Here is a 57,671-nt window from a genome sequence, read left to right as displayed (position 1 = left end):
CACATCTAAATATAAAGTCAAACACCCTCCCCTCCCTTTATTAACAAACCTTCCACTAGCAAAAAGTATAGCGTACCTGCCCTTAGAAAGTGTGTCACTTTTTGTACTGAAAACTTAAGAGTTTTTCAGTCATTTTTACCCTTTTTGTAGAAAAACAGCCATTGATATTTTCAATACCGTCTTAGAGACTATCCTGCTCCCTTTTACTTCTGTCGATTTATGTTATAAAAGTTTAATAATTTATTGCTCTTCATCTTTTTACATTAATGAATAAAAGTGAACAAATGATGTGGACTCCCTTCTGCCAAGGCATTCCACCCTGTACAATTCCATCTTCCAGCTCACAGGATATCCAGAAAGTATCATGGATCCAATAATGCAGATTTCATTCATCACTTCGGTCCGGTCCGAGTGAAACGCCCCATTATTATAAGGTCAATTGACACCAATTGCTTTTAAGAGTTCACATTATTAACGACAAAAAACCGTCCCCAAATGGGAACGGCATATGACGTCGGTATTAACGGCGTCTATTACGGTTACGGAGGAAGGTTGGAATATCCAAGGCCTCATCACCTTGATTGGCATTACGTGCAGGCTGTTCATTGACTTCTTCTCTCTTCACTTCACGCTTCACGTTTGGCTGTGGCGTTTGTTGTGTCTGAGGTCTTGATTGCTGCTGTTGTCCGAGTGTTGGACGTCCAGTAGGCCGTATTGAAGCTTCAACCTCGTTAAAACCTGTTGCAATTACCGTAACGACGATTTCATCTTTAAGGTTTTCATTGATAACCGAACCAAAAATCATGTTTACGTCTTGATCGGATGCAGTAGCCACGATATCGGCCGCTTCCTGGACTTCAAAAAGACTTAGGTTCGTGCCACCTGTAATATTCATCAGTACGCCTTGGGCACCATCAATCGATGTTTCAAGCAACGGACTGGAAATGGCTTTTTTCGCCGCTTCCGCCGCACGGTTTTCCCCTGAGGAAATCCCGATTCCCATAAGTGCGGAACCTTTGTTGGACATGATTGTCTTCACATCGGCAAAGTCCAAGTTAATAAGACCTGGAACAGCAATTAAATCTGAAATCCCTTGTACACCTTGGCGAAGTACATTATCGGCTTCACGGAATGCTTCAAGCATCGGCGTGCTTTTATCGACGATTTCAAGGAGGCGGTCGTTCGGAATGACGATCAGTGTATCAACCGACTCCTTCATGGATGAAATCCCGCCTTGTGCCTGTGTTGCACGTTTTCGGCCTTCGAAAGTAAACGGACGTGTAACTACACCCACTGTAAGAGCCCCTAGATCTTTAGCGATGCCCGCTATGACAGGAGCAGCCCCTGTTCCCGTACCGCCGCCCATTCCAGCCGTTACGAAAACCATATCGGCACCTTTAAGCGCTTCTTCAATCTGCTCTTTGCTTTCTTCGGCAGCTTTTTTTCCTACTTCGGGATTGGCACCTGCTCCCAAACCACGAGTAAGTTTCCCACCGATTTGCATTTTGATTTCTGCTTTAGATAGATTAAGAGCCTGTGCGTCAGTATTGACAGAAATAAACTCAACACCCTGTACACCATGCTCGATCATTCTGTTTACTGCATTGTTTCCGCCGCCGCCAACACCTATTACTTTTATCGTTGCTAATTGTTCTAGATTAGAATCAAACTCCAACATGACAATCCTCCTATTTTGACGAAATTCCCGATTCTTAATGATTGTTATTCAAAAAAGTAACCCAGGATTTTTTTGAATTTAGATTCACCTTTTTCACCTTGTTTTTTAGCCGTGTTCTCTTTGTTTTTCTGAGAAACCTTCTGGCTGCGCTGGTCGTTATCTTCTTGAGCTTGTCCAGCTGCTACAGGAGTTTTATTAGCGGTGTTTTTTTGCATTCTCTCTTTCTTGCATGCGTGTTTAATCAAACCAACAGCTGTCGTGTATTGGGGTTCCCTGACACCGATGTAATTCGGTTCAGCTGTCCTTACTCGGTTTTGGAACACATATTGAGCTAGCTCCAGAACTCCCGGCATCTTGACGACGCCCCCGGTCAACACGAAACCACCAGGTATATCCTGGAAGCCAAGTCTCTTCAAATCATCTTGAATCAACTCGAATATTTCGGTCACCCGCGCTTCAATGATATCCGAAAGCATTAACTGGTTGCAGGTCTGCTGCTGATCGCTGCCGATGATCGGTATTTGGAATACTTCATCTTCAGACGCGTCATCATAAAAGGCATGTCCATGCTTTACTTTTATTTTCTCAGCTTCCTCCATCGTTGTCCTCAGAACGATGGAAAGGTCCTTCGTAAGTGTTTCCCCGCCTATAGGTATCACAGACGTATATTGTAAATAGCCTTGTTCGAAAATTGCGAGAGTCGTGGAACCACCGCCAATATCGACAAGTGCCACACCAAGTTCTTTTTCATCCTTGGATAAAACAAGGGAACCTGCGGCTAACGGCTGAAGGGCAATATCGGTTATTTCCAACCCTGCCCTTTCCACACAGCGCAGTGTGTTATGTAAAATTGTCCGAAGACCTGTGATTAAAATCCCCCTCATTTCCAACCGGACACCTATCATGCCCCTTGGATCACTGATTTCATCAAGTTCATCAACTTTGTAGTGAATCGGCACCACGTCGATGATTTCCCTGTCGGATGGTATCGTTATTAACTCCGCTGCTTCCCTAACACGGAAAACGTCATGCTCGGTAATCTCTTTATTGTCACTGGATACCGCTACTACCCCATGACACGGCTGAAGCGTCACGTGATTTCCGCTTATGCCGACGATTACCTTCTTTATCTCCATCCCTATCATCCGTTCTGCTTGCTCTATAGCCTTTTGAATGGATTGGACGGTTTCATCTATACCGACGATCGAACCCTTTTTGAGCCCTTCTGATTTAACATTTCCTACGCCGATTATATTTAATGTGTCATTGACCATTTCCCCAATGATAACTTTTACACTGGATGTACCGATGTCAAGACTTACGTATATTTCGTTGCTGTTCATTCCATGGCACCTCCTTCAGTTTTATACATGTATTAGTAGAATAACATTTTTATATCGAAGTCTTATACATTATAGAATAACAGAACTGATTACAACAACTCGCGAATTTCATGGATATTCGGTTCATTTTATATTTCACGAACAAAACTCGTAGATTTCCCACTTTATGGTGCTTATTGTTCGTTTCTCAACGAGACTGATACACTTAATAAACTAGATACTGCCATAAACTATTCGTCATTTATAACTTAATTCCCTTTAAAATTATAGATTTTTTTTCTGCTTTTTCCGGGAAATGGACCATTTTTCAATTAGGATCCTTCTAATCAGGGCGATATTTTGAAAGAGCCTTACACCGAACACAAAGATTGCGGCTAAATATAAGTCTACACCAAGATGTACACCTAGAAAAGCCAAACCTGCGGCTAAAACAATATTAAAGAAGAATCCTGTTACAAATACAACTTCATCATAAAGATTTTGCAAATGAGCCCGTATGCCCCCAAATAAGGTATCAAAAGCAGCAAGTACGGCAATGGAAAGATAATTTGAATATTCATGGGGAATATCAAAATCCACCAAAAAGCCAAGGGTGATTCCAATTAATAACCCAAAAACCGGAAGCCACATTACGATTCCCCCCCATCCATAATGGGTTCCATATGTTCCACATTAATAGCATTTTGGTAAGCCGGCAAAGTCAACTCACCGGAAGGTACATCGATCTGCACTTCAAAATTATCTATAAAGAAATCATCCATAAGTTCGGAACCTTCAATGCGTTGCTTCAGTTTCTTTGGATTATCGGTTATCGCCTTTATTTCGACCGGGTAATGAACAAGAGGATAACCGTCCATTTTCGGCTGCCCATTAATATCACGAATAACCGATGTTGATATATACCTTTGTCCTGAAATGGAAATTTCGTCAGCGCCATACCTATACATTTCATTAATGAGCCGTATGATCAAAACAGGTGAAATATAATCGACCTTCTCACCAAGTAGGATATCTGCTTTGATGGGCTGTATAGATACGATGACGCCATTACCTTTAATTTCGGTCAAACCTGCGTCTGTCTTTAATTCGGTCAGGGTGTCACGCAATACTTCTTCTTTACTCTCATTTTTCTTTGTTTCATAGGATGCTATTTTTCCCTCAAGCTTTCTGATACCCTCTATTAAATCCGCCTGGGTCTGCTGTTCTTTCAATAAATCACTTTTCAGCTCCCACATATCCCTTGTATCGGAAACGACAGGCTGATTCACCAAATTGAATTGAATAGCGAGCATGAAGCCAGCAATCAACGTAACCAAACTAAAAGAAAGCTTTTTTTTCATTTCCAGTTTCTCACCAATCTTTCATCGAATCCGGCGGTCTGATCACCCTCCAATAATTGGATCAAAAATGATATTCTTTTGCTTTTCCACTGTAAAGATAATATTCTCATTAACCAGCTGTTCCTTGATGCCACCGGGTAAGTCCAGTGAAGCACGCAGGACATCCGGGTCCCCAATCGCAGAAATGATGAAGGGAGCAGGATGTTGATGACCATCGATTGTAATCACAGGCCCATTACAGATTATGTATGAATCATGATTTAACCTTTGACCGTTAATCGCAACAGCCTCTGCACCTGATATGTATAGTTCATTGACGACCTTGAAGACATGCTGTTCATGGACGAGGTAATTATTAACATTGGCTTTTGAATCCATATCCGTACCATCTTCAAGAGTCACCTGCAGGCCTGAGCCTTTTACTTTCACTTTCCCGAGAAACATACGGTATTTTTCCGTATCCTTTGCCAAATTGAAAAAAAGCTGCTTTTCCTGCGCTAGGTCTTTTTCTATTTGGGATACATTTTCTTGCTTCTGAAGGAGTTCCTTCTGAAGTTCCCGGTTCTGCTTCTCTTGTTCGATCAGCTGTTGCCTGAGTTCATATTCCTGATCCCAGGCTTTGTCCTCCCCTGCACCCTTACCTTCTTTGGTCAGATTGTAAGAGAAGGCAATCATGAATCCGAGAACCACGCAAACCAGGGGTAAAATCACTCGTTTGCCATTAATTTTCCTCATTAGTGTCTTCCTTTTGTTCAGCGTCTTCATATGCCTTAAAATAAGAACCCACTTCCAGATCGATGACTCCCTTTACATTCGGATCCAACTGGCTGACAATTGATGGATAGTGAATCATTTTCTCGTATAAAGTCCGGCTTGTCGCACTTACTTCAAACCCATCGTTCATATACATGACGATATGGTAGACATCAGTTTTGGTTGGAGCGTAATGAATTTCTGAAATGGCATTCTGAATCTCGACAGGAAGCTTGTCCAGCTCTTCTAAAAGTAACTTTAATGCTTTACCCTCTTTGAAACCAATTAAAACAGGGGCAAATACTGGAATTTCGCCTGTTGCCAGCTCCTCTAAAACGGACCCGTTCTCCAAAATGGGTGCAATCTTCCCATTATTGGACAGATATGCCATCCTATTATGTTCCGAAACCGTAATTTTTATGGAATTAGGAAATATCGGAGTCACCTTAACGCTTTTTATTTCTTTATTTTTTTTGATATTGGCTGCAGCTTCCCCTGTATCAACCTTCCAGATGCTTCGATCCTTCTTCACCTTACTCAGTTTAATGATCTGTTTGGAAGTAATATAACGATTTCCCTCCACCTGCACGGATTTCACATAGCTTAACGGAGATAAGAAATATAGCACACAAGCAACCAGAATGAAGAAAAGGGAAAGCAAAAGAACAAGCCGCCTGTTTGCTTTGCTTTTTCTTAATTGTTTTAATTTCGGGATGCGGTCCTCAATGGAAACGATTTTCCCCTTTTCCATCCCCTTCACCTCTTCCTGAAAAAATGGATGGTTCTTGACAGTGCGAAATCAAGACAAACTCTATATTTGGTTATTAACAAACTTTAAAAGGTAACACATTATATCACAATATTTGGATATAATGAATCTATTATTTTCTGCCGATAATTTCCACTTCTGTTTCCATTTCAACTTCAAATTTATCAAACACAGTATCCTTCACATGCTGTATCAGCGCTTGAACATCCGCTGCGCTTCCATTACCTGTGTTAACGATAAAGTTCCCATGCATTGGTGAAATCTGAGCTCCGCCAATAGAATGTCCCTTCAGGCCTGCATTTTCGACCAATTTACCAGCATGGTGTGGAAGTGGGTTTCTAAATATGCTCCCGGCACATGGAAGATTATACGGCTGGGTATCTTTACGATAATTCTTGTTATTCTGCATTCTTTCAACGATTTCGGTTCTATCACCCTCTGTCAATTGAAAAATTGCTTCCAGTACGATACCAGGTCTTTTCTTCTGAAGCAGGGAAGTTCGATAAGAAAACTCCATTTCTTCTTTTGAAAGCCAAGCTAGGGTTCCATCATCAAATAGAACATGTGCCTCCTTGAGAATTTCACTCATATCGGAACCGTGTGCACCAGCGTTCATATAGACTGCTCCGCCGACTGAACCGGGAATCCCACTGGCAAATTCCAATCCTGCATATCCTTTTTTACTGATTTGTACGGACAGGCTGACAAGTGATACTCCAGCTCCTGCTTTTATCTCCGGCCCATTTATCTCGAGATGATCAAGTCCTTTACCCAATTTAAGCACGGCACCTTCAATTCCGCCATCACTGACAAGTAGGTTCGAGCCCCTGCCGATCACCGTCCATGGAATCTCATTTTCTTTGATGACCTTCATTGTTTTTTCTATATTTTCAATGGATGACGGCACGATGAATAAATCAGCCGGCCCCCCAATTTTCATAGTTGTATGATTTGCAAGCGGTTCCTGTTCAAGAACTTTGCCGATTTTCATTTCAGTTAATTGCTTTATCACATTATCCATGATAAACCTCCTTGTTGTTCCAAAAATTCCGAGTTATAATTTTCATTTCCTCTTCCATGAGGTCACTTATATGACAAGATTAATTACGCCTTTTTAGCAGAAAATGAGCAGAAGCAAGCCCCAGTACGGCCTAACCCTCTTATACTATAGTCTAAACAAAGACGTATTGCCAATATTTATTGTGGATTCCTCAACATTCATACATGGTAATATTTAAGCGGCATTTCATTTATTTCTAAATTTCGGCAAAGCACAATCCAAAATCATTTTCCTGCAAAGGTTTTCAACGTAAAAAAGGAAGCCCTGCGTTTAACAGAACTTCCCTTTAGCCAAACCCTATATTTCACTTATTTTCAGAACCTTGAATAACGGCTAATATTCAGGAGCACCCCAATCGCCATCAACATGAGCGTCAATGATGAACCGCCATAACTTAAGAGGGGCAAGGTGATACCCGTAACTGGCATCAAACCCGTTACCACACCTATATTGATCATCACTTGAATGGCGACCATTGCAATGATCCCCACCGCTACAAGGCTCCCATATAAATCAGGGGCACCAAGTGCGATCCGAATGCCCCGCCAAAGCATGAGCGCAAATAATAAAATGACCAGAGAACCCCCGATGAAGCCAAGTTCCTCGGAAAGTATGGCAAAGATGAAATCAGTCTGCGGTTCTGGTAAGTAGAAAAACTTTTGGCGGCTTTGCCCGAGTCCCAATCCGAACAATCCCCCGGGTCCGATTGCATAAAATGATTGAATCATTTGAAATCCACTGCCCAAAGGGTCTTCCCAAGGATCCAGAAAAGACGTGATCCTTTTTATCCGGTAAGGCGCTGATAAAATCAGACCGACAAAACCTGCTACCCCGATTAGCCCCAAGCCGACAAAATGACTGATTTTTGCCCCGGATATAAAAATCATAACGATGCACGTTCCAACCATCACCGTTCCCGTTCCAAGGTCCGGCTGTAACATGATCAATCCAAATGCCAAAAACACTAAACCCAAGGATGGAAGCATCCCTTTTTTAAAGGAGGTGATCAACTTTTGCCGTTCTGATAAAAACTTAGCTAAAAAAGCGATCATCGCCAGCTTCATGAACTCAGAGGGCTGCACCGAAAAGGCACCTACACCAATCCAGCTCCTCGAACCATTTCTCGCCATTCCTATACCTGGTACAAGCACAGCCAGTAACATAATGAAACAAATGATGATAAGGATTTTGGCCCATGTCCGCCACGTCCAGTAATCCACATTCATGATGAAAAACATGGCTATGACACCAACGCAGGCAAATAGCAACTGCCTTTTAGCAAAATAAAACGAATCATCAAATTTATATGTTGCCCAAATGGCACTCGCGCTGTAAACCATGATTAATCCAACAGTCAAAAGACTTAAGGTGACGATAATGAGAATGAGATCAGGATTCGATTTTTTTAATGGCACGGACATCCACCTCTAGGAAGTTTTTCGAGCCTGCGAATATAAAACATCAATGCTGATTGCTTGTCAGCACTTTAGTCAAAAAAAAAGCGATAACGGCTCATTATCGCTTTTTTCCATGGTGTCAACGTAGAAGCAAGTTAACTTCTCTCTGCGAAAGCTCTTACTTAAGTTTATGCACGGCCTCCATAAATATGTCTCCTCTTTGCTCAAAAGTTTTATATTGATCCCAGCTTGCGCAAGCCGGGGAGAGAAGAATGCAGTCGCCTTCATCTGAAAATTCAAATGCAGCAGGTACGGCCTTTTCTACATTATCGACACGTTTTATATTCGCTATTCCTAATTCTTTGGCTACCCGTTCAATTTTTTCTGCCGTTTCACCAAAAGTTATCACGGCTTTGACATTTTCCATCGCCGGTTTCAACTCATCAAATTCATTTCCGCGATCCAAACCGCCCGCCAATAAGATGACAGGTTCCGTAAAGGAAGTTAGCGCTTTGGATGCTGCTAGAATGTTCGTCGCTTTCGAATCATTATAAAATCTACGGTGATCGATCGTTGCCACAAACTGCAGACGGTGCTCCACACCATAAAATGTTTTCAGTACAGTCTGAATGGCTTCGTTAGCTACACCCTTCAGTTTGGCCGCTGAGATGGCCGCAAGCACATTTTCCAAATTGTGCTTACCAGGAAGGGCTATCTCAGAAACTTCAATGATTTTTTCTCCTCGGAAACTGACGGCACCATCTTCCACATAGGCTCCATTCTCATGTTTCACTTCAGCTGAAAAAGGAACAAGTTCAGCCTTGGTCTTTTTCGCCATGGACAAAACCAGATCTTGATCTGCATTAAAAATCATGAAATCTGAGGCTATTTGATTTTTCGTAATGGCAGCTTTTGCTTCGACATATTCCTGTTTGGAACTGTGATAATCCAAATGTGCATCATACAAATTTGTCACGATTGAGATTTCAGGACGAAATTCGTCTATTCCCATTAACTGAAACGATGATAATTCAATGACGATCGAATCATCGGGTTTTGCATTTTCAGCAACACCAGAAGCCACTGTCCCGATATTACCGGCAACCAGCGGGGATTTTTCACCGGTCTTCAACATTTCGTATATCAATGTTGTCGTGGTCGTTTTCCCATTTGTACCAGTGATTCCTATGAAAGGTGCCTCACTTATCTGATAGGCCAGTTCAACTTCCGTGATAACAGGGATCCCTTTTTCCAATGCCCCTTTTACGATAGGGTTCCGATAGGGGATTCCCGGGTTTTTCACGATCAGCTCGAAACCCTCATCAAGAAGCTCGATCGGATGACTGCCGCAGATGACTTTGATTCCCTGTTCAAGAAGTCCTTGAGCCTCAGGATTTTCCGATAATGGCTTCATGTCATTAACCGTCACGAAAGCACCTAATTTATGTAGAAGCGAAGCTGCAATCACTCCGCTTTTTGCCAACCCCAATACTAATATCTTTTTCTCTGAATACTTTGCAGTCTCTTTCAATTATATCCACACCTCTAAATAGATTCCGAGTACCGCACACAGCAGCCCCACTGTCCAGAAAGTCACGACGACGCGCCATTCCGACCAGCCGGAAAGCTCATAATGGTGATGAAGCGGACTCATTTTAAAAATACGTTTACCAGTCGTCTTAAAAGATCCTACCTGCAGGATGACCGAGAGCGTCTCAATCACGAAGACTCCGCCGATGATCACCAGGAGGATTTCAAGCTTCGTTAACAAGGCGATGGTTGCGATCGCCCCCCCAAGGGCCAAGGAACCCGTATCCCCCATGAAAACCTTTGCTGGATGTGCATTGAATACCAAGAATCCGAGTACTGCACCGACAACCGCCACTGAAAAAATAGCGACATCATATTGTGACTGACTCCAGGCCAAAATGGCAAAAGCACCAAAGGCAATGGCAGATGTTCCTGAGACAAGTCCATCAAGCCCATCCGTCAAATTGACGGCATTCGAAAAACCTACGAGCCAGAAAATAACGATAAACAGATAAAACCAGCCAAAATCAAAAGCAAAGTCAGTACCTGGAATCGTCAATTCTGGATTAAAACGGTCTGTCTGCTTAAAAACGAAGTAAAAGATGACAGAAATCACAATTTGTCCAAGCAGTTTTTGCTTGGAAGTCAATCCTAGGTTTCGCTTCATGACCACTTTGATGAAATCATCCAGGAAACCTAATAAACCAAAACCTAAAGTAACGAATAATAATAAATACGTTTCGGTTGAAGGTGACGAAAATTTCAAAGTCATGACTAGTGTAGCGATGGTGACAGATAATAATATGACCAAACCGCCCATGGTGGGTGTGCCGGTTTTCTTCAGATGCGATTGTGGGCCTTCTTCCCTAATACTTTGCCCGAATTTCAATCTTCTTAAAAACGGGATGAAAATCGGCGAAAGAAGAACGGTTACTAAAAACGCCACCAAAATCGTATAAAAAATCACTTGTTCCAACATTCCTTACTCCCTCATTCCTAACACAATTCAAATATAAAAATCTGCTTGATGTCTTTTCTTATGGCTGTTTTCGCATACTTTGTTGCTATTTACCATGTTAAGCGGTGTGGTTGATTTCCCTCCAGATGCTCGCTTTCCGCGGGGCGGGCGGTAAGCCTCCTCGGCGTAAACGCCTGTGGGGTCTCACCTGTCCCGCTGCTCCCGCAGGAGTCTCGCACTTGCGCTCTATCAACCTTAAATCGTTTAGTTTTTAAAAACAACAATCTTTACGAAAAGAGCCTTTCTTATTTTTCGCAAAGGCAATTTCAGCTTTGGTTCAAATTGAACCCAGACGACTTTGAATCGCCTTTTCCGCTTCTTCACGGTCATCGAAGTGAAGCACTTCGTCACCGACCAATTGATAGGTTTCATGACCTTTTCCGGCTATTAATATAACGTCGCCCTCTTCCGCCTTGGTAACAGCGTAAGCTATCGCCTGCCTGCGATCTTCAATAACGGTATATTCTTTGCCTGCTACACCAGCTTCCATATCCCGGAGGATCTGGGCAGCATCTTCACTGCGCGGATTATCCGAAGTGAAAATCGGGTCAGTCGCCAAGCTGCATGCAATTTCGGCCATGATGGGACGCTTTGTCTTGTCGCGGTCCCCGCCGCAGCCCACTATCACGAAAATTTTCTTTCTGGCAAACTCGCCAACAGTCTTTAGAACATTTTCTAAACTGTCCGGAGTATGGGCATAGTCAACAATGACAGCGAAGTTCTGATTCGCTGTAATGAGCTCAAAACGGCCTGCTACACCTTTTATATCCTCGATGGATCTAATTGTCTCATCTAGATCGTTACCGGCGCACAAAGCAGCTGAGATTGCTGAGAGCACATTATAAACACTGAACTTACCAATTAGCTTCAGCTGAATGTAACGCTCTTCTTTGCCTGCTGTCAAGGTGAACGATGTGCCATTTGCATCAATTTGTATATCCTTGGCCCTGATATCTGCTTCTTTGTCTATGCCGTATGTTACGACTGTAGCAGCAGTCGCTTTAATGAAATCAGCTGTTGCCTCATCATCGGCATTAAGCACAGCATATTTAGGACGATTTTCTATGTAAGCATTGCCTAGCTGTGAGAAAAATAAGGATTTTGCCTGCCTGTATCTGTCCATGGTTTTATGAAAATCCAAATGATCCTGTGTGAGATTCGTAAAGACGGCAATATCATAATCACAGCCATGGACGCGTCCAAGTTCAAGTGCATGCGATGAAACTTCCATAATCGCAGTGGTAACGGATGCTTCGGCCATTTCATGAAAAGCCTTCTGCAGCGTAACGCTATCTGGCGTCGTATTCTTAGTTTCATATACCGTATCGGCAATTTTTGTATACATCGTGCCAATCAAGCCTGTTTTTTCTTGTCGATCCTCGAAAATTTTTTCCAATAAGTGACTGGTCGTCGTCTTTCCATTCGTACCTGTAATTCCGATCAAGCGCATCTTTTGAGTTGGATGGCCATAGAATGCATCGGCAAGCACCGCCATCGCCCTGCTCGAATCCCTGACTATGATCACGGGAACATCGAGGTCAAGCGGCCTTTCGGCAATGACTGCTGCAGCTCCATGTTCTACAGCAAGTCGGGCAAAATCATGACCATCGACTGTATAACCTTTTATACAAACAAATAAACTTCCGTCTATGACTTTACGGTTATCATTTTCAATGGAGGTGATTTCAGGATTTTCTCCTTCATACGTAAATAAGGAGTGTAAATAAGATAGTAATTTGTGAAGCTTCATTTTTCCATCCCTCTCAACTTAATTTGAGGATTCATTATATGTGATTAGCCTTGGCTTGTCGAGAAACCAATTTCAATTATACGGGGTTATCCCGACTCCGTAAACAAAGCGGCTGATGATTCTTCAGCCGCTTTAACTATTCATATATTATATTATACTTATTCTGTATTTTCGCCAAGATAAATTCTTATTGTGGAGCCTTGTTTTACTTTAACACCTGGATCGGGGGCTTGATTTATGACTTTATCCCCATTTCCGGAAATATCCAGCTTAAGGTCGATGAGCTGGGTTTGCAACTCTTTTTTGCTGATACCCACAACGTCAGGTACCTCGACCATGACCGGATCCGTCCAGACCGTTTCCTTCTCAATCTGGTTTTTCCTTGGCTTAACGCCCATGGCCCTAAGTGAATCCTCCATGATATTCCCAACGATCGGTGCGGCAACGACCCCGCCGAACTGTACCGTTCCTTTAGGATTGTCCACAGCTATATAAACGACGATTTGCGGATCATCCGCTGGAGCGACCCCAATGAATGAGAGAATATAATTATTTTCAAGGTATCTGCCATTTTCAGCTTTTTGGGCTGTACCCGTTTTCCCGCCGACTCGGTACGACTCCACGAATGCTCCTTTACCGCTACCTTGGGCGACAACGGATTCAAGTGCTTCACGGACTTTCTTCGAGGTCGCTTCTGAAATCACTTTTCTCTTCGCCTGTGGGGTCTTTCGCATCAGTACTTCCCCATTTTTTGGATTAACAAGTTCCTTCGCGATATAAGGTGTATACAAAGTTCCGCCATTCACAGCCGCCGATACCGCTGTCACCTGCTGAATGGGCGTTACGGCTACACCTTGTCCAAACGCTGTCGTTGCCTGCTCAACCGGACCCACTTGATCCATGTTGAACATGATTCCTTTTCCTTCTCCGGTTAAATCAATCCCTGTCTTTTGCCCAAACCCGAAATCATTTATATATTTAAACAGCTTGTCTTTACCAAGCCGGTTCCCTAATTCTACAAAACCAGGGTTACATGAGTTCTCGACGACTTCAAGAAAAGTCTGGTCCCCATGTCCTCCTCTTTTCCAGCAATGCAGTGTAGACCCTGACACTTCCACATGTCCGGAATCGTAAAAATGTTCCTTTTGTAAGTCGACCTTCCCTTCCTCAAGCGCCGCAGCAAGCGTGATGATCTTAAAAGTCGAACCTGGTTCATATACACTCCAAACTGGTAAATTACGGTTATACACTTCTGAAGGTACATTTTGGAAGTTGGCCGGATCGAAGGTTGGCCTGCTTGACATTGCCAGTATTTCCCCTGTATTCGGGTCCATCGCAATGGCAATTATACCATCGGGATCATATGTCGCCTCCGCATTATCGAGCTCCCTTTCCACAATTGTCTGGATTTTACTATCGATGGTTAGCTTCAAGTTATCACCATCAACAGGGGGCTTATAGTCATCGGCCATATTTTCAAGTCTTTTCCCTTTAGCATCGGAGTAAAATTTCACGAATCCCTTTTCCCCGCTTAGTTCCTTATCATATGACAATTCAATACCCATCAACCCTTGATTGTCAGAGCCTGTAAAGCCAAGAACATGCGAAAGGTATTCACCAAATGGATAATGACGCTTTGAATCCTCAGCGATGTAAACGCCCTTTATCCCTAATGCTTTAATTTCCTTCGCCTTTTCATGAGATATCTTTCTGCCTTCCGGAATTCTGACGCTCATCGCCTGTTTCGTTAACCATTGATAAGCCTTTTCCTTTGTCATATCCAATATTGAAGCAAGCTGTTCCGCAGTCTCCCCAGGATTCTCAATCTGTCTTGGGATGACATAGACTGTTGGTGCAGATATATTCGTTGCCAGCTCAACACCATTCCGATCCAGAATTTCTCCTCGTTTGGCTTCAAAAGGAATATTCCTGCTCCAGGAATCTTTAGCCAGCCCCGTCAACTTATCCCCTAGATAAAACTGTACAATTCCCAATCGGATATCAATGATAAAAAAAACAACGATACCGATCGCCAATGCGATTGCCAGCCGTTTTCGGACAGTAACATTCGAAACACGCAAAAACAGGCACCTCCATTTCATACATGCTTCAATATATGCTTGTCTACTCGATGCTAGACTACAAACTTTGTTTGAAAGAATTAAAGAGGGGATCCATTTGGATCCCCTCTTTATCTTCACTCTGTTTTCCCTTTTGTCGGTATATCTTCACCAGCCCCCTCAGGCTGGGATAATTCAATATTGAATGTCTCTCCTTCCTTTACTTTTTTCCCAGGCTCAAGACTTTGTTTACTCACATATCCAGTACCTTCAGTTTTTAGATCCAGTTTTGCAACCTTAGCCAACTTCATAACATCGCGCAGGGACCATCCCTTCATGTCAGGAACATTCATTTCGCCTTCCGTCCTGAGGATTACCTTTTCACCCTGTAAGAGTACGCTCCCCGCTTTTGGGGATTGATCGAGCACTTTACGTCCACTTCCTATCGTAATTACATCATAGCCAAGCTCCTTCAGTTCTTTGACAGCCGAACTCTCGGTTTGATTCGCATAGTCCACGATTTTATTTGCTTTTTGTTTTTTCACCTCAGAAGGTTTTATGTTTAGATATTGCAGGCTATTTTGCATGACAGGATTAAATATCTCAGACAATGGATCAGCCCCAACATAAGATACACCTAACTTCGGCTGCTTGACCGCCACATACATGACCAACTGTGGATCATCTTTTGGAGCCATGCCTAGAAAGGAGAACACATAGTTATTTTTCCCTTCTAAATATCTACCTGTCGGCCCCGCAATTTGTGCAGTACCGGTTTTCCCCGCTACTTCATATCCTTCAATGGCATATTTTTTCCCTGTTCCTTTTTTCGCGGAAATTACCGTTTCCAAATAATCACGCACTTGTTTTGCAGTTTCTGCCGAAATCGGTTGCCCTGTAACTTTCGGCTTAGTTGTTTTCAGAATTTTTCCAGTATCCTGATCAGAAATGCTTTTTATCACGTACGGCCGCATCATTTTCCCGTCATTGGCTATTGCGGATGCAGCTTGGATTTGTTGAATCGGTGTAACGGTCGAACCCTGTCCAAAGGAAGTAGTAACTTTTTCAAGCTTATACTTGTATTGAATTTTTCCAGTTATCTCGTTCGGCAGGTCAATTCCCGTTTTTTTATCAAATCCGAACTTAGTCAAATACTCACGGAAAGTATCCGCTCCTATCTTATCCATTGCAAGAGTAGCAAAAGCGACGTTGGAGGAACGTTGAACCCCTTCAAGAAAGGTCATGCTCTTCCCTCTTTCGATTCCGCTATGATCTCCGATTTTCCCTGATCCGGCTTTATAGGTTCCAGCGACAAAGCTTTCATTCGGATTAAAGACCCCTTCCTCAACAGCCGCGGCAAGGGTGAATGTTTTCATGGTTGATCCCGGTTCGAAGGTTTCTTCAATAGCCAGGTTCCGCCAAGTATCCGTAAGACCGACTTTCGTTGTCGGATGGAAGGTAGGCCTTTGCCCCATCGCCACGATTTCCCCCGTTTTCGGATTGGAGACAATCGCTATGATTTGTTCAGGATCGTATTTTTCCTGCACTTTGCTCATCGAGTCTTCCAAGAATGTTTGTATTTTCTTGTCGATTGTAAGCATGACATCATTGCCATTATCCGGAGCAACAACCTTTTCTTCCTTATCAGGTAAGAGGAAGCCCCATGAGTCACTGTCATATGTCAGCTTCCCATCCGTTTCCTGCAATTCTTTATTGAGGTACCTTTCGATGCCGAATTTACCAGCCATTTCTCCCGTTTTTTCATCCTTTTCTACATAGCCAATCAGATGGGAAGCAAAAATCCCATTAGGATAAAAACGTTTATTGGTCCTTCCGAATGTAATACCCGGTAGTTCCAATTTTTCTATTTTCTGCTTTGTGACCTGAGTCAAATCCTTGCCGGCACTGCCAAACTCCACCTGGTATGCCTTTTTTTTCGTAAGTCTTTCATAGATGTCCTGTTCATCCATGTCGATATATTTAGCAAGCTTATTCGCAGTCATCTCCGGATCCTTGACATGCTCCGGCTCCTTTTCACTGAGTACCGCCCTTAAGATATAGGAGGAAGTATCCTCGGCGATGACTTCACCTTTAGTATCGAGTATGCTTCCCCTTTTTGCTTCAATGACCTGTTTTTTTTCATATTTCTTGTCGATTTTTGAAGCCAATACCTCCCCGCCTGCTGTACCTGTCACCTGAATATACAAAAAGCGGCAGACTAACACAAAAAAGAGCAGGCCGAATAAGAAGAATAATCCGGCTGCCCCATGCTTCATATTTTTTTGTTTCTGCATTATCACTGCACACCCTTCACATTATTCTCATTTAACTTGAACCCTAGCGCTGCAGCTTTTTTCCAGATTCTTTCGTATGTACTAAGTTCAGCAACCTGCACTTTCAAATCATCATTCACTTTACCCTGTTCTTCAATCGACGTTTCCACTAGCTGGATTTCTTTATTCGTTTCATAGATGGCCGCTTGATTAGAGACTATTTTCACTCCCATAAAGGTAACCATGATAGCAAGGGCACATAGTAAGAAAACTTCACCAATGGATATCTTCGCTTTACGGATGACCACTGTTTGGTGCGTCTGTTGCTGCTGTTGGTCTTCATATTGCTGTTCTTGTATTTTTTTGGCTATGGAACTCATTCATGTTCCCCCTCTACTGATTTTTTCTGTGATTATTGCTTTTCGGCGATTCTTAGCTTAGCCGACCGGGAACGATTATTCCCTTCCAATTCTTCTTCTGATGGCAAAATCGGTTTTCTCGTAATTATTTTCATAGTTGGCTTGAATTCATCCGGGATAACTGGAAGTCCAGGCGGAAGGTCCGGCATGCTGCTGGCTTTTTTAAATACCGTTTTACAAATTCTATCTTCTAGTGAATGGAATGTAATGACAGATATTCTTCCTTCTTTATCCAAAAGCGATATGGCTTGCTCCAAGGAATCTTCAAAGACACCAAGTTCGTCATTCACAGCGATTCTTATAGCTTGGAACACTCGTTTCGCAGGATGTCCGCCTTTACGTCTTGCCGGGGCTGGTATCCCATCCTTAATTAACTCCACAAGCTCGAAGGTCGTTTCAATCGGTTTTATTTCACGTGCCGCTTCAATTTTCCTGGCAATTTGTTTCGAAAACTTTTCTTCGCCATATTGGAAGAAAATTCTAAGCAAATCATGGAATGACCAAGTATTCACGACATCGTAGGCAGAAATGGCAGCACTTTGGTCCATCCTCATATCCAATGGTGCATCATGGTTATAGCTGAAACCACGCTCTGGTGTATCCAATTGTGGGGATGAAACACCCAAATCATATAGGATCCCGTCCACTTTCTCGATTCCGCGGGCATTCAACTCTTCTTTTAAGTATTTAAAATTATTAGGAACAAGAACAATACGTTCGCCATAGCTTTCCAATTTTTCCTTAGCATTCCGAATCGCCGTTTCGTCCTGATCAAAAGCATAAAGCCTTCCCTTGTCAGAGAGCTGTGAAAGTAAGTATTCGCTGTGACCGGCTCCTCCTAAAGTACAATCCACATAAATTCCATCAGGTTTGATGTTCAATCCATCAACCGTCTCTTTTAATAACACTGTTGTATGTTGAAACATGTTAGACATCCTTCCAATCGGTTATTGAGTGACCCTATTTCTGGGGGCAGCCTTAAATATCAAAGCCAATCATATTTTCTGCTATCTCAGCGAAAGAATCCTCAGAAGCTGAAAAATAGTTTTCCCAAAGGGATTTGCTCCAAATCTCAATACGATTGGTAACACCAAGAATTACACATTCTTTTTCCAATTGGCCATATGAAGTAAGCGGCGTGGGGATATTAATTCGCCCTTGTTTATCAATTTCGCATTCTGTAGCTGCAGAAAAGAAAAAACGGGTAAAGGCTCGGGCATCTTTTTTTGTTAAAGGCAGGGCTTTCAGCTTTTCTTCAAGCAGCTTCCACTCTTCCATAGGGTAACCAAATAAACATTGATCGAGTCCGCGGGTAAGGACAAATTGCTCCCCGAGATTTTCCCTGAATTTCACTGGGACTATCAAACGGCCCTTTATATCGATGTTATGATGGTACTCTCCCATGAACATACCCAATACCCCCACATTCTAATCTCAATGTACCACATTCCCCCACCTTTCTCCACTTGTTTTTACTTTCTCCTTCCAAGTAAAAATTCCCTTCTTTTCTACTTAAGTTTATTTAGCCAAATTATTTACAGAAACGTGCACTTCCCTCGAACGGACTCAGACTAAGACGCAGCCCCACCATTCCTGTCGAAGAGACTACCTGATAAGTGCCCAGGAAACAGAAAAAAAGACAGGCTTTAGCACCTGTCTTTTTTACATTTTTAATCCCTCCGGCAGGATTGGTTTGTGGCAACCTTATTCAAAATGATGTGTCCGCCACTTTTCCCCAAAACGGATGGTTTTTCTAAATAAAAATCAATTTATGCTGATTATTGAACCGGTATTCCAGTTTCATCATATCCCGTACGAACTCTGGCCCGTATTGATTTAAGTAATAAACCACATTCCAAATCCTCTCCTGGGGTGATCCAAGAGGGTACAGTGAATTTGCGATCCGTTCATATTTTTTCAATGTGACAGAATGCCGTTCCTTTGTACGGTCACCGATTTTGCCATACATGAAATTCAATTGCTTTTGAATGAATTCAATGTTTTTGTTCAACATCGGCTCAAGTGCTCTATCTAAAGAGACAGCGTGGGCAAATAGCTTTTCATGGTTCTCTTCAAGCTGTGATTTCAGTGTCCCGAACAGGGTGTCAATCGTCTCATCTTTCACCGAATCAAGGTAACTTTTCACAGCATTAGCGGTTCCTTCGGTCAGAACAGTTTCCAAACTGAGTTCCATTTCTTCAAGGTCGCTATGGATATTGCGCTCTACCAGCGTGATGTTTAACCTAGGAATGATTGGGGGCATCTTCATGGAAAACAACTCAAATGCCTTTTTTAATTCTGCCCAATAGGCTATTTCCCCTGGTCCAGAAACGAAAGCCAATACAGGGAAAAGCATTTCCTGCATGAGCGGGCGTGTAATGACATTGTTGCTTAATCGTTCTGGATGATTTTTGGCAATCTGCAAGAGTTCCTCCCTGGTAAATGATACCTCACCGTTTTTACCGCTGAAACCGCCTTCTACACGTTCGAGTAAACATCGATCTTTTTTTTCTGGATCATAATAAAATAAATTAGCTGCCCGATTATCCATTTCAATCATTTTTGCATACCCTTTCGCACGCATGAATGATTGCTGTTCCTCGACCACTTCAGCAATCCGTCCACTTTCATTGATCATCGATTCAAAGTATGCCTTCTCAATTCTCCTTAACTCCAGATCTCCGGCATCAACTAGTAAAAGGCCATATTCTTTGAACCATTCATGAATCAGTCTGGCAAAGAAGTCAACGAAAGTATTCGATTGCTTAATGGTTTCCTTCATATCAATCAGGAGTTTATTCGTAAAGGCCGTTTCTCCATAAGTTTCAATGATTTCCTCAAGCCACTTCTCAGCCTTATCCGTTTCCAGCTCTACATCAGAAACCATTGTTTTATAAGGCTGATAGGAAGGATAGGATTTCTTATCGGGTTTACCGTTTTTCATAACATAAACATGATTGACTTCAGCCAAATCATGATCTTCTCCAGCTATCCAAAAAACTGGAATGACTGGCTGCCCCAGTTCTTTTTCCTGTTCTTCCGCAAGCTTAATGATCGAAATCACTTTATGAATGGTATACAGCGGCCCTGATAATAACCCAGCCTGCTGTCCTCCAATCACCACAACGGAATCATCCCTGCGCAACCTTGCAATATTCGCCTTAACTGTCTCACTGGTTGAAAAACGAGACATGTATTGTTGTATGTAATCCGACAATTCATCACGTAAAAAAGAGCGGTTCATCAATTCATTATATCTATTGAGATAAATGTCAGGCTTAGACAAGTCATAGTGAAAATAATCCTCCGTTTCAAGACGGTTTTGTAAATAGTCCGATGCAAAACGGTTTAAAGATGGTAACGCGAGATCTTTCATCTCCATTTCTGTTCTCCCTTTCTCTGCAACTACAATTCTTTTTAGAGTATAACATTCCGGTTTAAGAAAACAAAAGAAGTTGCCCAGCAGCAGAAAATTGATGCGATGTTCTATGTTATGTAGTAAATATCTTCGTAATACTTGTAATTATTCCAATGGAAAATAATAGAAGGTAAGCTGCGAAAAAGAAGGCGAAGTTCACTCTCCAAAAACCCTTTAATACCTTATGGAAAATGATTTCTTCTTTTACCTTGTAATGGACAAGGACCACCACGAATGCGTTGATGATCATGATCAGCATGATCACCCAAAGAATTTGCTTATCCCAAATCGTAATGATCAAATAATGGACGGATAATACGAACAGCAGCGTACTCATGTCCATAGCAAATTGAACGGAGCGCCTATGGTTTCCAGTAAATTGTTTGGCACTGATAAAAAAAAGTAAATACCCTACGAAAGGCAAGGTAATAAATATCGCGGCAAGGCTTGAAACTACGTACGGCACATTCTCATCCCCCCTGAGATTCTTTTCCTTTGACCATCTTATATAGAGAAGATGTCAGGCATTCACTTTTCCCTTTACTCTTTGCCTCCGAGAGGATATGACCCAAAATAGCATCAATTTCCGTTTTGCGGCCATTTTCTATATCTTTCAGCATTGACGATCGATTTTCTGCAGTTGACATACAAACGGATTTCACATGTTCAAATGACTCATCCTTATTATGAACCTCCAAAATACTGGAGATTTCCCCGAAAAGTTCTTGGAATAATTGGTAATAGTAGGGGTTAGTGATTAAACCGCCATTTTCCACACCAAGTATCGCCGTTAACGGGTTTATCACTGCATTAACGACAAGCTTATCGATAAGCATCGAGTGAAAATCCTCACTCTTCGCAAAAGGAAAATGGTCAATCCTTTCATTCACTAACGATAGTTGCTCAAGTTCCCCTTTAAAGGAAGCGACCCTTGTAATGCCGTGCCCAGTATGCTCCACGGTATTCCCGTCATGTTTCATTGCCCCATGCTCCACTACCCCCACATATATGGTCGGGGATTGAAGCTGCTTTAAATAAGAAATATGCCCATAGCCATTCTGCAAGAATAGCATTGGAACCTGAATACCTTTGATCCTAGGCAATATTTGCGGCAGGTGATATTGCTTGACGGCCAATATTAAAAGCTCCACATCCGATATCCCATCATCCAGGCCCTTGGAAATGATGCCTGTCAGCAGCCTGCTTTCACCATCCGTAATAAGACGGATCCCATCACGTTGGATGATGGACGCCTGATCCGCAGTATGAGTATAAAGTGTCACACCATGTTTTTCACTTAAATGAGACGCAAACAGCAGCCCTATGGCCCCTCCCCCAATGATTCCAATTCTCATAATACCCTTCCTTACTTTTTGAAATATATTCCCTATTTTATCACATTATCTTTTTTATCCTGCATCAATTTTCCCATCGTTGGAAAACACAGCACACCTATTTGAATGAAATTGAACTGCCATTAACAATGGCTCGTCATAAAATACCAATGGAAAGAACTATTAATACGCCATTGAAGATATATTTTCTTCTTTAAGCGTTAATTTAATGGTATATTAGATACGAAAAGCTTAGCCATTTTGAATACTTTTAGGAACAAAAGATAACTCCAAACTCAACCCACGGGAAATTTAAGGGAAAAGGACGGGGGATAAAAGGCTATAAGCATTTAGACAGCTAGGATTAGTCGATGATGTCATACTAGATTTGACCTAAGCTGGAATTCCACATGGTAAAGATCAGTGGGATGACTTTCAAAGGGTACTATCGGAAGAGGTTTATCAGAATTAAGGGGGAGCTTTTTTATGGAATACAAGGTGGAACGATTACTTGTAAATTTTAAAACGCTTGAGGAATTCAAAAAATTCAAAGAATACGGGATACAGGAACTGTCAATGCTAGATGATTTAGAAGGTAACATCATCGAAAATGACAGCCAATCCCCTTTTTACGGAATCTTTTATGGCGACAAACTTGTAGCACGCATGAGCCTGTATAAAAGAAGCGCTAAATTCGACGAGTATTTTGACAAGTCCAGGGACTTCCTTGTTCTTTGGAAACTTGAAGTCCTGCCTAACTATCAGAAAAAAGGTTATGGAAGAGCTTTGGTCGAATTCGCCAAAAGCCTGAACATGCCTATCAAAACCAATCCAAGAGTTCATTCACAAGACTTTTGGAAAAAGATGGGTTTTTCTGCTGTTTCCTATGATATGGACAGGGACCTCGGAGAAAACCCGCTGATTTGGAGCCCATTTGAAATACAAGATAATAAAGAAGTAGATACACAAGAATAAGGAAGCACCAAGAAAATGCGGGCGGATTTTCCCACCCGCATTTTTTATTTATTGACCCTTTCCAGATTACCATTCTTATCCATTTGAAAACTCACCTTCGGATTAGTCTTTTCGTCCTCTTGTACACTAAGTTTTCGTGCGCGCTCCATAATCTGCATTAACGCACGGTAATCTTCCTCAACAGCTTTCAGGTTTTCTTTAAGCAATTCATTTTCTTCCAACAACCGGACATTTTCCCGTTCAAGAAATAGGGACCGCTCAGAAATCCGTTCTTTTTCCTTATTATCAAGCTGAAAGAATTCATCCATTTTAGTTAAATATAATATAACTTCCTGAAGGGTAATAGATTCTTTCTCTTCATGCTCGGGTGCTTTTTCTCCAATCGTGACATTCTCCACCGCTGCAACCGAATCCCTTTCCATTTCAGGATTATCGACTACCTGTTCTTTCCTTTGTTTTTTCGCCAGCTCTATCCCTGACTTATATTGCTTCCTTACAAATGAATTCCAACGGAACCCACAAGCGGCAGATGTCCTCGATAACTGCTTCCCCACTTCTTCAAACGCCTTTAATTGTGTACTGCCCTCTCGTATATGCCTCAGTACCACTTCAGCCAACAACAGATCCTCATCATGAGTCCATGCATCTTGTCTCGCAATCGTCATCTCTCTACCTCCCAGCAAGTTTTAATTCATAATATGCACATGCTAGGAAAGATAGAAGATATATAGAACGTGTAATATTTATTTTTTCTTTTTTAAAAAACGATCGACTGCAGCATGATGCTCATCACTTGCCCACAGTTTAGCACATTCCCGGATTTCCGCGTCCATTCTTCCTTTAAGCCCGCTACCCTGCCATTTACGGACCAGCAATCGTTTATAGGCCATCAATACCCCTATCTCATGGCTGAGAAAATCTTCTGCGAACCTTTCCCATCCTTCCGTACCTTCTCCGACTATCTCATCTACGAAACCAAATTCCTTTGCTTCCTCAGCTTTATGTATTTTTGCATCCAATAATAGCTTTAGCGCTTTTTGCTCTGGTATTTTTTCAAGTAAAAGTGAAGCTCCGCCCCAGCCTGTCGTAATTCCCAGGGTACCTTGCACAAACCCTAGCTTGACTTCGCTCTTTGCTAATCTGAAATCACAAGCTGTTGCTATTTCGCATCCACCGCCGAAAGCACTTCCATTGATGAGCGCTATTGTTGGTTTTGGGAAAACTGCTAGTTTATACAGAATTTCACCCATTTTCGATAACATAGCAAAGGCCTCTTCTTCTGTGTGCAAATCCTGAAATTCCCTTAGATCCCCGCCTGAACAGAATGCCTCAGATCCCGCCCCTGTCAGGACTAGCAACTTAACTTCATCATCGAATGCAGTTTCTGACAATATCGACTCAAGTTCGTCCATCAATTGATAATTCACGGCATTCCTTTTCTCCGGTCTATTAAATATGAGCTTCATGAAACCGCGTTTATCCTTTTCAACTTCAATCACCTGATCCATGTAAACACCTTCTCCAAAATCATCGGCAAACACAAATGATTCAAAATATTCTGCCAAATATATTTGTAAAAAAAGCACAGAGAAAAATCCCTGCGCTTTGATTAGCGTGTTGCATCAAGAAAGCAAAGCTCTCAAGTAGGTCAAGAAATTATTTTGCGACAACTTCTTTTCCTTTATATGTTCCACATTCTTTACAAACGTGATGTGAAAGAGTCATTCCACCACAGCTCGGGCATTCTACCATACCAGGTACTTGAAGCTTGAAGTGCGTACGACGTTTTCTTTTTACAGTTTTCGACGTTCTTCTAAAAGGTACAGCCATTATTCCCACCTCCTTAAAAAATATAAAAAAGCTGGAAAAATCGGATTAACGATTTTTCGTTCCAATCAAGATTCTTTATTGTTGTCAAAAAAGTCGGCAAGCTTTGCAAATCTCGGATCAACCTTGTGCTCATTTTCCTCTTCAGAAATAACGGCCCAGTCTTTCCCGGATTGAGGAGCAGCTTCGTTCGAATCGACATCCTCACAAAAAACCTGCATCGGAATTTCTAGCAATAAATTTTCTTTAATTACCGGTATTAGGTCTACAACTTCACCTTCCACAACAGTGACATCATCTCCGTAGAAATCAGCGCCATCTGCCTTTAAAAGAAAGGTTTCCTTTGTATCAATATCAATCGGATATTTAACGTCTACCAGTGTACGGGAGCAAGGTAATGTTAATTCACCTGAAAGATGCAAGTGAAAAGTAATCTCGGTCGGGCTGATATCAGCTCTTCCTGCTACTCTGATCGGAGAAACATCGCGAATTTGCGGGTCTCTTTCTCTAATGTCCAAGACATCCACCAGTTCATCAAACCGTAAATCTTTGTCCCGAATTTTTTGAAGTTGACTAATCGTCCATTTCAAATGAAATCACCTCAAGGCAACAAAAATAATTATAGCTTTCAATTATAAGTTTGTCAATATTTTTTCTTTACACTATAATGTAGTCATCCTAACTGATTGTCTAAGTTTAAGAATCATTTCAAACAAAGAATCCGGACAGTTACTTATAGTAATTTTACTTGAAATACTATTTTAGCACTAAGTTGATAAAATACAAAGTTTTTCTCTGAGGTGAACGAATGAAAGCTTGCGGTTTAGTAGTCGAATATAACCCTTTTCACAATGGACATGTTTTACATGCAAGAGAAAGTAGAGAAAAAACAGGGGCAGATGTTGTGGTCGCTGTTATGAGCGGACCCTTCTTACAGCGTGGCGAGCCCGCTATCGTCAGCAAATGGACACGTGCCGAAATGGCCTTGAACGGCGGCATAGATCTTGTCATTGAGCTGCCCTATGCTTTCGCGACACAGAAGGCGGAAATATTTGCAAAAGGATCTATTTCTCTTTTGGAATCAATTGGCTGTGATTCCTTTTGCTTTGGTAGCGAGGATGGCAGAATCGAACCATTCATCACCGCCCACAGAATCCTATCGGATAATTCCGCTGCATTTGATGCCGCAATTAAATCGGCTATGGATGCCGGTAATAGTTATCCGGCCAGCGCTGCCCAGGCTTATCGATCAATCATCAATGATGATGCCGAATTGGATTTGACGAAGCCAAATAATATTCTTGGCAAGGAATATGTAAGTACTGCACTTTCAAACGGCTACTCCATTCGCCCTTATACGATTCAAAGGGTCGCTGCCGGATACCATGATACAAAGTTGTCCAAAGACCCTATTGCCAGTGCAACGGGGATACGTAAGGCCATCCATGAACATCAGGAGTTAAATTCCGTTTCCAGTTATATTCCTCAACCGTCGTTGAATGGTCTTGAGCAATATTTAACGCACTACAATGCTTTGCATGACTGGGAAATGTATTGGCCCATGTTGAAATACCGAATCCTTTCTTCCTCTTTAACCGAATTGGCAGGGATATACGAAATTGAGGAAGGCATTGAACACAGGATAAAGGAGATGGCCAAACGATCTTCGAGCTTTTCGGGATTCATGGCAGCCCTGAAGACAAAACGCTACACATGGACACGGCTGCAACGAATGTGTGTCCATATATTGACTCATACAATAAAGGAACTGATGATTCACAATGACCAACCAGCCTATATCAGACTTCTTGGCATGAATGGCCGGGGACAAGAATATCTTCGCACTGTAAAAAAAGGCTTATCCCTCCCGCTCATCTCTAAACTTTCGTCCTATCAGAAACAGGACATCGATACGGACTTGCGAGCGGCACAGGTGTATGCACTGGGCTTGCCGGAACCATATCAGGCTGCATTGATGAAACGGGAATATGAATCTCCCATCATTTTTAAATGAAGAATGGTTTAAGCTTGGCCCGTCCATCCTTAAAAATTAAAAATCAATCATCAAAAAAAGCGCAAACAGTAGATGACTGCCTGCGCTTTTTTTCATTTTTCTTTTCCTTTTAGCTTCGTTAAATAGGCTATTGCATCATCAAAGTTGTCCACCGGCACGATCTTCATGTCCGTGTCGATATCCTTTGCTGCAATAAGTGCATCTTCATAATTAGAACCTGCTGCTCCGTTTTCATTCGGGGCAAAGAATATTTCGGCTCCAGACTTATCGGCTGCAACTATTTTCTGTTGAATTCCGCCAATTGGACCGACTGTCCCATCGTCGGACATCGTTCCTGTACCCGCTATGTCATACCCTTTTGTAAGATCGCCCTTTGTTAATTGGTTATAAATTTCCAATGAAAACATTAAACCAGCAGAAGGACCGCCTATTTGTTCTGAATCTATGGAAATCGCCGGTTTTGTGTTCACTTTTCGATTATCATCCAGCGAAATGCCTATCCCTACCCTATTTGGGTCATTTTTAAAAGGCTGCAAAGAAAGAACGGCCGTTTTCTCCGTCTCTTCCCGCTTATACACTATTTTAACTTTGTCTCCAGCCTTCTTTCCGTTAATATAGTTCATGAATTCCTGTGCAGACTTGAATTTAACATCATCGACCTGAATGATTTGATCGCCCGCTTTCAGCTCTTTAGCTGCCGGCATTCCTTTTAGCACGTCCAAAACATATACACCCAGGTACTCGTATTCGACCTCTTTCCCTGCTTTTTTATATGCAATCTGAATGGCATTATTTTTAGAACTATCCATTAAGTGCAGCTGCCTGATATTATATTCTTCATCTGTTTCATCTTCGCTTCGAATGGAGGTTTCCGGATAAAGTTCCTGATATTTGCTCCACTTCGCCAGCATGTAGGAATATACATTCGCCCGGCCCATCCTTACAGTGGTTAACATAAAGCTTCCTTTTGCTTCATCTCCTCCGGATACCTCAATGATTGGCTCCAATTCTTTGGCCATTCCTGGTTTTGATACATAAAAAGGTAGGGAATAAAGGGCTGATGCTATGAGAAGTATAGCCACCACCAGGAAAGTGCGTACATACATTTTACGGCTCATCTTCAAAGGACTCCTTCCAAGTAACAATACTCTGCTTAATTTGATCTATCTTTCCTCTTGCTGCTTCTTCTCCAATACTAATTATTTCCTGTACATTTGTAAATGATTTCGAGCTGTATTTCTCCACCCTGGGACGTATCATGACGTCTGAGGCAAACTCCCTGCTTTTAACCAGCTCCATTTGCAGGATATCGAGGCTTTGCATGATGACGTCATAAATGGAGTTTATCTCCATATCCTGTTTTACGTGGGCTACATCCACACCAATTATGATGTCTGCTCCCATATCCTTCACGACTGAAACAGGAACCCTGTCAACCACTCCTCCATCAACAAGCAGTCTGTTTTCGATTTTTTCGGGAATGAAAATGCCGGGAATGGAGATGCTTGCCCTTACAGCCGGTGCGATGGGACCTTCCTGAAAAATGACTTTTTCCCCCGTTTTTATATCAGTGGCGACCACTGCCACAGGAATATCAAGTTCTTCAAATTTTTTGCCATATGTAAATACCCTGATTAAATCCTTTGTCCGTTTCCCCGAAATGAAGCCCATTTTAGGTATGGTGAAGTCTAAATAATACTTTCGCTTAAATGCACGGGACAACTTATACAGCCTCTCGATATCCGAACCCGCTCCATAAAAGGCAGCAACCATGGCCCCCATGCTGCTTCCGGCAATCATATCTATCGGAATGCCTTCTTGCTGCAATACCTTTATCACGCCAATATGTGCAAACCCCCTAGCTCCTCCTGACCCAAGTGCAAGCCCGACCTTTGGTTTCGCCAAAGATATCCCTCCCGCTGTAACTAGTTCAAAATATTGAAATAACACTCATTCAAAGTTATGGTCTTAAACGGATTTATAGAAGCATATTATTTATATTGACAGTGAAACAAGCCTGGCGGATATAACCCATGTAGCCAATAAAGTGAGGTCTTCATTGAAATCCCATTGTGCGGATTCTCCTCATCTATACATGTCGGTACAATCCAAATTCCATCATGCGCTTACTTTTTGAGAAAAGGAAGTTCATATTTTATTATATACGAAACGAACTGCCCTTATTTAGAAACCTTCAAGAGGAGGCTGAATTTTGCTAAAATCAAAATCCAAAACAGTACTGTTGGCTACCTCCGTCACGATGATGGCAGTTGGCTTGATCATCTTCCCCCAAGAATCCTTTGAGGCTTCCAAAGGCGGACTGAATATTTGGTGGACAATTGTTTTTCCTTCGCTTCTACCTTTCTTGATTCTCTCGGAGTTATTAATCAGTTTCGGCGTTGTCAGGTTCATTGGCGTCATGCTCGAACCATTTATGCGTCCCTTATTCCGTGTACCAGGAGTGGGCGGTTTCGTTTGGGCGATGGGACTTGCATCAGGGTTTCCCGCTGGAGCGAAATTCACTGTAAGGCTTCGTCAGGAAGAACAATTGACCCGCATCGAAGCTGAAAGACTCGTTTGTTTTACTAATTCATCCAATCCATTGTTCCTGTTCGTTGCCGTTGCCGTTGGGTTTTTCCATAATCCTCATTTAGGTATCATCCTTGCACTTTCCCACTACCTAGGAAATTTTTGTGTAGGCATCATCATGCGTTTTTACCGTTGGAAAGAAGAAAAATCCCATACAAATGCAATGGCTAAGCTCCCTTCCATAAGACTAGCCTTTAGCCAAATGCATCGAACCAGGATAAAAGAAACAAGACCATTTGGCAGATTACTTGGAGACGCGGTTCTCTCATCCATTCAAACCCTATTAATGATCGGGGGGTTCATCATTCTCTTTTCGGTGGTGAACAAGCTTTTATTTCATATGAATATTACCGGATTGCTGGCTAACGTGGTCGGAGGAATTTTACATATTTTCAATTTCCCCGATTCCTTAAGCCTTCCCTTCATATCAGGCATGTTTGAAATGACTCTTGGTTCAAAATTAACCAGTACGGCCGAAGATGCGACACTCTTTCAACAAACTGTGATGACAAGTTTCATCTTAGCTTTCAACGGTTTCAGCATTCAAGCGCAAGTTGCCAGCATCATTGCCGCAACAGACATTCGTTTCACTCCCTTTATTCTGGCAAGGATAGCACATGGCCTTCTGGCATCCATTATTACCATCTTACTTTGGGAACCATTATATAAAGGCAATATGTACAGCGGCAGCCCGATAAACGCATTCCCAGTCAGCGGTTCAGGTGAACACGCGAATTCGCTATATCAGAGCATGCTTGATTTCGGACCCATTCTAACACTCGTATTTTTGATCCTATACATCATCATATTTACCAAAAGGCTATTCAAAGGCCTTTCGTAAACCGAAAAAAGAGCATTGCTCGTAGGCAATGCTCTTTTTTCTATCCTTTCAGTCCCTCGTATTTTTTGGCCAGAGCCTTCTCGACGACGCTCGGCACTAGTTCGGAGATATCCCCGCCATACTTCGCAACCTCTTTCACGATACTTGAACTCAAGAAAGAATATTGATTTTTCGTCATGATAAAGAATGACTCTATTTTATTGTTCAGGAATCGGTTCATCGAAGTTCCCTGCATTTCATATTCAAAGTCGGAAGTCGCCCTCAATCCCCTGATGATGGCATTCGCGGAAACGCTTTCAGCATAGTCGACCGTCAATCCCTGATAGAAATCCACTTTAACATTCGGCATATGGGCCGTCGCTTCAGTAATCAAATCCAGTCTCTCCTCCACAGTAAAAAGTGAATTTTTCGCTGAATTGTTCACGATGACCACATATACCTCATCAAAAACATTCGCTCCCCTTTGAATGATATCAAGATGACCAAATGTTATTGGATCAAAACTCCCCGGACAAATCGCTATTTTGGACATTCATAGTTCCCCCTGTTCGTGTACGTTTCCCCATTGATAAATCGTTACGGCAATGACGCCATAAACTTCTTTTCTCTTAACGGTAAAGTCACCAACTTTTTCTGGCAATGTAACATCATGGCCATGCTCACAAACAATGTATCCCATATCGTTCAGCAATCGGTATTTATGTATTTCTTCAAGAATTTCGACAAGCTTTTGTTTCTTATAAGGTGGATCAAGAAAAATCAATTCAAAAGTCATTTCCCTTTTCACCAAAGCCTTCAGTGCACGCTCTGAATCATTTTTATAAACTTCTGCACGGTCTGAAAACTTGCATAGTTCCAAATTGGCCTTAACCGTTTGATTCGCTTTAAAATCACGGTCGACAAATATGGCTTTATCCATGCCTCTGCTTAACGCTTCAATTCCCAGTCCACCGCTTCCGGCAAACAAGTCGAGGACCAGCCCTCCTTCGAAATAAGGACCAATCATATTGAAAATGGATTCCTTGACTTTATCAGTAGTCGGCCGGGTTCCTGTACCCGGTACAGCCTTAAGTGGTCTTCCTTTGCAAATTCCGGAAACGACCCTCATCATCCTCACCACATTTTATGACAAATTTCTGTTACTTTCCTATCCTAACATATTAGAAAAAGCTAGCCAATATTTAAACCGATTTGGCTTCATTTCCAAGATGAAAATCGACTTATAATTTCGGACCATGAAAGGAAGATATCCATTCTTTTTATAAATCTTTTACATTTTGAATAATAAAGTGGTTTTTGGCAATAATGTGAATAACAACATTCCTTTTTAGGTGTTGTTGCCAACCGCGGAGAAGGCTTACGTTTCCCCATAAGTTCTTCCTCCGGTTTCTCCTCTCCCTTTGCCTTCTGGTCCATAGTTAGACTTAGAAGGACCCTGCATATTTTTGCAGGGCTTTTTTTTTTGATAAACCTCTGATAACTAATTTTCTTTGTCATGATTCGTCAATGAAGTTGTCCTTCTCTTTTATGAGGGATAATGATAAAGTAATGAATAATAAGTTAGTTAGGAGAGGTTTAATTGATTCAACGTTTTATTGAAATTGGACAAGGATATTCCGATATATATGAGTTGCTGGAAGTAGGCCGCAATCATAAACATCGAGTAGCAAGGCTTTTGGCCATGCATACAACTATTGATGATAAAAAGGTAACGTCATTGGTTATCGTCATGCAGCCCACAGATCCTGGAAAATTCCAGCCACTTTACATTTGCCGTGAAGGTATACCAAATCCTCATGCCACCAAAAACAAACGCTATGAGCTTTTTGAGAACTTAGCGGAGGAACTGGATAGACCAATTATTGAAATTGACGTGAAACCTTCGGTGCTCTTTGCAGAAATCGAATTGTACTACCAACACTTAATCGGCATTTTGCGAATGAATAGATATCTACCCCCATTAGGTTGAAAGATACTGATGCCAGAAATTGAAAAAGGCTGACTCCGCATGAGTCAGCTTTTTTCAAATCCCCATTTTATAATCATATTCTTTCGCTTTATCCGGTTTGGAGTTTTCGAACTCAACCTTCAAAAAAGGCTTGTAAGAAAGGTCCACTTTTTTAACGAACGAATAATTATTCAGCTTTTCCACTAGTGGTTCCACTTCATCCATATTCGTATAAAGAACTACATATTTCAGTTTTTTTGAAACATAATGGATATTCCCAAATTTCCTAAGCATTTTGGCTTGTTTCAATGTATGTAAATAGACGATGATTCCCTGTCTCGCTCCAAGCATATCAATAACTCCCTTTTATAAAGGTTTTAACTAAGTGTAGCATAGCAGAATCTTTACTTTCAACCAAGAAAAAAGATTATAAACAAAATTCTCTCACTATTATGAATATAAACACTGTGAAAGGAGCCAAACAACGATGGATTTAAACCAAATTTGGAGTCAATTTATTGATCATCTATTAGATAATGATGAAATTACCCAAGCTTCGGTAAAAAAGTTCACAGGTATACCATTTATATATATCCATTATCAACCGGTACAAAATGGTAATAAGCTTTCTTTCTTAATAAAAAAAGCCGCAAGCCTTTCAATGCGTGGCAAGCAGCTTCATTGTGAAACCATTTTCGTACGGCAGGAAGAACGTATATATGTCTTCCGGCATCGTTTTTTTGTACCGCAGCAAAAGATGTTTTGCTGCGGCAACCTTTGTCCGGATTGTATCTTATATCGCAGTTAATCGCTATATAACGTATCCGGTTGATCCACTGTCTCGACGAAAGTTTCATACATGACACAGCCAACGAACTCCGTAGCAATGTCGAATTTCGATGGCTGGTTTTCTTATATACCGGCCTGAATGTTTACGATTCTTGCCATTAGCTTAAGCAGAGCATCCACAACTTCCGCCGGTTCCGCAGCTTCCCGTTGAACATCCACCTGATGAAACAAAAAATGGATTCCCCGCTGGGGTTTTGACCTGTTCAGAAACGGCTCGGCCAATTTTTCCGCTTATTTCATCAAGAACGGATTGTAACTCGGTCTCCGCCCCCTTAAACCTCGCCACGGCAGGATGCATATCCATGTCTCGTTTAGCTTGTCTGGTTTCTAAATTGATGCGTTTATAATCCGGATGATATTTACCGAACCTTTGAACATCTTCAAATAGATCCTTTAGCGAAGTAAACTTGGAAATTTTCCGCTGTGCCTCTTTGTCGCTTTGTAATTTATATAAACTAAGGAGGTATTCTTCCCCTATTTCAGAATGAAGGATCATTTCAGCCAATCCATCAGCCTGTTGTAAAATGTCGATGATTTCCATAGTAGCAAGCATTAACAAGCTCACCTCCACATCCATTCTACCATTTCTCCCTTTTAGATGCTAATGGTTTGATTAAATCGAGGAAGTGATATGTACCTCAATCTCTTTTTGCAACCCTGTTTTTTCACCTGAACCATTCAAGACTTCCAGCTTAATTTTATGCATGCCATTCGGGACATCCTTTAAAATAAATGCTGCCGTTTTCATATTGACCTTCTTTTGATTATCAATAAATACGGACACAGTTGCCAATTGTTCAGGATTTGATACAGAAAAACCATAGTTTTTCAAGTAGCACTCGACATAGACAGAGTTGCCTTTTACAAAGGTTTTTACCCGAAAGTCCTCATCTGAGTTTCGGATGCTCGATACAGTGGTGGCAGCTGTAACTGTAGAAACATCTTGCATGGCTACGCCTGAATTTTCAGGTTCTGGTATTTTCTTTCCACAACCAGCCGCTGCCATCAACACTGTGAGAGCCAAAATCAACTTTCTCATTCCATCGTCCCCCTTTTGCCTTTATTGTTTGCCAAAAGGAGTAATTTACTCTTATTTTCTTCATTCACCCGAAGTATTCATCGCTTGAAACATATGAAGCATCATTGAGGCAACCTGAACGCTTTCCGAAAATTTAGAGACCCGATGTGGAATCGATTTTTCAAAATGATATTTCGCTTCGGTTTCAAACACATCCACTTCATGGGGATTACGCATTAACCTTTTGTACCATCCAGGCTGAATCCTCAAGTAATTACGCATATCTTCGTTCGTTTGAATGAATTCATATATATTCTGACGCATGAAAAACCCTCCTTAATCTTTGGTGAATAAAAAAGGGTTAGCTTTCCGCTCTTTTTCTTTTGGGGGAGGACTGGTATCACCTGATTTATTCCCTTGGAAAGCAGATAGCACTCCTTGGATTGCACCGATGGCCTGATTGGCATTCGTAATATATTGTTGAATCTGCCCCATATCCATATTTTTAACTGCACTCATTAATGAACCGATCAACTCAGTGCTTTGTTCTCCCTTTTCAACCGGCGGAGATGGAGATCCTGAATTCACTTTGGACTCGCCCACACTGCCGTCAGCCTGCCAGCGTGGATGATCTTCTCCGAGTAAATACCACTCTTCAAAAAGTTCCTGCCATGTTGCTTGTTTGCTTCTCACTTCATTCACTAAATGAGGATGTTCCTTTACAAACACCCGAAATCCATCCACGGAGGGCCGCTTTCTTTTTGCCATTACTCTCACCTCACACTTAGACATCGCCTATTGCACCATATGCTAAAGGTAAATAAAAAGTGCATAACATTTATTTTAAAATGCAATTGGATGAGATGAGTACCCTTATAGTTCCAAAAGGGTATACAGCCGTTACTGCGGATATCCAAGTTCATCATGTAAAATTCTCCATTGGCGATCGATTCCGTGCAAATTAATACATAGGCATATGATCATCATCGAGGGATGGTCCACCGGTGATGATATCGACAGGGACCTTTTTTATTTTTTAAAAATATCCAGTACAAAAAAACGGACCCAGACCGGATCCGTTTTTTTATCTCTTTATGAAATTCTGGGTGTAGTACTTTTTATATACCCCGACGCCCAGACCTGTAAACTCCTCGTTCAGCATCGCATCCCGATGCCCTTTGCTATTTAGCCAACCTTCCATGACTGCAGCTGCATCAACGTAATTAGCCGCTATATTTTCACCTGCTGCCCTGTATTTCACATGGCCCGCATCGAGACGCTTTTCCAAATCCCCCTTTGTTTCAGAAACATGGGTTCCTTCAGGTGCGTCCGTCATTTCCCGGCTATGAAGATAAGCAACCTCCGCAGTTGGCGCATCCCATTCTAAAGGCTTCAAATCAAACCTGCTGCGCATTATATTCGTAATATCGAATATTTGCTGCTCATTGCCATCTTCCACTTTCGCCATTTCCTCATCAGAAAGGTCCTTAACTGTCACAAGTTCACCATGATAGGTCAACTCATACGGTTGTTGTTTCAATAAGGCGGAATCACTCAAAAATCGGATACTTGAAACAGTCCCGGTGAATTTATCCAAATACAGCTGAACATTAATATTCCCTAAATCAATCAACGGCCTCATGTTCATATCTTCCTCCGACAATTCAAAACGATATGAACTGTGACCAACTTCAATATCAACAGTGGGTTCCACATATAAGCTGGAATAGATGGCATCAATCGATTGTCCAATTTTAAAAGGAGCGACATTGACCTTATCACCGATTCCATAAGCAGATACCACTTTTTTATTTTCAACAGCTAATTGGAAATAATTATCATAGTCCTTTTTATAAACCCACCATTCATATCCATAGGCGGACATATCTATCCGATCTGGCTTACCATATTCCTTTTCTATCTCTTTTGCATTTTTCCCGATCGTTACCGCCAGACCTTCTTTCACTTCAGTAATCCCTTCCTTTTCAGAGGAAGGGATTTTTTCATTTATATGTCCATTGGGGTTAACACCTTTGTTACCATCAATAAGAGGGTTTCCTTCATCTTCATCGCCGATATTAAGATAAATACCGATTACGAAAAAAATAATAATTAACACCAACACCTTACCTAAACCGCGCAGAGGAACACTCCCTCTCTCTATCTAATTTATGTATTCAATGCAAAAACCTTTCTTTCCTGATTATATCACTGTTCAATCATAATTTTCTAATTTACGATAGACTGTCCCTTCATTAAATTTATTTAAAAAGTGGAACTTTTGCGAATGATTAAATTACCATGGTTGAGTTCATTGCAACTTCCACCATTTCGTACTATTATAAAATATAGGATAAAATGGTATATTATAAACATACTTGGAGATTTTTAATATATTCATGTACATAATATTTTCCCGGTATGTCATTTTAATTCTTAATAGTAAACATAGGAGGTACTACTCGTGAAATTTGAAAGCTTTGGAATCGAAAACATCACAGCCGACTTAAACCGATTAGATGACCTAATGCCGCAATATGGTTTAATACGTGCAGAACAATGGGATTACGAAAGAGTCAGTTACGATCGTAGGTTCGACTTAAAAGAAGGCACGTTTTACCTGAGAATACTTGGCTATGCTACAGAGGGCGATGTAGGCGCTCACAGGGCCGTCATCAAACTAATGGTTCCTCTATTAGGAAAACACTATTATCCACACGGAGTTGAATATGGTGAAGGAGAGGATTTCCCTGCATCACTAGTTAAACAAAGTGAAAAAATCCTCGCTCAAATCAAAGAAGAACTTACACAATTCACTGGCCTGTAAAAGCCGTTAGTGAAAAGCAGGTACAAGTGAGAGGATCATGCGTGATGCTCTCTTTTTTTATATGCATTACAAAAGCCTGATGCTTTTATTGCACCAGGCTTTTTCGTTATTTTAAAATCCTAGGATCGCCTTTATTAAAGATGTTGTTTCTCCGCCGTGATAAATGACATAAAGCAGGATGTAAACAGCTACTCCAGTAATCCCGGTGAAAAACCAAATGATGCTTGTCGCAGGCCCGATTTTTTTATGGATGGCGAATTTACCTTTAAACCCAGTGGTAAGCATGATGATCCCCAAAACAGCTCCAGTTGTGGCAAGCGTTATATGGAAAATCAAAAAAATCGTATAATAAATTTTAATGTCAGCGGGTCCGCCAAATGACGTACTACCAATGAATACCGTCCGGGAAAGATATATAGTGAAAAAGATTACCGCAAAAACCGCAGCTGCCATCATGGTTTTTTTATGGGTCTCGATTTTGCGTTGTTTAATTTGATACCAGCCTATTGCAACAGTGATGGCACTTAATACAATGAAGGCTGTACTTATCGTTGGAAGGATTGGTAAAGACATATGAATTGTAGTCCTCTCTATATTTATTAATCAACTACCATTCTATAAGAGGCAATCATAAAATTCAATAAAATCAAGGATTATTAACAGAATGCTCACTTTTATAGAATAGGCAAGTCAAATCACTCGCTATTTGGTTTAAATCAAAATCAGGCAAAGGCAGATAAAAGACTTGTCCGTCCCAAGACAAGTCTTTTATCGTACAATTATTCTACAGTCTGAAGATCCGAAGGTATCGGATCGATATCATTTTGGCCGTCATTCTCCTTTTTGAACCAAGCAAAGAAAATGACACCCAGTACATAGCCTAAAACGATTTCTTGAATCACCTTCATCAAAACCCCGCCAAGCTGTTGATCTTCAAGCAGTGGCAGTCCATTGAACATTTCTGGGCCACTGAGCGTTAAACCTGACAGTGCTGAAGCCGGAACGCAAAGTTCCATGGCACTGGCCCAAGATTCCGCATTGGTGAATGTATCATACATCGGACCATTAGCAAAAATGATTAAAGCGCAGGCAGGGGTCATTAGAATGCCACTCCCGAATATATAAGCTACTTTTTTCACACCTGATAGACTTTCACGTTCGGGCAGCTGATTTACAAGCGGGAACCACATCAAAACTGCAGTAGTAAATAAAAGCACCGTGTATCCGGCATGTATCCACATCCCCGTTTTGATATAGTCGAACACTAACGGGATATGGTACAGCGAGAAAAGAACATTAAATAGTAAAAGGGCGACAAGAGGTCTCGTAAAAAATTGAAATAAAGTCTTCACTCCCCTTGAATTTATGAAAGTTCTCATAAGCCAATCTGGAATCGCAATGATAAATAAAGGTGGAATCACGAGATAGAGCAGTGCCATTTGAAACATGTGTGCACTGAACATGATATGACTCAATAAATCCAGTGGGGATCCTTTTACCACATAAAGGAGGAACATGGCTATCAAAAAATAAGTTGCCTGTTTAACGGAAAGCGATGAACTGCCCGGAAACTTCTTCCCTTTTTTGGTCACCAGCCAAAAATAGCCTACGGTTATAAGTACGAGGGCGGCAAAATAATAAGGACTCCACAAAGCACGAAATCCGAAAATATCAATAGACAAAAAAAATCACCTCGTTCATAAACTTTTTCTTCCTTTCATTATACCTAAAATGAAACATTGTAACAAATATAGATAAACTTGGATTGGTTTTCCGGAAAATCACCACATAAAGAAAAACCGGCTATCGTTCAATAGCCGATTTTCTTTATGGTTTATAACCAAACAATTGTTGTGAACACAAGGACAGTTATCAAGCCTACTGCAAGGCCGGAAAATAAGAACAATGCAATAGTGCCGTGCCCTTTATGCTTCATGTGCATGAAATAATACAATTGGAAAATCACTTGTACAACTGCCAGCAGTAAAATGACTGGCTTAATGAACCAATGTGAAAAACCCTCAATTCCTACTGCAGCAAAAGCAAGTAATGTAAAGAAAATCATAAGTGTAAATGATATCACTTGGTGTTTCATCTCTTCAGCATTTTTCTTACGGCGATATTTTAAATCGACATTCGGGTTCGCTGAATTTGATTGTTCATTCGCCATCAGTTATCCCACCATTCCCATTAAGTATACGACAGTAAAGATAAACACCCAGACTACGTCAATGAAATGCCAATAAAGACTCGCAACAAAAAATTTAGGAGCATTATATAAATTCAAGCCCCTTCCTGCATTACGCACCATAAGACAAATAATCCAAGCCAAACCGAATGCAACGTGCCCTCCGTGAAAACCAACTAACGTATAAAACGCGGAGCCGAAGGCACTGCTCGTAAATGTATGATGGAATTCATGAACATAGTGATTAAATTCATAAATCTCGAGTCCAAGAAAACCTAAGCCAAGTGCAACCGTAATGACAAGCCAAGCCTGCATTTGTTTAAAGTGGTTATTTTTCATATGATACATCGCATACACACTAGTCAATGAACTGGTCAATAACAGCATGGTCGCCACAAAAGTAAGGGGTAATTCGAATAAATCTTTAGCTAGGGCTGCATCACCATTTGGAACTTTATCCTTCAATGCTAGGTAAGTTGCAAATAATGAGGCGAATAATACCGTCTCTCCACCAAGAAACAACCAGAATCCCAAATATTTATTTTTACCTTCTAAAGTCGCTTTCTCGGGAGAAGCAGGCCAGGTAGCATCCGTGAATCTTTCATCTGTCTGCATTATGCCTTACCTCCCTTGTCTTTATCGTCCATAAGGTCTTCTTTATGAATATGGTACCCATGATCATCTTTAACGGAACGGATAAACATTGAACCAAATGTTACCAAAAGTCCCACGATTATTATAGGCAGGGTCCATGTCTTATCATCCATATGGTATAAAGCACCGAATGCGGCGATAAATAAACCGGAAGCAGTCGTTAAAGGAAGAATGGATGAATTTGGCATATGGATATCCCCAAGTGGTTCTGCAGGAGTCATTTCCTTTTTGCCTTCCATTTTTTCAACCCAGTAAGGATCTAATCCGCGGACTAGCGGCAGTTGTTTAAAATTATAAAAAGGCGGCGGTGATGGAATGGCCCACTCCAACGTACGGCCATCTCCCCAAGGATCATTGCCGACTTTTTCATTCTTCACAGATGTAATGATGATATTGATGACCATTACCAAGACACCAAATGCCATCAAAAAGGCTCCAACAGTACTAATCATATTACCTGTATTAAAACCTTGATTGTCCAAGAATGTAAATACGCGACGAGGCATCCCCATCAAACCTAAGAAATGTTGAATGAAGAACGTTAAATGGAAACCAATCAAGAAAGTCCAAAATGTGATCTGTCCCAATTTTTCGCTTAACATCGTTCCAAACATCTTCGGCCAATAAAAATTGATTCCAGCCAGTAAACCTAATACAACCCCACCTACGATTACATAGTGGAAATGAGCAACAACGAAATAACTATCATGGTATTGATAATCAGCAGGTGCAGATGCGAGCATGATGCCTGTCACGCCACCCATTGTAAATGTAGGGATAAAGGCAACTGCATAAAGCATCGGAACCGTGAACTTGACGCTTCCTCCCCACATCGTAAAAATCCAGTTGAATATCTTAATGCCTGTCGGTACCGCGATAGCCATGGTCGCCACAGCAAAGATTGCATTTGCGATCGGACCTAGACCAGTGGTAAACATATGATGCGCCCAAACCATGAAACCTAAGAAACCAATTAAAACGGTTGCAAATACCATCGATGAATAACCAAACAATCTTTTTCTGGAGAATGTAGCGAAAATTTCGGAAAAAATACCGAACGCGGGAAGAATCAGGATATAAACTTCCGGGTGACCGAATATCCAAAATAAATGCTCCCAAATAATCGTATTTCCCCCTGCTGCTACATCAAAGAAATTCGCGCCAAACATCCGATCGAACATCATTAACACCAATCCCACGGTAAGCGGAGGAAAAGCGAATAATATCAATGCAGAAACGACGAAAGTTGACCAGGTAAACAGCGGCATACGCATATATGTCATACCAGGCGTCCGCATATTGATTATGGTTACAAGGAAATTGATCCCTGCAATTAGTGTTCCAAAACCTGATATTTGTAATCCGAGGACGTAAAAATCAATGCCATGACCTTCGGAGTGCAGGGAAAGTGATGCATATGATGTCCAGCCTGCATCAGGAGCCCCTCCTAAAAACCATGAAAGGTTTAAAAAGATTCCCCCAAAGAAAAATAACCAAAAACCTAATGAGTTCAAAAATGGGAACGCAACATCACGTGCCCCTATCTGTAATGGTACAACCGCATTCATTACAGCAAACACTAACGGCATGGCCGCCAGAAATATCATAGTCGTGCCGTGCATGGTCAAAATTTCATTATAAAATCCGGCACTTACGAAATCATTGTTTGGGATTGCCAGCTGGATACGGATAAACATCGCTTCCAAACCGCCGATTACAAAGAATAACCCGCCAGAGATAAGATATAAAATGGCGATTTTCTTATGGTCTACCGTCGTCAGATAATCCCAAATCGTAGCGCCAAATCCTTTTTTATTAGCGTACGTACTCACGATTTAACCTCCCTAATCAATGTTCTATTTGTCTTCCACCTTAAGCTCCAATAGATAAGCTGCCAGTGCATTAATATCTGAATCTGAAAGTTCTCCGTAAGTACCGGTCATCGTGTTGCCCGGTTTATACTTCTCAGGATCCTTGATCCATTTTTTCACATTCTCTTCCGTGTGATCCAATACGCCAGCTACTTTTTGACGCTCACCGAATGTAGCCAGATTCGGAGCCTGACGAGCTGCTTCAGGCCTGCTGTCATTTGGTGTAACCGCATGGCAGCCTATACAACTTTGATTAAAGACATCTTCACCCTGTTTTGCTAGATCACCTTCCACGACAGGTTCTTTCGCGGCTTTCATATCTTTAGTCCACGCTACAAAGTCGCTTTTAGACTTTGGTACGACCTTAAAATCCATCAAGGCATGGGAAGGACCGCAAAGTTCAGCACATTTCCCGTAAAATAAGTTGTTCGAATCTTCTGCCTTTTCACTATCGAATTCTAAGTAAAACTGATTGACTCCATCTGTATTTGTATCCATCTTTCCTCCGGCAGCCGGTATCCAGAATGAATGCTTAACATCAGAAGCAGTTAGATTGAAGTACACTTTTTGATCGGTAGGCACAACCAAATCCTGACTTGTGACAACTCCAAGGTCAGGATATTCAAACTCCCACCAATAAAGATTTGCCCTAACATTCACGACAAGAGCATCCTTCGTTTTTCCATCCTTATCTTTCTTATCCATTGCCTTTGTGTCAGCTAAGTCGAATGTAGTGACGACGGTCGGAACAGCCAGAACAATTAAAAGAAGGATAGGAATAACAGTCCAGATAATTTCAAGTTTATGACTTCCTTCAATTTGTTTCGGTATTGTTTCGTCGCCTTTCTTCCGACGGAAGCGCAGTAAAACTACAACGAACAAAATAATCACAACAATAATTACCAGAACCATGATTAGTGTACTCAATATCAGTAAGTCATACTGAGATTGCGCAACATTGCCTGCTGGCTTCAGCGCGGATAGGAATGGTTCGCCGCAGCCCGAAAGTACAAGTCCTACAATACCCAGCAGAGCAATCAGGCGCCATTTGTGCAGCCTTTTTTTCATAGCTTCAGAAACCCCTCTTTCGTCAAAATTTTCTCACAAAAATAAAAATGGGCGCAATTGCGAATATTCTCTCTATGTCAATTTCTAAAAAAAGAAAGAATCCCTAATTCAAGGAATTATTACGATGATTCATGTAACCGCTCTTATGAATGACCCTGTCGATAAGTTCTCCGTTAATATGTATGAATGGCGGTCAGTACATTATTTATCAGTAAGCTGGAGCCTGTAAAAAAACAGGCTGCCAGCTTATTTAAACCAAAACTAGATGAGAGTGACAATAACCATCGCTACAAATAAAATGGTCATATAATTTAAAGAATATACAAACATGGATGTTGCCCATTTAACATCATCTTTCTTTTTATACCCCTTAATCCCCAAAATAAGCCAACCCGTGCTCAATAATGCAGCAAGAATAACTAGCGGAGTTCCCAATGGAGTTAAAAAGAAAGGAATGAACATTAAACAGACGATCCATAGCATAATGGATCTTTTTGCCGCCTTGAACCCTTTCACAACAGGAAGCATGGGTACACCAGCTGCACGATATTCTTCGACACGCCTCATTGCAAGTGCATAAAAATGAGGAGGCTGCCACAAGAACATGATCGCGAACAGGACCCAGGCGATCTTATCAAGGCCCGGATCGACTGCAGCCCACCCGATAAGTGGAGGCACCGCTCCGGATATACTGCCTATAATCGTATTCGAGACAAATCTACGTTTGAAAACCATGGTATATAAAACAACATAAGCGAAGACGCCGAATGCCCCTAGTATGGCAGTTGTCATATTAGTCAATGCAAGTAATATCAGCCCTGCAGCAATTAAACCGAAACTTAATGCCAATACCTTTGAAGGCTGTACTTTCCCAGTTACCGTTGGACGGTTTTTCGTTCTTTCCATTAAATGATCGATATCACGGTCATAATAATTATTGAAACTGCAAGATCCCGCCATTATGAGCGCTGAACCTGCAAGTGTATAAAACACTACATCCAGATTGTGTAAGAAGCTTAGCCCCGAAAAATGAAGAGCTAACCACACGCCGGTAAAAGCTGTAATTATATTTGAATTGACAATCCCCACTTTTATAAGTGCTAGAAAATCCTTCCAAGCTGTTGTTTCAGGTATATCCGATTGAAGGGCGGCTTTACTGTCCTCCATGACAGCTTCTGACAAACCCCTTGTTTCTGACATTTGTTTTCCTCCTTTAAATCATTCAAAACAGACGCAAATGCAAAAAAAACGTAACATATGCTATAGAACATTATTTCATACTTTTTGATATTTGTAACCAAGGAAGCGTAAACAAAAAGTAAATTATTTACCAATGACCGTTGTCAATGGAATCCATCGAGAGCTATCATTCTTAATATCATGCTTATTAACAGTAAAATTTAGTAAAATCATTTCTTCAATATATTAAAACACATTTTTGGAAGCTTTTGTGAAAATATTTCGGTTATTTTTTGACCAATTTGTGTCTCAATAATTTACTTCTCTTTTATGATGTTCATCAAGAACATGAATATTATGCTATTATCATCATCCCCTAGGCTTATTCCCTATTTTGCTCCTACTTGAAGGTTTACACTCCCTTTATTTCTATCAAAGTCTTATGTAACTTTCAACTATTTCAGGCATTTTAATTAATAGTTATAATATTAACTGAACTTGTAAAATCATTCTATTTTGTGTAATATCGAGGAAGTTCGACAAATATTATGAAAAACCTTATGCTATTATTAATTTTATGGAATAACCCTAAATTGCTACATAGAAAAAGGTGGGGCTACTAGTGAAATCGTCTCTTAAATGGTTTGCTGTTTTAACAACGGTTGTAATGCTTTTCATCTTACTTGGTGGAGCCTTAGTCACGAAGACGGATTCCGGCATGGGATGCGGCAGGTCCTGGCCATTGTGCAATGGGCAATTGATCCCTGACAAAATCACGATTGAATTGGTCATTGAGCTTTCCCATCGACTCGTTTCAGGTGCTGGAGGTTTCCTTGTTTTAATATTATCGTATATGTCTTGGAAAAAAATCGGCCATATTCGTGAAGCACGTTTCTTATCCGTCCTTTCTTTTGGTTTTCTGTTACTGCAAGGATTGATCGGAGCCGCTGCCGTCATTTGGTCACAATCCGATTTCGTCCTTGCCCTTCATTTTGGCATATCGCTCATTTCATTTGCTGCCGTCTTTTTACTGACACTGTTGATTTTTGAAGTGGACAAGAAGTTCGAAGCAGAAAGACTTATCGTTGACAAACGAATGAAATTCCATATTATTGGCGTATTGATTTTTTGTCTGGTGGTCGTATATACAGGTGCCCTTGTAAGGCATACAGAATCAAGTCTTATCTGTAAGGATTGGCCTTTATGCGTAAATGACAGTCTTGCACTCCCCTCCAACCTTTATGAATGGATTCAGATGGGGCACCGTGCAATGGCAGGAGCTATTTTCATTTGGGTATCATATGTAGCTTATATCGCAAAAAAACATTACAAAAATCAAAAAGTGCTATATGGCGGTTGGATTGCTGCATTCATTCTCGTATTTTTACAAGTTACCGCTGGAGCCTTTATCATTTTCTCAAGGCAAAACTTATATATCGCACTTACACACGCATTATTCATCGCCTGCTTTTTTGGTGTAATGAGCTATTTGATGCTATTGACATCGAGAAGCAAAAAAAATGCCCTGGCCAAGCAAAAAAGGAACTCCGCGCACTCTGTCAAAGGTCAGGAGGAACAGGATATAACGCCAACGGTACCCGCCCGTTAATGTCTGATTGTTCAATCAATAATATAATTAAGATGAAACAAAACCACCATTCCCGGGAATGGTGGTTTTGTTTCATCTTATAGTGAAGTTCAATGACCGTACACTGCCTAAAAAGAGGGTATAGGGCAGCTTAAAACCTTAACCCTACCCCATATACCCCAAATCATTCACAAGGTCACAGTCAGCGATATTACTTGGTTATTTCAATCAATAAGTCTCCAGTACTGATCGCTTCTCCATCTTTCACATAAATATCCTTGATGGTCCCGGAGAATGGTGCTTGCACGGTAGTTTCCATTTTCATCGCTTCCGTAATGATCAGGTGATCCCCCTGCTTGACCTGATCGCCTTTCTCGACAACTACACGAATAACCGTACCTGGCATTGTCGCACCGAGTTGTTCTTTATTTTTAGGGTCAGCTTTCATTTTTGATACAACGGAAGATTTAATGTTTTCATCCTTGATGATCACTTCACGTGATTGACCATTCAACTCAAAATAAACGACTCGTGTTCCATCAGCCAATGGCTGACCGATTGAAACCAATTTTACAATGAGCGTTTTACCCTTTTCAATTTCAACTTCGATCTCTTCCCCCAGCCTCATGCCATATAAGAAAGTTGCGGTATCGAGGTTGGAAACATCACCAAATAGCTCAATCGTTTTATTGTAGTCCAAGAATACTTTTGGATATAGGGCATATGCAAGCACATCGAAATCAGTGACTGCCCGTCCCAATTCCTTGAATAATTCTTCTTTAAGAGCTGCAAAATCCACTTCTTCCAATAATTCACCCGGTCTTACTGTTATAGGTTTCTTCCCTTTCAGGATAACTTCCTGAAGCTCTTTAGGGAATCCTCCAACTGGCTGACCCAGATAGCCTTCGAATAACTCTATGACTGAATCAGGGAAATCGATGGATTTGCCTTTTGTCAGAACATCTTCTTCAGACAGGTTATTTTGTACCATGAATAAAGCCATGTCCCCAACAACTTTGGATGAAGGAGTTACTTTAACGATATCGCCGAACATTACATTGACACGCTGGTACATTTCTTTCACTTCATGCCAGCGGTCCCCCAACCCCACTGCTTTAGCTTGCTGCTGCAAATTGCTATATTGACCGCCCGGCATTTCGTGTTTGTAAACTTCGGTATGAGGAGCATTCATGCCGCTTTCGAAGTCATGATAGAATTTCCTGACCTCTCCCCAGTATTCTCCTAAACGCTCTAGTGAATCGACTTCCAATTTAGGCTGTCTGCTTGACCCCTCCAGCGCATAATGAAGTGTTTGTACACTTGGCTGCGAAGTCAGTCCAGCTAAAGAACCAATCGCCGTATCAACGATATCCACACCAGCTTCGATCGCTTTCGAATACATGTAAATTCCATTTCCGCTTGTGTCATGAGTATGCAGATGGATCGGAAGTGATGTCGATTCTTTCAATTCCGATACAAGGCGGTAAGCCGCTTCTGGTTTCAAAAGTCCTGCCATATCCTTGATCGCTAAAATGTGGGCACCGGCATGTTCTAATTCCACGGCCATATTTTTATAGTAGTCGATATTATACTTGCTGCGTGATGGATCATTCAAATCCCCGGTATAACAAATGGCCGCTTCCGCAATTTTGCCGGATTGACGAACTGCATCAATGGCCAATTCCATCCCTTTAACCCAGTTTAAACTGTCGAAGATACGGAAAACATCAATGCCTGCACCCGCTGATTTCTCTACGAATTCACGAATGACATTATCAGGGTAATTTTTATAACCAACTGCATTTGAAGCCCTTAAAAGCATTTGTAATAGGACATTAGGTGCTTTTTTCCTGAAACTGATCAGCCTGTCCCATGGATCTTCTTTCAAGAATCGATACGCGACGTCAAAAGTTGCCCCGCCCCACATTTCCATTGAAAATAAATCAGGAAGCAGTTTTGCTGTAGGCTCAGCGATATCAAGGATATCTTTCGACCTGATTCTCGTCGCAAGTAAAGATTGATGTGCATCGCGGAAAGTCGTATCGGTGATCAATACCTCTTTCTGTTCTTTGATCCAATTGACCAGTCCCTCTGCACCTTGCTCTTCAAGTATATTTTTTGTACCCGAGATAAGCGGCAGGCCACCAACATTCGGAATTGGAGCTGGATCGAAAACAGGTTTTTTCTTTTTCTCGACTCCCGGGAATCCATTCACGGTCACATTTCCGATATATGAAAGCATTTTTGTCCCACGGTCTTTTCGGACTGGGAACGTAAATAGTTCCGGTGTTGAATCAATAAAGGAAGTATCGTATTCACCATTAATGAAGTTCTCATGTTTTACAACATTTTCAAGGAATGGAATATTCGTTTTAATTCCACGAATCCTGAATTCCTTTAGGTTACGCACCATTTTTGATGCAGCCTGTTCAAATGAAAGCGCATGTGTTGAAAGTTTAACGAGAAGTGAATCATAATATGGTGTGATGACCGCACCTTGGAACCCATTACCAGCGTCCAGACGAACACCGAATCCCCCACCGGAACGGTAAACCATCATTTTCCCGGTATCAGGCATGAAATTATTCAATGGATCCTCAGTCGTCACCCGTGATTGAATCGCATATCCATGTGTTTTGATTCCTGACTGTTCGGGAATCCCGATCTTTTTGCCATGGAGTTCATGCCCTTCCGCTACCATGATTTGGGATTGAACGATATCAATGCCCGTAATCATTTCAGTAATGGTATGCTCAACCTGGACCCGTGGATTGACTTCAATAAAGTAAAATTCGCCATTTGCGACAAGGAATTCGACCGTACCAGCGTTTACATAATCAATATTTTTTGCCAGCTTGACGGCTGCCTCACAAATCCTTTCCCTTAAATCCTCGGAAAGGGAAACGGAAGGTGCCACTTCCACAACTTTTTGATGCCGTCTCTGAACGGAACAGTCACGTTCATATAAATGGACGATATTTCCATGAGTATCAGCCAAAATCTGAACTTCTATATGCTTCGGGTTTTGAATGAATCTCTCTACATATACTTCATCATTACCAAAGGCTGCTTTAGCTTCTGATTTTGCGCGATCATAAGCCTCTTCAACTTCTTCGATTTTTTCGACAATCCGCATTCCGCGCCCGCCGCCGCCTAAAGAGGCTTTTATGATAATTGGAAAGCCGTATTGTTCACCAAATTCCTTTACTTCTTCAACACTGGTCACCGGTCCATCGCTACCAGGGATAACCGGAATATCAGCCAGTTCAGCTTGTGTTCTGGCTTTTACTTTGTCACCAAACATATCTAGGTGCCTTGATTCTGGTCCGATGAAGATTATGCCTTCTTCCTCACAGCGTTTCGCAAATTCAATATTTTCTGAAAGAAAACCATAACCGGGATGAATCGCATCGACACCGCTCATTTTGGCGATCGCGATTATGCCTTCAATATCCAGGTATGCATCAATCGGCTTTTTGCCTTCCCCAACCAAATATGCCTCATCCGCTTTATATCGGTGATAAGAACCATAATCTTCCTTTGAATAGATTGCAACTGTGTGAATGTCTAATTCCGTACATGCCCGAAAAATCCGTATCGCTATTTCTCCACGATTTGCCGCAAGTACTTTTTCTATACGTTTCCCCATTGCTACCACCCTAATCAATATGTATTTTTATTGAATATATAGAAAAAAAGCGTGAAAGACTTTCACCACTTTTTATTCAAGAATTTATATCCCAACCAAGGAGACCATTCTGATCAAGCTCATTTTATCGCGGATGTAATTATTTCGATATATTTTATATTTTCGTTTTTTACATCCGATAAAGACTAAAAAGAGCCTTACACCAATAGCAAATGCAAATTTAGCTATAATAATATATTATCGATTTGACTTAACATTCAATTAATATAACCATAATACTAAAATTAACTGAATACAATAAAAAAATAAAAAATTACATATATTCGTATATTAAAACAAGGAATTAGCTCCGCCTTTCCGACTAACGTCCCATTGATAATCAACGGCATTCGATTTAAAAATCCCAGATACTTAATGATTGATAGAGAAATTTGAAATCTGAACATAACCATTAAACATTTCATCGAAAATTCAAAAAAATAAAAAAACAAAAATAAAAAAACACAATTGAGCTTCTGCGGATTAATTAGTATGTCACTATTGAATATAGTATAACACTATCAATTAATTATGTACATAAATAAAAAACTCAAACAATCATCGAGATTTGTTTGAGTTAGTATGTTTTATCTATTATTTTTTTAATGATGCTTCATGCAAAACTGACAATTCTTGTTCAAGGGCCTCCAAAAGGGATTTACCCTCGGTTTCCTCTACCAAACCTAAGCGTACGGCAAAATCAATTTCTCGTGATAGGCCGAACATTTGTGTATCAAGTACCTCTTCATATAAAGGACATTGAGGCATAGTGAGATTTTCCATTTGAACTTTTATCAGTTTTAGAATCTTGTCAGCATCTGCTTTTAATAAAGCATAAGCTTTTTCTCGATGATTGACAAGCATATCAGATGCCATGTTAAATCCCCCCGCTCAGAGCGATTAAATCTTATCTCTAAATTCTACCTTTAGTTTTGTGAAAAAGCAAGGACATTGACAAACAATTTGCCATCGGGATATCACTCCCACCTCTCAAATGAATATATCAAGCCATGGAAATTGTTCACCATCGTGTAGATGTGACATTTCAATTATAATTGATTATAATCATTAAAGAGCAACAGAAAGGAATGAGATATTTGGAACCTATCGTATTTATAAATGGAAAAGTGAAATATCCAATTACGCTAGATCCTGGAGTATGGATTTTTGACGACCGTAAAGTTGAAATTGATACATATTTCCACGCTGAAAGAGTCCAAGTCAATGAATTAGAAGAATATACGATTGCTGCCTCCAAACATTGGCAAAAAGAAATACAGGAAGGCGCAATAATGCCGCCCACAATAAAAACGGAACGAAAGTTCGAGAAGCAAAGATTGCTGGAAGGGACTTTCGGCATCCCTTTTGAACCTTTTTTAAAAAATGCCGAACCAGAAAATGGGGTAACTGAAGTCATCGTTACAACCGATGATGAAGAGCTTACATTCCCGTTGGAAACGGCACTTGAATTTTTCCTGGGCTTTTCCAAGGATGGAAAGCCGCTTAAAATATCTGAGGGCGGCCCTATGGAAATTTATTTCGGGGACGCTTCCAATATCAATGATCCGATAAAAAATGTGCGGTCTTTCACTGTTAAATAAGACTTAGTCCGTCCTGAAGTGAATGCGAAGCGTGCAGCTGAATCAGCCCATTCTTTACCGAAAACTTCAGGGCAATCGGCAAGGGACATCCCTTGCCGATAAGATTATAAAAGCGTAGCTGCGAGTTGGGCCAATCCAGATCTTTCCCCTTTTATCAATTTAACATGGCCGGCAATACGCTCTGTCTTGAATTTTTCCACCACATAGGTCAAACCATTATTATATTCATCTAAATAAGGGTGATCTATTTGCTCCGGATCCCCCATTAATACAATTTTGCTCCGCTCCCCGACTCTCGTCAAGATGGTCTTGACCTCATGTTTTGTTAAGTTCTGCGCTTCATCGATGATGATGAACTGATCCGGGATGCTCCTTCCCCTGATATAGGTCAGGGCTTCCACTTCAATCGAACTCATGCCAGCTAGAATGGCATCCAATTCCCCAGGTTTTTTCGTATTGAACAAAAATTGGAGATTATCGAAAATGGGCTGCATCCAAGGTCTTAATTTTTCTTCTTTTTCCCCTGGCAGATAACCAATATCTTTACCGACAGGAACAATCGGCCTGGCAACCAGAAGTTTCTTATATTGTGACAAATCTTCAGTTTGCATCAATCCAGTAGCCAATGCCAATAAAGTCTTGCCTGTCCCCGCCTTACCAATGAGCGTCACAAGCTTGATATCCGAACGAAGCAATAAATCAAGGGCCATCGTCTGCTGGACATTTCTCGGTTTAATTCCCCAAATATGTTCCCCTTCATATAACAATTTCTTGACTAGCCTGCAGTTCTCATCCACTATCCCAATCGCCGAAGCTGAACTCCCCAGCGTGTCCTTCATCAACAGGAATTGATTTGGATAATATGAATCCTTTGTCAGTTCCTCCAGTGACAGAAAACTTTTTTCATAAAACTTATTCAGATTATCAATCGATACAAACACTTCTTTGTGCCCAGCGTATATATGGTCCAGTTCTACGACACGATCATTTAAAAAGTCCTCTGCCTCAAGTCCGATGGCATCAGCTTTAACCCTGACGAGAGTATCTTTACTTACCAAAATGACCGTTTTTCCATCTTCCTTTGTCTCTTCTTCCAAAGATAAGTTTTTCGCGACTGCCAATATCCTGTTATCATTCGTTTTCTCCACAAAAATTTCCTGGAGCTTATGAAATGAACGATGGTTGAGTTCAATCCTTATGCTGCCTCCATTATGAAGCGGAATGCTCTGATGAAGCTTCCCTTTTTCACGAAAGCCATCGATCAATTTCGATACTTGCCTGGCATTTCTTCCAATTTCATCCATATACCGCTTTTTCGAATCCAATTCTTCTAATACGACTGCCGGAATGACAACTTCATTATCTTCGAATGAATAAATCGAGTACGGATCCTGCAACAGGACATTCGTATCTAAAACATAGATTTTTTTCCCCAATATGACGCCTCCTGCCTGCTCTTTAGGATATGCCTTACCATTTACTACACTCAGAAGTTATGTAGCGGACGAGACTGTTGATAAAATATATGTTCCTCTGCATAAAGATAGAAGAACATTTACAGACTATAAAGAAAACTTCCAGCAAAAAATGCTATCCCCTACATTGATGACAATATGTTTGGCTGCATTTAATACTTACCTGAATCAGACCTGTCATTGGTGGAAATGCTGGAACCTACAAAAAACATTAAGGAGGCTGCACATTGCAAAAATTCATGTTGTCGCTCGCTGCTGTTCTGTTGATGACAGGTTGCTCAATGGATAATAAAAATGAAGTGTCCGAAAATAATGCGAAAAACAATTTAACGAAAGTCAATAACTCGACCATTGAGGAAGCAGACAGAAATACAGGTCAGCAAACAGCGGAAAGACTCACCGGTTTAGCTAAATCCATTCCTGAGGTGAACGATGCCACCGCAGTCGTACTTGGCAAATATGCCATCGTCGGAATAGATATCGACCAAGATATTGAGCGTTCACAGGTCGGAACGATAAAATACTCAGTTGGAGAAACTTTAAAACATGATCCCAATGGCGCAAATGCCCTTATCGTCGCTGACCCGGATATAAATGAGCGGATCAGGGAGGTGGCCAGAGACATTAAAGACGGTAAACCGGTAACTGGGATACTAAATGAACTGGCTGACATCACAAGTCGGGTCATTCCTGAGGTTCCTGGTGATATTTTAACCCCAACGCCGTCCAAGAGCATTGAAAAGGAAAAAAATAAACTTGATGATGAAACGGAAAGAAAAGAACTCGATAAAGAGCAAAATGATCAATCCAATCACTTTAAAGAATGAATATTCCTAACCCGAAGTCAATCTTCGGGTTTTTGTCTTTATCCACCATGAACCAAGTATCGTTACCGTTCATATGTTAGTTTCACTTTATCCTCGTTTTACCATAAAAATATTGGTATACTTAAAAGCATATTCAAATTGAAGTGAGGTTCAACTAATATGAAGGTTAAATGTGTAATATGCGATCAAATTGAATCTATACCTGATGATAGCCCAGAAGCTAAGAAACTTCGCAACCGCCCTATACATACCTATATGTGCAATACATGCAACCAACGCATAGAAGAGCGTACGAACGAACGGATTGCAACCGGGAACTTCCGTCTTTACCGGACAATCAAAAATGAAGATGAATGGTAGAATACATTATAAAGTTTCCCTGATTGGTCTCATCAATGGAATTCTGCTTGGATTGATGATGAAGTGGGTCGAAATGTTTTCCGGTAAACAAGTGTATAAGCTCCTATTGAATGTGGATTTCCTTCCTGTAATCGGAGCTGTTTCCTGGGGTGAGGCAACATTGTTCTTTTTCCATCTCCTTTTCTCACTGGCAATTACGTTCAGTTACGTTTATATTCTTCGTCCTTTGAAGATTTTCAGGAATTGGAACAAATACACACTTGCTTTTTTCACGATCATTCCGGCAATCATGCTTTACTTCCCATTATCGGCGCTGTCGAAAACAGAAGCTGTCCTTCCTTCTGATTTGACAGCTTTCTTTTTGTGGACAATCTTACATCTTTTTTACGGACTTTCCCTCCCCAAAGCAATATAAAAAAGGACCGTGCGCATATCGCACGGTCCTTTTTTATCATTACTCGATATTTTTATACTTTTCTGGCTCCAACTGTATTTGGTCTAACATGATATCAATCAATTCAATCGGATAACGTTGCTTTTTCATTTCGTCCCCCAAAAGATACTCGATGAAATAAAAAGGTTCCGTTTTTGAAACCGAATCGATTATCACCTGATGATCATCTTTTAGCATCTGCATGAAAAACATTTCTGTATCACGTGCTGCTGTATCATCAGGCCTTGCATCACAGACAACTTTGATCGTCAACCAATTGTATAAAGCATCCTGTAATGATTTCATCATCTTAAGCCTGTTCTTCTTTTCTCGAATTATGAAGACGGATTCGATAAATCCCCAGAACTAGCGAAGCGATGACTAATGCTTCCCCCATAGGAAGAAACACCGCAAAGAAAGAAAGAAGGGTACATCCAAGTGCCATTACCACATAAATGACCACATTTTTTAGCAAAGGTAACTTTTTGGCAAAACCTAACTGATAGACAAGGATGCATAATCCAAAGACCGTCAAATATAAATACCACATTCCCGCTTCAGGATTTTCATCCACTCTGTACAATGCTGCAAAAAATGATAATCGCTCTTGGATATCCAATCTTTTCTCCTCCTCTTGCTATTTATTTTTCTTCAACAGCAACTTTTTTTCTTTTAGCTGCTCTTTCACGTTCGTTTTTATCAAGAATTTTTTTACGAAGACGAATTGAATCCGGAGTTACTTCACAGTACTCGTCATCATTCAAATATTCTAGAGCTTCTTCAAGTGACATGATTCTTGGTTTTTTCATGGAAGAAGTTTGGTCTTTATTTGCTGAACGCATATTTGTCATTTGTTTCGCTTTAACGATATTGACAGTCAAATCGCTATCACGGTTATGTTCCCCGACAATCATGCCTTCATAAATATCCGTACCTGGCTCAACGAAAATAACCCCGCGGTCTTCTACTTGCATAATACCATATTGTGTAGTTTTTCCTGATTCCATGGAAACAAGTACACCTTGACGTCTTCCACCGACTTGACCTTGTGCCATTGGTTGGTAGCTGTCAAATGAGTGGTTCATGATACCATATCCACGTGTAATCGTTAAGAACTCAGTTGAATATCCAATAAGTCCGCGAGCTGGGATCGTGAACAGTAAACGAACTTGGCCGCTTCCGCTATTGATCATATCCAACAATTCACCTTTACGGGCTCCCATTGATTCCATGATTGAACCAGTGTGTTCCTCAGGTACGTCGATTTGTACACGTTCAACTGGCTCACAACGGACACCATCAATCAAACGAACGATAACTTCCGGTTTAGAAACTTGAAGTTCATAACCTTCACGTCTCATATTTTCGATCAGGATGGAAAGGTGAAGCTCCCCACGGCCTGAAACAATCCAAACATCCGGAGAATCAGTATTTTCGACTCTTAAGCTGACATCCGTCTGCAATTGGTTTCTCAAACGCTCTTCAATTTTACGAGCTGTAACGAATTTACCTTCACGGCCTGCGAATGGGCTGTTATTTACAAGGAAAGTCATTTGTAATGTTGGCTCGTCAATACGCAGGATAGGCAGGGCTTCTGGATGTTCAGTCGGACAAACCGTTTCCCCTACGTTAATATCCTCCATACCAGAAACGGCAATTAAATCACCGGCAACGGCTTCTTGGATTTCAACTTTCTTCAAGCCAATATAACCAAAGATTTTCGTTACTCGGAATTGTTTAACCTTCCCATCAAGTTTCATTAATGAAACTTGTTGACCTACATGCATTTTACCGCGGAATACACGGCCAACCCCGATACGTCCTACATAATCATTATAGTCAAGTAAAGCCACTTGGAATTGAAGCGGTTCATCTGAGTTATCAATTGGCGCTGGGATCGTTTCGACGATTGTTTCGAAAAGTGGGGTCATGTCTTTTTCTTGTTTAGCAGGATCTGAATCCAAGCTTGCAGTACCAGCAATACCTGAAGTGAAGACAACTGGGAACTCTAACTGTTCTTCTTCAGCTCCAAGTTCGATGAATAAGTCAATTACTTCATCTACCACTTCATTGGGACGTGCAGAATCTTTATCGATTTTGTTCACGACAACGATAGGTGTAATCTTTTGTTCCAATGCTTTTTTCAACACGAAGCGAGTTTGTGGCATACAACCTTCATATGCATCAACAACAAGTAGAACGCCATCAACCATTTTCATGATCCGTTCCACTTCACCACCAAAGTCGGCATGACCAGGTGTATCCAAAATATTGATTCTTGTATCTTGGTATTGAACTGCTGTATTTTTCGCAAGAATCGTGATTCCGCGTTCTTTTTCAATCGCATTAGAATCCATCGCACGTTCTTCCACATGTTCATTTTCACGGAAAGTACCAGATTGCTTAAGCAACTGATCCACTAACGTCGTTTTACCATGGTCAACGTGGGCAATGATGGCTATATTACGAATATTTTCTCTTAATTTCAAAAAATTCACTCCTAAAAAAGTTTGTGTATAACGTATCACTAGTATTAGCTTACATATTATATCACAAACATACTAGAAACAAATACAGAAATTATGTACAATAGATATATTAGGGGTGATATTAATGAACATTAAATGGAATTTCTTAATATTAGCGATATTGGCAACAACAAGCATCGGCTCCATTGGCATCTTCATTGCTGAGAAGAGCTTGATTGGAATATTAGCTGCAATCGTTATTCTTTGCGGAATTATGGGGTTCGGTTTCACTCAGAAGAAGAAATTGCGCGAAGCCGGGAAGTTATAATATGAAAAACTCGCTGACAGACAGCGAGTTTTTTTTGTTAATTATTTCATAATGAACATTTTTATCCATACGTGCCAAACTGTGGTACTGCTTTCAATTAGACCTTGATTCTAATGACTGGGATTTCCTGATAAGTATTTATCGAATACTTCTTTATGGAGCCCTGGTTTAGATACGAAAAGTGAGTCACCTTTTATAAAATCCAATTTGTCACCTTTAATATTACTAACTTCCCCACCCACTTCCTCAACCAGTAAAACTCCTCCGGCAAAGTCCCAGGGCATGAGTCTCATGGTTATGTATGCATCTATCCTTCCAGCTGCGACGAAAGCAAGCTCCAATGCTGCGGAGCCATAAGAACGTGTCCCTCGTGCATCCCGAACTAGCGGTGCCAAAAGATTCGGATCGATCCTTCGGTTTTCCGTTACCCAGCTTGCATTAATGGAAATTATCGCTTTGCTTACTGTTGCCTCTTCTAGGGATGTCAGCCTTTGATCATTCAGAAATGCTCCTTGCCCCTTAATCGCATGATATAATTCATCGCTAAAGACATCATAAACCATGCCGATCTTCCCGATGCCATCCACATAAACCCCAAGGGAAATTGCAAAATTCCTCTGTTGATGAATGAAATTCAACGTTCCATCAATTGGATCGATGATCCACACAGTACCTTTTAGGTCTTTAATATCATTACCCATTCCCTCTTCCCCGAATATGCGGTGTTCAGGAAACACTTCGTTGATTTTTTCACAAAAAAACTTTTCTATCCCCTTATCCATATTAGTAACCAAATCATTCGGATTCGTTTTCATTTCAATATTCAACTTGGTTTTAAAGGACGCCCTTAGCCTAGTACCCGCTTCTTTCATCCATAACTTCGCATATGTATCCATTTCCTTGACAGATGCCA

The 57,671-nt window shown here is 41.1% G+C and carries 60 protein-coding genes (2 of these 60 running past the window's edge); 12 read left to right on the top strand and 48 right to left on the bottom strand.

The features are described from left to right. The 20 genes from spoIIGA to N0M92_RS01645 all read right to left on the bottom strand — a co-directional run. Positions 1-21 carry the 5' portion of a sigma-E processing peptidase SpoIIGA gene (spoIIGA, locus tag N0M92_RS01740; RefSeq protein ID WP_260284202.1) on the bottom strand. Its footprint begins 906 nt before the window's first position, so 21 of the gene's 927 nt are visible here — the first part of the coding sequence; its start codon is at positions 19-21; the stop codon falls past the left edge of the window. 499 nt (positions 22-520) lie between these two features. Continuing rightward, positions 521-1,678, bottom strand: coding sequence for a cell division protein FtsZ (gene ftsZ, locus N0M92_RS01735; protein ID WP_098371076.1), 1,158 nt, complete (start codon positions 1,676-1,678; stop codon positions 521-523). A 44-nt stretch (positions 1,679-1,722) separates the two neighbouring features. Continuing rightward, positions 1,723-3,021, bottom strand: a complete 1,299-nt coding sequence (ftsA, locus tag N0M92_RS01730; RefSeq protein ID WP_214750823.1) for a cell division protein FtsA — start codon at positions 3,019-3,021, stop codon at positions 1,723-1,725. A 264-nt stretch (positions 3,022-3,285) separates the two neighbouring features. Beyond that, positions 3,286-3,651, bottom strand: coding sequence for a small basic family protein (locus N0M92_RS01725; protein WP_098371078.1), 366 nt, complete (start codon positions 3,649-3,651; stop codon positions 3,286-3,288). After that, positions 3,651-4,361, bottom strand: a complete 711-nt coding sequence (locus tag N0M92_RS01720; protein ID WP_260284200.1) for a DUF881 domain-containing protein — start codon at positions 4,359-4,361, stop codon at positions 3,651-3,653. The genes N0M92_RS01725 and N0M92_RS01720 overlap by 1 nt, the downstream gene beginning before the upstream one ends. Positions 4,362-4,403: 42 nt before the next feature. After that, the gene (locus N0M92_RS01715; protein ID WP_260284199.1) at positions 4,404-5,096 is read right to left on the bottom strand and encodes a DUF881 domain-containing protein; all 693 of its coding nucleotides are present in this window, start codon (positions 5,094-5,096) and stop codon (positions 4,404-4,406) included. Then, complete coding sequence (locus N0M92_RS01710) at positions 5,083-5,865, bottom strand: cell division protein FtsQ/DivIB (RefSeq protein ID WP_260284198.1); 783 nt, start codon at positions 5,863-5,865, stop codon at positions 5,083-5,085. Before N0M92_RS01710 ends, N0M92_RS01715 begins: the two co-directional genes overlap by 14 nt. A 130-nt stretch (positions 5,866-5,995) precedes the next feature. Next, positions 5,996-6,904, bottom strand: coding sequence for a UDP-N-acetylmuramate dehydrogenase (gene murB, locus N0M92_RS01705; RefSeq protein WP_260284197.1), 909 nt, complete (start codon positions 6,902-6,904; stop codon positions 5,996-5,998). A gap of 353 nt (positions 6,905-7,257) precedes the next feature. Next, positions 7,258-8,364, bottom strand: a complete 1,107-nt coding sequence (gene spoVE, locus N0M92_RS01700) for a stage V sporulation protein E (protein WP_370662527.1) — start codon at positions 8,362-8,364, stop codon at positions 7,258-7,260. Between the two features lie 154 nt (positions 8,365-8,518). After that, positions 8,519-9,871, bottom strand: a complete 1,353-nt coding sequence (gene murD, locus N0M92_RS01695) for a UDP-N-acetylmuramoyl-L-alanine--D-glutamate ligase (protein WP_260284196.1) — start codon at positions 9,869-9,871, stop codon at positions 8,519-8,521. After that, on the bottom strand, positions 9,872-10,849 hold the full coding sequence (gene mraY, locus N0M92_RS01690) for a phospho-N-acetylmuramoyl-pentapeptide-transferase (RefSeq protein ID WP_192203963.1): 978 nt from the start codon (positions 10,847-10,849) through the stop codon (positions 9,872-9,874). It lies immediately after the preceding gene. Positions 10,850-11,165: 316 nt separating this feature from the next. Next, positions 11,166-12,638 carry a UDP-N-acetylmuramoyl-L-alanyl-D-glutamate--2,6-diaminopimelate ligase gene (locus N0M92_RS01685; RefSeq protein WP_260284195.1) on the bottom strand — a complete coding sequence of 491 codons (1,473 nt, stop codon included), beginning with the start codon at positions 12,636-12,638 and terminating at the stop codon, positions 11,166-11,168. A gap of 158 nt (positions 12,639-12,796) precedes the next feature. Further along, positions 12,797-14,719 carry a stage V sporulation protein D gene (locus N0M92_RS01680; RefSeq protein WP_260284194.1) on the bottom strand — a complete coding sequence of 641 codons (1,923 nt, stop codon included), beginning with the start codon at positions 14,717-14,719 and terminating at the stop codon, positions 12,797-12,799. Between the two features lie 116 nt (positions 14,720-14,835). Continuing rightward, positions 14,836-16,992, bottom strand: coding sequence for a penicillin-binding protein (locus N0M92_RS01675; protein ID WP_260284193.1), 2,157 nt, complete (start codon positions 16,990-16,992; stop codon positions 14,836-14,838). 2 nt (positions 16,993-16,994) lie between these two features. Then, positions 16,995-17,351 carry a cell division protein FtsL gene (gene ftsL / locus N0M92_RS01670; protein ID WP_101224576.1) on the bottom strand — a complete coding sequence of 119 codons (357 nt, stop codon included), beginning with the start codon at positions 17,349-17,351 and terminating at the stop codon, positions 16,995-16,997. Between the two features lie 32 nt (positions 17,352-17,383). Then, complete coding sequence (gene rsmH, locus N0M92_RS01665) at positions 17,384-18,316, bottom strand: 16S rRNA (cytosine(1402)-N(4))-methyltransferase RsmH (RefSeq protein WP_034313911.1); 933 nt, start codon at positions 18,314-18,316, stop codon at positions 17,384-17,386. 52 nt (positions 18,317-18,368) lie between these two features. After that, positions 18,369-18,800 (bottom strand): division/cell wall cluster transcriptional repressor MraZ, encoded by a 432-nt coding sequence (mraZ, locus tag N0M92_RS01660; protein ID WP_034313914.1) that lies wholly within the window; start codon positions 18,798-18,800, stop codon positions 18,369-18,371. Positions 18,801-19,143: 343 nt separating this feature from the next. Beyond that, entirely contained in the window at positions 19,144-20,772 is a 1,629-nt protein-coding gene (gene bshC / locus N0M92_RS01655; RefSeq protein ID WP_260284192.1) for a bacillithiol biosynthesis cysteine-adding enzyme BshC, read from the bottom strand. A 109-nt stretch (positions 20,773-20,881) separates the two neighbouring features. Continuing rightward, positions 20,882-21,274 carry a DUF3397 domain-containing protein gene (locus N0M92_RS01650; RefSeq protein WP_260284191.1) on the bottom strand — a complete coding sequence of 131 codons (393 nt, stop codon included), beginning with the start codon at positions 21,272-21,274 and terminating at the stop codon, positions 20,882-20,884. A 4-nt stretch (positions 21,275-21,278) separates the two neighbouring features. Next, on the bottom strand, positions 21,279-22,163 hold the full coding sequence (locus tag N0M92_RS01645; protein ID WP_260284189.1) for a 2-dehydropantoate 2-reductase: 885 nt from the start codon (positions 22,161-22,163) through the stop codon (positions 21,279-21,281). 465 nt (positions 22,164-22,628) lie between these two features. Here N0M92_RS01645 and N0M92_RS01640 point away from each other — a divergent pair, with 465 nt between their 5' ends. After that, complete coding sequence (locus tag N0M92_RS01640; protein ID WP_260284188.1) at positions 22,629-23,117, top strand: N-acetyltransferase; 489 nt, start codon at positions 22,629-22,631, stop codon at positions 23,115-23,117. 44 nt (positions 23,118-23,161) lie between these two features. Here the strand turns inward: N0M92_RS01640 and N0M92_RS01635 are convergent, their stop codons facing one another. The 4 genes from N0M92_RS01635 to N0M92_RS01620 all read right to left on the bottom strand — a co-directional run bounded on the left by N0M92_RS01635 (position 23,162) and on the right by N0M92_RS01620 (position 25,534). Then, complete coding sequence (locus N0M92_RS01635) at positions 23,162-23,782, bottom strand: RsfA family transcriptional regulator (RefSeq protein WP_260284187.1); 621 nt, start codon at positions 23,780-23,782, stop codon at positions 23,162-23,164. A 78-nt stretch (positions 23,783-23,860) separates the two neighbouring features. Continuing rightward, on the bottom strand, positions 23,861-24,625 hold the full coding sequence (locus tag N0M92_RS01630) for an enoyl-CoA hydratase/isomerase family protein (RefSeq protein WP_260284186.1): 765 nt from the start codon (positions 24,623-24,625) through the stop codon (positions 23,861-23,863). 148 nt (positions 24,626-24,773) lie between these two features. Then, positions 24,774-24,947 carry a 50S ribosomal protein L32 gene (rpmF, locus tag N0M92_RS01625; RefSeq protein ID WP_034313929.1) on the bottom strand — a complete coding sequence of 58 codons (174 nt, stop codon included), beginning with the start codon at positions 24,945-24,947 and terminating at the stop codon, positions 24,774-24,776. A 65-nt stretch (positions 24,948-25,012) separates the two neighbouring features. Then, on the bottom strand, positions 25,013-25,534 hold the full coding sequence (locus tag N0M92_RS01620) for a YceD family protein (RefSeq protein ID WP_260284185.1): 522 nt from the start codon (positions 25,532-25,534) through the stop codon (positions 25,013-25,015). Positions 25,535-25,752: 218 nt separating this feature from the next. Between N0M92_RS01620 and N0M92_RS01615 the strand changes: the two genes are divergently transcribed. Next, positions 25,753-26,958: a nucleotidyltransferase gene (locus N0M92_RS01615; RefSeq protein ID WP_260284184.1), complete on the top strand. Its 1,206-nt coding sequence runs from the start codon at positions 25,753-25,755 to the stop codon at positions 26,956-26,958. Positions 26,959-27,050: 92 nt separating this feature from the next. On the opposite strand, the gene N0M92_RS01610 is transcribed toward N0M92_RS01615, so the two are convergent. Together N0M92_RS01610 and N0M92_RS01605 are read right to left on the bottom strand one after the other, a co-directional pair. After that, positions 27,051-28,076, bottom strand: a complete 1,026-nt coding sequence (locus tag N0M92_RS01610) for a SepM family pheromone-processing serine protease (RefSeq protein ID WP_260284183.1) — start codon at positions 28,074-28,076, stop codon at positions 27,051-27,053. Continuing rightward, complete coding sequence (locus N0M92_RS01605; protein WP_260284182.1) at positions 28,066-28,863, bottom strand: patatin-like phospholipase family protein; 798 nt, start codon at positions 28,861-28,863, stop codon at positions 28,066-28,068. The genes N0M92_RS01610 and N0M92_RS01605 overlap by 11 nt, the downstream gene beginning before the upstream one ends. 307 nt (positions 28,864-29,170) lie before the next feature. Here N0M92_RS01605 and ylbJ point away from each other — a divergent pair, with 307 nt between their 5' ends. Continuing rightward, positions 29,171-30,388 (top strand): sporulation integral membrane protein YlbJ, encoded by a 1,218-nt coding sequence (ylbJ, locus tag N0M92_RS01600; RefSeq protein WP_260284181.1) that lies wholly within the window; start codon positions 29,171-29,173, stop codon positions 30,386-30,388. Positions 30,389-30,428: 40 nt separating this feature from the next. On the opposite strand, the gene coaD is transcribed toward ylbJ, so the two are convergent. Together coaD and rsmD are read right to left on the bottom strand one after the other, a co-directional pair. Next, the gene (gene coaD, locus N0M92_RS01595) at positions 30,429-30,920 is read right to left on the bottom strand and encodes a pantetheine-phosphate adenylyltransferase (RefSeq protein ID WP_192203949.1); all 492 of its coding nucleotides are present in this window, start codon (positions 30,918-30,920) and stop codon (positions 30,429-30,431) included. Beyond that, positions 30,921-31,496 (bottom strand): 16S rRNA (guanine(966)-N(2))-methyltransferase RsmD, encoded by a 576-nt coding sequence (gene rsmD, locus N0M92_RS01590; RefSeq protein WP_034313946.1) that lies wholly within the window; start codon positions 31,494-31,496, stop codon positions 30,921-30,923. 471 nt (positions 31,497-31,967) lie between these two features. Between rsmD and N0M92_RS01585 the strand changes: the two genes are divergently transcribed. Further along, positions 31,968-32,357 (top strand): DUF7147 family protein, encoded by a 390-nt coding sequence (locus N0M92_RS01585; RefSeq protein ID WP_260284180.1) that lies wholly within the window; start codon positions 31,968-31,970, stop codon positions 32,355-32,357. Between the two features lie 54 nt (positions 32,358-32,411). Here the strand turns inward: N0M92_RS01585 and N0M92_RS01580 are convergent, their stop codons facing one another. Continuing rightward, the gene (locus N0M92_RS01580; RefSeq protein ID WP_048684554.1) at positions 32,412-32,687 is read right to left on the bottom strand and encodes a YlbG family protein; all 276 of its coding nucleotides are present in this window, start codon (positions 32,685-32,687) and stop codon (positions 32,412-32,414) included. A gap of 136 nt (positions 32,688-32,823) precedes the next feature. On the opposite strand from N0M92_RS01580, the gene N0M92_RS01575 reads away from it, so the two are divergent. Beyond that, on the top strand, positions 32,824-33,144 hold the full coding sequence (locus N0M92_RS01575) for a hypothetical protein (protein WP_260284179.1): 321 nt from the start codon (positions 32,824-32,826) through the stop codon (positions 33,142-33,144). Positions 33,145-33,288: 144 nt separating this feature from the next. Here the strand turns inward: N0M92_RS01575 and N0M92_RS01570 are convergent, their stop codons facing one another. The 5 genes from N0M92_RS01570 to N0M92_RS01550 all read right to left on the bottom strand — a co-directional run bounded on the left by N0M92_RS01570 (position 33,289) and on the right by N0M92_RS01550 (position 36,322). Then, positions 33,289-33,738 carry a YlbF family regulator gene (locus tag N0M92_RS01570; protein WP_260284338.1) on the bottom strand — a complete coding sequence of 150 codons (450 nt, stop codon included), beginning with the start codon at positions 33,736-33,738 and terminating at the stop codon, positions 33,289-33,291. Between the two features lie 60 nt (positions 33,739-33,798). Further along, complete coding sequence (locus N0M92_RS01565; RefSeq protein WP_260284178.1) at positions 33,799-34,224, bottom strand: hypothetical protein; 426 nt, start codon at positions 34,222-34,224, stop codon at positions 33,799-33,801. A gap of 60 nt (positions 34,225-34,284) precedes the next feature. Beyond that, complete coding sequence (locus N0M92_RS01560; protein WP_260284177.1) at positions 34,285-34,527, bottom strand: YlbE-like family protein; 243 nt, start codon at positions 34,525-34,527, stop codon at positions 34,285-34,287. 12 nt (positions 34,528-34,539) lie between these two features. After that, positions 34,540-34,971 carry a YlbD family protein gene (locus tag N0M92_RS01555; protein ID WP_260284176.1) on the bottom strand — a complete coding sequence of 144 codons (432 nt, stop codon included), beginning with the start codon at positions 34,969-34,971 and terminating at the stop codon, positions 34,540-34,542. Positions 34,972-35,287: 316 nt separating this feature from the next. Then, positions 35,288-36,322 carry a CAP domain-containing protein gene (locus N0M92_RS01550; RefSeq protein ID WP_260284175.1) on the bottom strand — a complete coding sequence of 345 codons (1,035 nt, stop codon included), beginning with the start codon at positions 36,320-36,322 and terminating at the stop codon, positions 35,288-35,290. Between the two features lie 345 nt (positions 36,323-36,667). Between N0M92_RS01550 and N0M92_RS01545 the strand changes: the two genes are divergently transcribed. Beyond that, complete coding sequence (locus N0M92_RS01545) at positions 36,668-37,030, top strand: YugN-like family protein (RefSeq protein WP_260284174.1); 363 nt, start codon at positions 36,668-36,670, stop codon at positions 37,028-37,030. Positions 37,031-37,141: 111 nt separating this feature from the next. Here N0M92_RS01545 and N0M92_RS01540 read toward each other — a convergent pair whose 3' ends face one another. The 7 genes from N0M92_RS01540 to cyoE all read right to left on the bottom strand — a co-directional run bounded on the left by N0M92_RS01540 (position 37,142) and on the right by cyoE (position 44,011). Next, entirely contained in the window at positions 37,142-37,603 is a 462-nt protein-coding gene (locus N0M92_RS01540) for a DUF420 domain-containing protein (RefSeq protein ID WP_179891037.1), read from the bottom strand. Between the two features lie 206 nt (positions 37,604-37,809). After that, positions 37,810-38,712 carry a cytochrome c oxidase assembly factor CtaG gene (ctaG, locus tag N0M92_RS01535; RefSeq protein WP_260284173.1) on the bottom strand — a complete coding sequence of 301 codons (903 nt, stop codon included), beginning with the start codon at positions 38,710-38,712 and terminating at the stop codon, positions 37,810-37,812. Between the two features lie 152 nt (positions 38,713-38,864). Further along, complete coding sequence (gene ctaF, locus N0M92_RS01530) at positions 38,865-39,200, bottom strand: cytochrome c oxidase subunit IVB (protein ID WP_048684534.1); 336 nt, start codon at positions 39,198-39,200, stop codon at positions 38,865-38,867. 3 nt (positions 39,201-39,203) lie between these two features. Beyond that, on the bottom strand, positions 39,204-39,833 hold the full coding sequence (locus N0M92_RS01525; protein WP_098371107.1) for a cytochrome (ubi)quinol oxidase subunit III: 630 nt from the start codon (positions 39,831-39,833) through the stop codon (positions 39,204-39,206). Further along, on the bottom strand, positions 39,833-41,704 hold the full coding sequence (gene ctaD, locus N0M92_RS01520) for a cytochrome c oxidase subunit I (protein WP_144527047.1): 1,872 nt from the start codon (positions 41,702-41,704) through the stop codon (positions 39,833-39,835). The genes N0M92_RS01525 and ctaD overlap by 1 nt, the downstream gene beginning before the upstream one ends. 24 nt (positions 41,705-41,728) lie before the next feature. Next, a complete protein-coding gene (gene coxB, locus N0M92_RS01515) occupies positions 41,729-42,811 on the bottom strand; it encodes a cytochrome c oxidase subunit II (protein WP_260284172.1) in 1,083 nt (360 codons plus the stop codon). A gap of 261 nt (positions 42,812-43,072) precedes the next feature. Further along, a complete protein-coding gene (gene cyoE / locus N0M92_RS01510; RefSeq protein ID WP_098371110.1) occupies positions 43,073-44,011 on the bottom strand; it encodes a heme o synthase in 939 nt (312 codons plus the stop codon). Between the two features lie 601 nt (positions 44,012-44,612). Between cyoE and N0M92_RS01505 the strand changes: the two genes are divergently transcribed. Beyond that, on the top strand, positions 44,613-45,599 hold the full coding sequence (locus N0M92_RS01505) for a COX15/CtaA family protein (RefSeq protein WP_192203936.1): 987 nt from the start codon (positions 44,613-44,615) through the stop codon (positions 45,597-45,599). A 190-nt stretch (positions 45,600-45,789) separates the two neighbouring features. On the opposite strand, the gene pyc is transcribed toward N0M92_RS01505, so the two are convergent. Both pyc and N0M92_RS01495 read right to left on the bottom strand, forming a co-directional pair. Then, positions 45,790-49,227, bottom strand: coding sequence for a pyruvate carboxylase (gene pyc, locus N0M92_RS01500; protein WP_260284171.1), 3,438 nt, complete (start codon positions 49,225-49,227; stop codon positions 45,790-45,792). Between the two features lie 633 nt (positions 49,228-49,860). Next, the gene (locus tag N0M92_RS01495) at positions 49,861-50,142 is read right to left on the bottom strand and encodes a YlaN family protein (protein ID WP_098371113.1); all 282 of its coding nucleotides are present in this window, start codon (positions 50,140-50,142) and stop codon (positions 49,861-49,863) included. A gap of 221 nt (positions 50,143-50,363) precedes the next feature. Here N0M92_RS01495 and N0M92_RS01490 point away from each other — a divergent pair, with 221 nt between their 5' ends. Beyond that, positions 50,364-50,867, top strand: a complete 504-nt coding sequence (locus N0M92_RS01490) for a hypothetical protein (RefSeq protein WP_076366738.1) — start codon at positions 50,364-50,366, stop codon at positions 50,865-50,867. Between the two features lie 104 nt (positions 50,868-50,971). On the opposite strand, the gene N0M92_RS01485 is transcribed toward N0M92_RS01490, so the two are convergent. Then, positions 50,972-52,303 (bottom strand): PhoH family protein, encoded by a 1,332-nt coding sequence (locus N0M92_RS01485; RefSeq protein WP_260284170.1) that lies wholly within the window; start codon positions 52,301-52,303, stop codon positions 50,972-50,974. A 266-nt stretch (positions 52,304-52,569) separates the two neighbouring features. Here N0M92_RS01485 and N0M92_RS01480 point away from each other — a divergent pair, with 266 nt between their 5' ends. The 3 genes from N0M92_RS01480 (at position 52,570) to N0M92_RS01470 (ending at position 53,944) form a co-directional block, all read left to right on the top strand. Next, positions 52,570-53,169 (top strand): YhcN/YlaJ family sporulation lipoprotein, encoded by a 600-nt coding sequence (locus tag N0M92_RS01480; RefSeq protein ID WP_260284169.1) that lies wholly within the window; start codon positions 52,570-52,572, stop codon positions 53,167-53,169. Between the two features lie 159 nt (positions 53,170-53,328). Beyond that, the gene (locus N0M92_RS01475) at positions 53,329-53,529 is read left to right on the top strand and encodes a YlaI family protein (RefSeq protein ID WP_072272690.1); all 201 of its coding nucleotides are present in this window, start codon (positions 53,329-53,331) and stop codon (positions 53,527-53,529) included. Further along, on the top strand, positions 53,513-53,944 hold the full coding sequence (locus N0M92_RS01470) for a hypothetical protein (RefSeq protein ID WP_260284168.1): 432 nt from the start codon (positions 53,513-53,515) through the stop codon (positions 53,942-53,944). Before N0M92_RS01475 ends, N0M92_RS01470 begins: the two co-directional genes overlap by 17 nt. Positions 53,945-53,983: 39 nt before the next feature. On the opposite strand, the gene N0M92_RS01465 is transcribed toward N0M92_RS01470, so the two are convergent. Genes N0M92_RS01465 through typA form a run of 3 tightly spaced genes read right to left on the bottom strand, consistent with a single transcriptional unit; the run spans position 53,984 to position 56,451 of the window. After that, positions 53,984-54,268 (bottom strand): hypothetical protein, encoded by a 285-nt coding sequence (locus N0M92_RS01465; RefSeq protein ID WP_260284337.1) that lies wholly within the window; start codon positions 54,266-54,268, stop codon positions 53,984-53,986. A gap of 4 nt (positions 54,269-54,272) precedes the next feature. Further along, positions 54,273-54,581 (bottom strand): YlaH-like family protein, encoded by a 309-nt coding sequence (locus tag N0M92_RS01460; protein WP_034314008.1) that lies wholly within the window; start codon positions 54,579-54,581, stop codon positions 54,273-54,275. Positions 54,582-54,603: 22 nt separating this feature from the next. Further along, entirely contained in the window at positions 54,604-56,451 is a 1,848-nt protein-coding gene (gene typA, locus N0M92_RS01455; RefSeq protein ID WP_192203931.1) for a translational GTPase TypA, read from the bottom strand. A gap of 124 nt (positions 56,452-56,575) precedes the next feature. Here typA and N0M92_RS01450 point away from each other — a divergent pair, with 124 nt between their 5' ends. Next, complete coding sequence (locus tag N0M92_RS01450; protein ID WP_260284167.1) at positions 56,576-56,758, top strand: YlaF family protein; 183 nt, start codon at positions 56,576-56,578, stop codon at positions 56,756-56,758. Positions 56,759-56,868: 110 nt separating this feature from the next. Here the strand turns inward: N0M92_RS01450 and N0M92_RS01445 are convergent, their stop codons facing one another. Further along, on the bottom strand, positions 56,869-57,671 hold the 3' portion of the coding sequence (locus N0M92_RS01445; RefSeq protein ID WP_260284166.1) for an inositol monophosphatase family protein. Its footprint extends 1 nt past the window's final position; 803 of the gene's 804 nt are visible here — the last part of the coding sequence; only part of the start codon is in view: it crosses the right edge, with 2 bases visible at positions 57,670-57,671; it ends in the stop codon at positions 56,869-56,871.

This window comes from Peribacillus aracenensis (assembly GCF_025175645.1).
Taxonomy (GTDB): Bacteria; Bacillota; Bacilli; order Bacillales; family DSM-1321; genus Peribacillus; species Peribacillus aracenensis.
Note: the sequence above shows the minus strand (reverse complement) of the source record. Positions and strands in the feature narration are given on the sequence as shown.

Coding starts and splice junctions, on each gene's coding strand:
- N0M92_RS01470 (WP_260284168.1), top strand. CDS start 53,513: ATGAAGATGAATGGTAGAATACATTATAAAGTTTCCCTGATTGGTCTC.
- murB (WP_260284197.1), bottom strand. CDS start 6,904: ATGGATAATGTGATAAAGCAATTAACTGAAATGAAAATCGGCAAAGTT.
- N0M92_RS01450 (WP_260284167.1), top strand. CDS start 56,576: ATGAACATTAAATGGAATTTCTTAATATTAGCGATATTGGCAACAACA.
- N0M92_RS01715 (WP_260284199.1), bottom strand. CDS start 5,096: ATGAGGAAAATTAATGGCAAACGAGTGATTTTACCCCTGGTTTGCGTG.
- N0M92_RS01555 (WP_260284176.1), bottom strand. CDS start 34,971: ATGGCAAAAAGAAAGCGGCCCTCCGTGGATGGATTTCGGGTGTTTGTA.
- rsmD (WP_034313946.1), bottom strand. CDS start 31,496: ATGAGGGTCGTTTCCGGAATTTGCAAAGGAAGACCACTTAAGGCTGTA.
- N0M92_RS01465 (WP_260284337.1), bottom strand. CDS start 54,268: ATGAAATCATTACAGGATGCTTTATACAATTGGTTGACGATCAAAGTT.
- N0M92_RS01560 (WP_260284177.1), bottom strand. CDS start 34,527: ATGCGTCAGAATATATATGAATTCATTCAAACGAACGAAGATATGCGT.
- N0M92_RS01710 (WP_260284198.1), bottom strand. CDS start 5,865: ATGGAAAAGGGGAAAATCGTTTCCATTGAGGACCGCATCCCGAAATTA.
- ftsL (WP_101224576.1), bottom strand. CDS start 17,351: ATGAGTTCCATAGCCAAAAAAATACAAGAACAGCAATATGAAGACCAA.
- N0M92_RS01685 (WP_260284195.1), bottom strand. CDS start 12,638: ATGAAGCTTCACAAATTACTATCTTATTTACACTCCTTATTTACGTAT.
- bshC (WP_260284192.1), bottom strand. CDS start 20,772: ATGGAGATGAAAGATCTCGCGTTACCATCTTTAAACCGTTTTGCATCG.
- N0M92_RS01475 (WP_072272690.1), top strand. CDS start 53,329: ATGAAGGTTAAATGTGTAATATGCGATCAAATTGAATCTATACCTGAT.
- ftsZ (WP_098371076.1), bottom strand. CDS start 1,678: ATGTTGGAGTTTGATTCTAATCTAGAACAATTAGCAACGATAAAAGTA.
- N0M92_RS01580 (WP_048684554.1), bottom strand. CDS start 32,687: ATGCTTGGAGCGAGACAGGGAATCATCGTCTATTTACATACATTGAAA.
- cyoE (WP_098371110.1), bottom strand. CDS start 44,011: ATGTCAGAAACAAGGGGTTTGTCAGAAGCTGTCATGGAGGACAGTAAA.
- N0M92_RS01570 (WP_260284338.1), bottom strand. CDS start 33,738: ATGCTTGCTACTATGGAAATCATCGACATTTTACAACAGGCTGATGGA.
- N0M92_RS01635 (WP_260284187.1), bottom strand. CDS start 23,782: ATGACGATTGCGAGACAAGATGCATGGACTCATGATGAGGATCTGTTG.
- N0M92_RS01575 (WP_260284179.1), top strand. CDS start 32,824: ATGGATTTAAACCAAATTTGGAGTCAATTTATTGATCATCTATTAGAT.
- N0M92_RS01610 (WP_260284183.1), bottom strand. CDS start 28,076: ATGAGCCGTAAAATGTATGTACGCACTTTCCTGGTGGTGGCTATACTT.
- N0M92_RS01720 (WP_260284200.1), bottom strand. CDS start 4,361: ATGAAAAAAAAGCTTTCTTTTAGTTTGGTTACGTTGATTGCTGGCTTC.
- mraY (WP_192203963.1), bottom strand. CDS start 10,849: ATGTTGGAACAAGTGATTTTTTATACGATTTTGGTGGCGTTTTTAGTA.
- N0M92_RS01615 (WP_260284184.1), top strand. CDS start 25,753: ATGAAAGCTTGCGGTTTAGTAGTCGAATATAACCCTTTTCACAATGGA.
- N0M92_RS01495 (WP_098371113.1), bottom strand. CDS start 50,142: ATGGCATCTGATATGCTTGTCAATCATCGAGAAAAAGCTTATGCTTTA.
- coxB (WP_260284172.1), bottom strand. CDS start 42,811: ATGAAAAAAAGGCTGCACAAATGGCGCCTGATTGCTCTGCTGGGTATT.
- N0M92_RS01675 (WP_260284193.1), bottom strand. CDS start 16,992: ATGCAGAAACAAAAAAATATGAAGCATGGGGCAGCCGGATTATTCTTC.
- coaD (WP_192203949.1), bottom strand. CDS start 30,920: ATGTCCAAAATAGCGATTTGTCCGGGGAGTTTTGATCCAATAACATTT.
- N0M92_RS01630 (WP_260284186.1), bottom strand. CDS start 24,625: ATGGATCAGGTGATTGAAGTTGAAAAGGATAAACGCGGTTTCATGAAG.
- ftsA (WP_214750823.1), bottom strand. CDS start 3,021: ATGAACAGCAACGAAATATACGTAAGTCTTGACATCGGTACATCCAGT.
- spoVE (WP_370662527.1), bottom strand. CDS start 8,364: ATGTCCGTGCCATTAAAAAAATCGAATCCTGATCTCATTCTCATTATC.
- N0M92_RS01725 (WP_098371078.1), bottom strand. CDS start 3,651: ATGTGGCTTCCGGTTTTTGGGTTATTAATTGGAATCACCCTTGGCTTT.
- rpmF (WP_034313929.1), bottom strand. CDS start 24,947: ATGGCTGTACCTTTTAGAAGAACGTCGAAAACTGTAAAAAGAAAACGT.
- N0M92_RS01565 (WP_260284178.1), bottom strand. CDS start 34,224: ATGAGAAAGTTGATTTTGGCTCTCACAGTGTTGATGGCAGCGGCTGGT.
- N0M92_RS01540 (WP_179891037.1), bottom strand. CDS start 37,603: ATGTCTTTACCAATCCTTCCAACGATAAGTACAGCCTTCATTGTATTA.
- pyc (WP_260284171.1), bottom strand. CDS start 49,227: ATGGGGAAACGTATAGAAAAAGTACTTGCGGCAAATCGTGGAGAAATA.
- mraZ (WP_034313914.1), bottom strand. CDS start 18,800: ATGTTCATGGGAGAGTACCATCATAACATCGATATAAAGGGCCGTTTG.
- N0M92_RS01525 (WP_098371107.1), bottom strand. CDS start 39,833: ATGCAGACAGATGAAAGATTCACGGATGCTACCTGGCCTGCTTCTCCC.
- N0M92_RS01640 (WP_260284188.1), top strand. CDS start 22,629: ATGGAATACAAGGTGGAACGATTACTTGTAAATTTTAAAACGCTTGAG.
- rsmH (WP_034313911.1), bottom strand. CDS start 18,316: ATGTTTCAACATACAACAGTGTTATTAAAAGAGACGGTTGATGGATTG.
- N0M92_RS01645 (WP_260284189.1), bottom strand. CDS start 22,163: ATGAGAATTGGAATCATTGGGGGAGGGGCCATAGGGCTGCTGTTTGCG.
- ctaF (WP_048684534.1), bottom strand. CDS start 39,200: ATGGCGAATGAACAATCAAATTCAGCGAACCCGAATGTCGATTTAAAA.